This window comes from Lagierella sp. ICN-221743 (genome assembly GCF_037890055.1).
Lineage (GTDB): Bacteria > Bacillota > Clostridia > Tissierellales > Peptoniphilaceae > Mediannikoviicoccus.
Genome location: NZ_JBBKBD010000009.1, coordinates 1 through 57,671, shown reverse-complemented (window position 1 = coordinate 57,671; position 57,671 = coordinate 1). Strand labels below are relative to the sequence as shown.

The following is a 57,671-nucleotide window of genomic DNA, read 5'->3' as shown; positions in this document are numbered from 1 at the left end:
AATAAATGGATATACATCCCAGTTTGTCCCATAGTCTCCTACATATCCATTGTCATGGAATAATTTTGCTATGTCACTTGGAGTAATTCTTCTGTTAGTAATTCCTGAAATCATCATTGCAATTGATGTAGGCGCACAGCCTGTGTCTCCAATTATTCCTGAGCCATACTCTTGATATCCCCAACTTTGATCCCATTGAATATAGTATGGGTACTTAAGTTTTTTATAAATCTTTTTAGGATATCGATAGCTGTAATTTATTCTGTTATCAATATATTTTGCAATAAAGTCTATTGTATCAGGATTTCTTCCAGCCATTTTAATCATTGACTCTGGAAGTTCATCTAAATTATCAAGTATAAGTTTAGCGTTTTTATCTACCTTGGAAGCTTTTTCAATATTTTGAATATAGCCTTCAACTGTTGTTGCATCAGAATATTCTACCTTCTGTTCATGTATTTTATCTGTTGAGTCAAGATTTTCCGAATAGTCCTTTGCAGTTCCAATTAAATCTAGGTTTTCAGAAGCCTTTTCAATCCTTCCTCCTAAGGAAAATGCATTTTTTATTAATAAAATAAGAAATACAAGAAAGATGGAAAGGAATAATCTATTTCTAAAAATTTGTCTTTTTCTCTTTGCACTTCGAGTTTTTTTTCTTCTATCCATTGCTCCTCCTCCACCTATTTTAACAATTTATATTGAAATTGTAAAACTTAAGGGTATTAAACTTGATGGTATTAAAAAAGACTCCCTAAGGAGTCATTATTTTATTTTTCCAAATTTGCTAAATGGAATAAATCTAAATACCGCTATTCCCTTTATTGTATTTGTAGGAACGGTTCCAAATCTTCTTCCGTCGTCAGAGTTATATCTATTGTCTCCTAAAACAAAAACTTCCCCTTCTTTTACTTCCCACTCTGACTGTCCAGTTTCAGGATAAGTTTCTACTTCTGAAGAAAGATATTCTTCTTTTAACTCTTCTCCATTTAAATAGACCTTGCCTTCGTTCAAACTAACAGTGTCTCCTGCAGTTCCTATAACTCTTTTTATAAAGTGGTCCCTCTTTCCCTTTTTATTTATATCTGGAGAGAGAAACTCTATTACTTCTCCTTTTTCCACATCTCTTATCCATACTCCCAATCTATTTACTATAAGCCTGTCTCCAGTGTCAAAGTTTGGATACATGGACTGACCGGACACTTCCGTAACGGAAAAAATAAAAGTTCTTATAATAACTGCAAGAACAAGTGCCAGTAATATAGATTTTATGAAGGATATTATTGTATCTTTCATCTATTCATCTCCTTATAATTCGTATAATGTATCGTAATTTATCTGAGTGTAAAATAATTTTTTTAACCTTTCAAAGTCGCCATCACTTTCTGCCATGGCCCACATAAGCTTTACCACTGTTGATTCAAGGGTCATGTCGAATGATTCCATTATATTTAATTCATCAAGTCTTCTACCAACTTCATATACTGAAATATCCGATCCTTCCATGGGAACCTGTGTGGTTATTACAATATTTAACTTTCTGTCCTCTTCAAGTTCAACTTTAAATGCATCTACAAGATATGATGGTATACCACCAACACCATAGGACTCAACTATAACCGTTTTGTACTTTTTGAAAATATATGACAGAAGTTCTGGTTCAATGGTTGGTATTAGTTTTAATAAAAATATTGAGTCGTCTAGCTTGTCATAAAACTTAACTTCCCCTTCAAAGTCCTTGTGAAGATATCTTATTATCTTATCGTCATGGACAGTTGCAAGCACAGGATAGTTTAGGCTTGTAAATGCGTCATAGCTCTTAGTCTTTTCCTTTCTCCCCCTTGTTCCTGCAATAACCTTGCCGTTAAACACGATATTTACATCGCTTGACCTGTCGTCGCACACATAACTAATACTATCTGTCAGATTTAGCTTTGCATCTGTTATATCGCTAAATATTGACTTTTGTGCCCCAGTAAGTACAATTGGTTTTTTTGAGTTTTGTATTAAGTAGGAAATTGCACAGGCAGTATATGCCAATGTGTCCGTTCCATGGGTTATAACAAAACCATCGTAGTCCTTATAGTTATTCCTAATTGCAGTGCTTATCTTAAGCCAGTCCTCAACCTGTATGTCAGTTGAGTCAATGCTCATTAGGTCCAAGGTGTCTATGGTAACTTTATTTTTATTAAGATTTAAATACTCAACCAATTCCCTTGAGTTAAGTCCTGGAGCAAGTCCCTTGCCTTTATTTATAGATGCAATGGTCCCTCCAGTGGATATCATCAAAATATTTTTCATTAAAATTTCAACTTTCTCGGTTTTCTATTTTCAAAAATATAGACTCCGGTAAATCCATTTGCTTTTAAATAGTCCACTGCATCTTTTGAGTTTGCTCCAACATCCTCTGATATATGTGCATCAGAACCTATTGTTATAATCTCTCCGCCAGCTTCTTTATACCATTTAAGGATTTTTTCATGTGGATGAAGATATGGAAGTCCCCTTCTATATCCCCCAGTGTTTATTTCGATACCTCTATTTGAGTCTATAAGTTCCTTGAATATCTTTAATATAGTTTCTTTATTGTCTTCTTGGTTTGGAACCTTTACTCCCTTGTCTAAATATCTGTCAATGTAGTCAATATGTCCAAGTACGTCAAAGTTTCTTGTGGCCTTTACTGCCTTATACATCTCTTCATAATATGTTCTATAAAGTTCATCGGTAGTTAAGTTTTTGTAGTAGCCACCATGGTAAAGATCTTTTTCAAATAGTGAGTGTACTGATCCAATTACAAAGTCGTAGTCAAATTTGCTTACAAAGTCATCTACAATCTTTGCAGTACATTCCTGTATTCCCACTTCAACTCCTGAAATAATAGTTATTTTATCTTTATACTTCTCTTTTAATTTTTCATATTTTTTAAAATATCCTTTCACATCAAGAGTGTCAGAATATACATCAGTAACTTCAACTATTTCCATATGATCCGTAATTGAAATACACTTAAGCCCTTTTTCAATTGCAGTTAAAATATTTTCTTCCATTGGAGTTCTACTATCTATAGAGAACTCGCTATGATTATGCAAATCTATCATAATTCCTCCTATTTCTATATAATAGTTTACCATAATTTTAAGAATTTTATAAAAAAAAGACTCCTAAGAGTCTTTTCTAAAATCTTTGAAGCCTTCTTCTCTCTCTTGATCTATTTTTTCTATAGTATGACTGTATGTCTATGGCATCAAACAGTGTTGTTATTATAAAAATAATTACACTGCCCCAAATTGCTCCAGTCTCTTTTCCAATTGTGAAAAAGATTAAAAATATAACGGAGAGAATAATAGGTCTTATATTGAATTTTATTTTTAATAGGAATGGATAGGCTATCTCTTTTAATATGCAAAGTATTATAAATAATATTGCAAGCTGACTTCCTAACATCTTTTCATTTGTTATTACCCTTACCAATATCCAAGGTATCATTAAAAGTCCTGAACCCATAAATGGAATCAAACTAAATAGTCCTATTAAAATGCCCTTTATAAATACTCCATGAATGCCAATTATTTTAAGGCCAATCATAGATATAACAGCAACTGCAAGTGCATATCCCAAACACCATAAGCCAAGTGTCTTCTTGTCCTTCTTTGTTCTAAATAGTATCTCAGATAAAAACCCTTCTAAATATTCCTTTACAACCATTTTACACCTCCTAGTTAAATCCTGGTTTTCCCAATAACTTAAACATCTGTGTCTTATATTCTTCTACACCTGGTTGATTAAATGGATTAACTCCCAATAAATATCCTGAAACGCTTACAGAAATTTCGAAAAAGTATAAAAGCTCTGCTAAGTTTTCTTCATCTATTCTATCCAAAACTATACTTATGTTTGGAACTTCTCCCTTAACATGGGCAGTTCTTGTTCCTTCTGTAGCTTTTTTATTTACATAGTCTAAAGTTTTACCTGCAATGTAATTTAATCCATCAAGATTTTGTTCATCAAATGGTATTTCAATATCATCCGTAGGATTTTCCACTTCAATAACCGTTTCAAATATATTTCTCTTGCCCTCTTGAATAAGTTGGCCCATTGAATGTAAATCAGTAGTGAAGTCTACGCTTGCTGGAAAAATTCCCTTGCCATCTTTCCCTTCAGATTCTCCGAATAACTGTTTCCACCATGCGGAGATATATGTTAGAGAAGGTTCATAATTTACAAGTATTTCAATATCCTTATTGTTTTCGTTATGAAGAAGATATCTTATTAGTGCGTACTTAATGGCAGGGTTCTCTTTTGCATTCACAACTGTAAAAAGCTCTTGTCCCTTTTTAAAGCCATCTAAAAGTCTATCAATGTCAACACCTTTTGCAGCCAGTGGAAGTAACCCAACTGGACTTATTACAGAAAATCTTCCTCCAATATCGTCGGGAACAACAAAGGTTTCATATCCCTCTTGTAGACTAAGCTTCTTTAAAGCACCTTTTTCTCTATCGGTTGTAACATAAATTCTATTTTTAGCCTCTTCTCCATACTTTTCTTCAAGTTCTCTTTGTAAAATTCTAAAGGCAATTGCAGGCTCTGTAGTAGTTCCAGATTTTGAAATTACATTTATACAATATTCCTTATCCTTTAAAAACTTAACCAATTCATTTAAATAGGTTGAGCTTAGATGGTGACCTGCATATATGAGTTTGAACTCATCATCAGCTTCAAAGTAAGGTTTTAAAGAGTTTTCAACAGCCTTTGTACCAAGATATGAACCACCTATTCCAATTACAACTAGAAAGTTTGCCTTTTTTCTTATATCTTTTGCTGCCTTTTTTATTTTATTTAATTCTTCTTCTGGATAGCTTTTAGGAAGTTCAACCCATCCCAAAAAGTCTGACCCTTCTGAGTTCTTATTTAGAACTTTTTCTAAATTTTCTTCACCTTGTCTATAGTATTTTTCCAGCTCATTTAAATCATAAGCCTTTGAAAAATCAAATTTAATCGCCATTTTCGTCCTCTTTTCTTTCAACTAAAAGTATCGCTATATCGTCTTCTTGCCTTCCCCATCTATACCCAGAAACTTCGTTTACAATTTTATCTAAGATGTTTTCAGGATTTTTTGATGCAAGTTCAATCAGTCTATCTGTTCCATAAAACTCACCAAAGTAATCTTTAGTTTCAGTTATTCCATCTGTATAAAACAATATTTTTTCACCGAGCTTTAAATCGATAATGTTTTCCGAATAATTTCCCTTTGAAGTTATTAGTGAGATTGGAAGACCTGTTCCCTTTAGCTTTTCAACTTCCCCTTCTTTGTTTATCTTTAAAGGTATTGCATTATGCCCTGCATTTGCATAGCTAAAGGTTCCCTTTTTCTTGTCAAAAACCCCATAAAAAATTGTAAAGTATTTACTATCTTCAAGATTTAATTCTCCAAATCTTCTTATTAGGGATCTTAAAACAATATCGGGAGTATATCCTGATATGGAACTTCTAGCAATATGGTATCTTACAGACTGCCTTACAAACATTGTAAGTATTGATGCGGATATACCATGGGCCACCACGTCTGCAATATAGATTGCAGTCTTTGTATCGTCAATAGGTATTACATCAAACATATCTCCAGAAAGATACTCTGAAGGGATGTATTTATAACTTATATCAAGGCCTCTATGATCTCCAACTTCTGGAAGAAGACACTTTTGAATTTTCCTTGCATCGTTTAATTCCTTTTGAGTATTTTGAGTAATCTTTTGATATCTCTTTATGGCAATGGACTCCATCGTCACATTTCTAAAGGTTTCAATAATTGCAATTGGTTCATTATCATCCTTGACAATTGAGCTCTTCACCATAAACTCTTCTAAACCTATAACAATATTTCTTGTATTTTGTCCCAGTCCATTAAAATCTTCAAGAACCGTTCCTGGTATAACATCTTTGTCCCTACCCGTTTCAAGGCAGTTTTTCCCAATCTGATCTCCAACCATTTTAATCATCTGTAAATTTTGAAATAAGATATTTCCCTGAATATCAATTATTCTAATCCAATCTGAGAGATAATCAAAAACTCTAAGCTTTTCTTCAGAAAAAATTATCTCTAATTTCTTTAACATTTAATCACCTTGCCTTGGAGGTCTTGGTCCATAGTACTGATAGTAACAGGTTTTAATTCTACCATTGTAAAGTTTTCGCTTTCTATCAGCTTTTTTACCAACCAGCTTTTCATAATTCTCGTAGGATGTAATTAAATAAATGGACCATGTTTTTAATTCTTTAAACTTTCTATTAAAATCTTTATAAAGTTTTTCAACCTCTTTTAACTCTCCCATCCTCTCACCATAGGGAGGATTTGTTATAACAACTCCGAAATTATCTTCTAAATCAACCTTTCTCATATCCTTCATGAAAAACTGAATATCTTCATTAACGCCAATCATCTCTGCATTATCCCTGGCCCTTAATATAGATCTCTTATCTATATCTGAACCTAGTAGATGAAGTTTTACATCATGATCTATTTCACTTAAACATTTTATCCTAACTTCTTTATATATTTTTTCTCCCACATAGGGAAACTTTTCAGAGGCAAAGTTTCTGTCTATGCCGGGAGCAATATTTTTACCTATCATTGCCGCTTCAATTAGTATGGTACCTGAGCCACAGAAAGGGTCATAAAGAGTCCTTGATGGATTCCAATATGAAAGTAAAACCATGGCTGCAGCTAATGTTTCCTTTAATGGAGCATCCCCTGCTCTTCCACGATATCCCCTCTTATGAAGCCCTTCCCCTGAAGTATCTAAAGTTATTGTTGCAATATCTTTTAATAAAGACACTTCCAGCTTATACATATCTCCAGTCTCTTCAAACCAATCCACTTTGTAAACTGATTTCAATTTTTCTACAATCGCCTTCTTGCAAATACTCTGGCAATCGGAGATGGAAAAAAGTTTTGATTTTATGGATTTGCCTTCTACGGGAAACTTTGCATCTACACCGATGTACTCTTGCCAAGGTAGTGCATATGTCTTGTCAAATAGCTCTTCAAAGCTTAAGGCTTTAAACTCTCCAACTTTAATAAGAACTCTTTCGCCACATCTTATCTTCATATTTATTGTGGCAATATCCCTTGCATCTCCCTGTAACTCAACTTTTCCGTCGGAAACTTTTAAATTGTCATATCCCATATCTAATAATTCTCTTTTAACAACAGCTTCCAATCCGAAAGTTGTCGTAACAATTAATTCATATAATTTTCCACTCATGAAATCATTTACACTCTCCTACACTAAATTATAACCTATAGCATGAATAATTAACAGAAGTTTACGAAAAAATGTTCAATCTTTTAATTATCGTTATTTTTTTTCATTTTTGAAGAATTTTAAAATCTTTTCAAATTTGTTTAAATTATTACAAGAGTGGTATATATGAAGTGTATTAAATTAAAGGGGGATTTAAATGAGTAAAATTACTGAATTATACCAAACAGCTGATTGGAAAAACGAAAAACACGTTCCTGCTATAACTTCACCTGAAAAGGTTAAAAGCGGAGAACTTTTTAATGTAGAGGTTTGTGTAGGTAAAGAAATTGCACATCCTAACACAATGGAACATTACATTGCATGGATTAAATTATATTACCTTCCAAAAGATTCTAACAAAGCAGTTGAAATTGCAGATGCAAAATTCTCAGCACATGGCGAAGGAGATGCTTTCACTGAACCATCTCTTAAAACATCTGTTAAGTTAAACAAATGTGGTAAGCTAATTGCAACTTCATATTGCAATATTCACGGTCTATGGACTTCTGAAGTTGATATTACAGTTGAAGGTTAAATTTAAAAAATAAAAAGAGCTCGAGTAAAACTCTTGCTCTTTTTTTAATTTCTATTTTTTTCCATAGGTTATATAGTAAGGGGTTGCTATTATTAGCCCACCAACAATATTTCCTAAAGTTACAATTAATAATCTTGATATAACTGCTCCAATTGAAATATTAGCTCCTAAAAAGATTGCTTGAGGAAAATAATACATATTTGCAACACAGTGTTCGAAGCCTAAAAATACAAAAATGAATACCGGAAATGCGGATAGGAAAAACTTAGATATTCCATCCTTGCCCGCCGCTGCAGTCCAAACTGATAGACATACTAAAATATTACATAATACCCCTCTAAAAAATGCAGTTCCCAAGTCTAGACTCGCTTTTTTTGTTGCCAAGTTTTGGAAATATTCCAATGCATTTTCAGGAAACACTTTGCTTACTGTCATTAGCCATGCAAAAAATATTGAACCGATTAAATTAAATATCCAAACCTTACACCAGTTTACTAAAACTTGCTTTCCTGTAATATCTTTTGAATATAGTCCAATGGATATAAGAATATTGCCTGTAAAAAGTTCCGCTCCTGCAACCAATACGGAAACAATTCCTATTGTGAAGATTGCACTTCCCAATAACTTTACTGCAAGTGGTGACATTCCATCTCCTAACATTGATACCAGCGATGAAGCTGCTCCACCAATTGCTATGAACATTCCTGCAAGCAGTCCCATCATCAAAGTTTTTACTGTGGTATTTGAGGTCTTAGAAACAGATAAATTCCTATTAATCTCAACCATTTCAGCAGGACTGTTGATATTACTTGCCATTACATTACCCCCTCTGAATTTTAAATTAAAGTACTAATCTAAATAGATTATAATGATATAGTATCATATAATTTAGTATTTTACCATACTAAAATACCCTCGAGTAATATCGAGGGTATTTTTTATTACATTTCATTTTCACAATCTAAAATCAAATCTAAGAATGATCTTACATGAACTGGAAGAGTTACCTTCTTATTCCAGCATGCATATAGATTTCTATATCTTTCTTTACTTTCAGTTAGTGGTATGGCAATAATAGATCCGTCTTCTATCATATCTTCTACAGCTATTTTGGAGAAGAAAGATGTTCCTACTCCTTGTCCAACCAATTTTTTCACTAACATATCATCATTAACTGTTAAAACTACATCCAATTGATCATGATTTACACCAACTTCACTTGCAATAGCGTCCATCTTATTTCTAATTCCAGAGCCTTCTTCTCTTGAGATCATAGGTTGTCTAACTAGCTCTCTTATTGTAGGCTTTGACTCTTTCAACTTTCTATAGTAGTCATTATTTGGGCAGATAAATACAAATTCATCTTCGAAAATAGGTGCAAAGTCACAATTTTCATCGTCTTTTTTCATTCCAACTATTCCTAAGTCTACCATATAGTCGGAAACTTTTTTAATAGTTTGAACACTATTAGTTTCTTTAATCACTACAGAGATGTTTGGAAACTCTCTTCTGTATTTAAGCAATACCTTTGGAAGAATATGTGATGCAGGAATTTTGGAAACCCCAACAATAATCTTGTTTTGATTCTTCTCTCCAAATTTTTCCATTACTCTGTCTCTTTTTGTCAATAGATTCTTAGCTTCTTTGTAAAGCAACGTTCCAGCTTCAGTTACCTTTAGTTCTCTTGTGGATCTAATGAACAAAGCTGTATCTAACTCTTCTTCTAATTGTTTTATCTGCAAACTTACTGTTGGTTGAGATATACCAAGTTCCTTTGCAGCAATAGAGAAGCTTTCGTTTTGTACAAGGGCTACAAAAATCTCCAATTGTTTAAAGTCCATATTAATCCTCCCTTTATTATCAGGTTAAATTAATCAACGCTTTTTAAAAAATCGGCAATAATTCTTTTACAATTTTAAGCGACTATAGGTCGCTTAAAATATGTAACAACTCAAATAAACTAAACTAGGTTAATAAGATAATGAATATTATCATTCTTTATTTACAATTATATTTTACTATAGACGGCAATATTATGCAATACTTTTTAACAATTATTAATATTGTCGTGAAAGTTGTTAGTATAAAATTTATTTTAATAAATTAAAAAGGGGCATTACGCCCCTCATTTTATAAAATTTCAATTCTTTCAATTATGTCGTATAAAAAGTCTTCTTTTAGTTCATATATTTTTCCGCTCTCTGTTGCTTTAGAGATTTCTGTATTTACTGGAACTTTTGAGAAAGTTGTGATATTTAATTCTTTAGAAATTTTTTCAATTTTGCTTTCTCCAAAAACTGAAATCTCTTCGTTACAGCAAGGGCACTTTAAATATGACATATTTTCAACAAGACCAAGTACTGGAACATTCATAAGCTTTGCCATTTTAATTGCCTTTTTTACAATTATTTCAACAAGTTCATTTGGTGTTGTAACAACCACAATTCCATCTATTGGAAGTGATTGAAATATAGTTAGTGGTACATCACCTGTTCCCGGTGGCAAGTCTATGAATAAATAATCTAGTTCTTCCCATAGTACTTCTTGATAAAATTGTTTTATAACTCCAGCAACAACTGGACCTCTCCATACTACAGGATCGGTTTCATTTTCTAAAAGTAAATTTATGGACATTACTTTTATATCATTCTTAGTTATAACTGGATAAATTTTTCCTTCCTCGTTTGAAGTCGCATTGCCTTTTAAGCCAAAGTACTTTGGAATACTTGGTCCGGTAATATCACCGTCCATAACTCCAACCTTGTAACCCTTTCTTGCCATTTCGCTAGCAAGCATTGAAGTTACTAGTGACTTTCCAACTCCTCCCTTTCCTGAAACAACTCCTATGATTTTTTTAATTTTTGTTGTTTCGTAAGGATTTATCTTAAAATCAACAGGATTTTGCGCATGACCACATCCAGATGAGTGGCTGCATCCTGAACATCCTCCACTATTACAATTAGACATAATTACCCCCTTCTTTTTTATATTATTAAATTTGAGTCCATATGTCAAAATTTTCATAAAAAAGGACCGCCTAAGCGGCCCTCTATAATATTAATAACCTATATTATTGTTTATTTCAGCACTAATTGCCTTTTCTCCACCAACTAAATATGCATTGAATGGATTAAGTTTTAACTCATCAACAAATTTCTTTAAACTATCTGTATATGACTTTCCATCTACTAGTAGAATTGGTGCATTAACCTTATTCAAAAGTGATGATGCTGTTAATGCGTCAATGGAATATTGATCTGTTCCATTTGCAATGATTAATGAATTAATATAATCCTTTTCTGCTTGAAGCTTTTTACAAACTTCTTGTGAAGTTATATAACGGTTTGTTCCTTCAATTCTTAAACTGTTATTAAGTCCTAGTGAATTAACAGTTAGTTTACTTACAGAGCTATTTCCACCAATTACAACTGAAGTTTTAACTTCTAATCCGCTTAGAAATCTCTTTGCTTGAGCATTGTTCATGTTTGGTGATACAAGTAGTATTGGTGATTTTTTTAGAACTGCGTAAGGCGCTGCTGAAAGTGCGTCTGCATTTTGTCTACCATCAACTAAAATTACTTCTTTGTTATAGCCATGTTTTTCAATAAGCTCTTTAACAATTTTTTGTGAAGTTTCGTATCTATTATTTCCAGCTATTCTTTCTACTTTTAAAGTAGAGTTGTTACCTTTTAATTCATTAAATATCTTACTTGAAACTGAACCTTTTCCACCTACAACAACTATCTTCTTAAGGTTATCATTGTGAATATAGTCTAAGACTTCTTTGTTAATAGTATCAGTATCAACAAGTAAAATTGGAGCATTAAGTGCCTTTGCAAGTGGTCCTGCTGCAAGTGCGTCTGCAGAACCTTTTCTTCCATTTGCAACTATAACAGTTTCTGGTTTTTGGTTTACTTCTCTTGCAGTGTCTAATGCAGTTAAAAATCTATCTGTTCCAGAAAGTCTGTTAACGCTTCTGCTAGGTTTTAATTCAAATTCCCAATCATATTTTTCTGACATTGTGAATTCGTATGGTGATTTTATAGCTTTTCCATCTTTATAAATTACAAAATTGTTATCGTAACCTGTAAAATCTAATTTGTTTTTGGTTCCTTTAAATACGGAAATGTCTTTACCAAGTTCAATTGGATATCCATTTAGTTTAACTTTTAATTTATTAAGTTGTATCTTAGGTCCTGTTACTTTAACTTTTAAGTTAAAAGTATCTCTTTGAATAGTAATACTTGCAGTATTATCTTTTTGCTTAATGATAAAAGAAAAATCTTTTGCATCATTTTTGCCAATGCCAGCATCAGTATTTATTGATGAGCCAAGATATTTATAAAATTTATTTCCTATTGTGAAATCTACTTTTTGACTATTTGCTCCAACTCCATATAACTTTATTTCAGAAGAATCAACTTTAGATGTAATTTTATCTCCAAATGACCATTTTAATTCAAGATCTTTTAATATTTCATCTATTTTGTTTTTGTTAGTATATTCTATTTCGTTTAAAGTTATTTTAGTTATCTTTACTACAGGATATTCTCTTTCATTAGTAACCTTTGGAGCTTCTGTAGCTTCCTTTTTTTCAGTTGCCTTTGGAGCTTCTGTAGCTTCTGTAACTCCCGTAGTCTGTGTTCCTTCATTCTTTTTTGCTTCTTCTGCCATTGCAATACTAGGCAATAAGAAAGAAAAAGCTAAAAGAAAGCTCAAAACTATTTTGTTAAATTTTTTCATTATATTCCACATCCCCTTCTATATTTTCTTCAGGTTCATAATGCACTATTGATACAAACTTACCAGTTGAGTCTTTAATACGCCTAAGTTTTTTCTCAAACTCTGGTCTTTCTAGCCATATTGCCTTATTACAACCCTGACATTCCAATTTAATATCCATACCAGTGCGAAGTATCTTCCAATTATTTTCGCCACATGGATGTCCTTTTTTTAAAGTTATAATATCTCCAACTTTATACTTCATTGGTACCACCTTATAAATTAGAACTCTTGTAATTTTCACAAAGCTCTAAAAATCTTTTTCTAATTTGAAGTTCCAACCAATATTGTTCACCTGGTTTTGCCCAACCTACAACGGTTATTTTTATATTGTCAAAGTTACCCACTCCAGTTATTCCGTAGATATATGGTTTTACCGTTACATTTTTATTTTTACCTAACTCATCTCCCAATATCTCCACAACTTTTGTACAATCTTCAATAGACAATCCTTTAGGTATGGTCATTTCCACAAGAGCCCTTTGGTTTGATCTGGACATATTCTTTACAGTTTGTATTGAACCATTGGCAATGTTTGTAATAGAGCCATCAAAGCCTCTTATCTTTGTTGTCCTCATTCCAAATTGTTCAACAACTCCTGAAATTGTTCCATTTATTAAAACATTGTCTCCTATTCCATATTGGTCTTCTATTAGTGCAAACAGTCCGGATATAAAGTCCCTTACTATAAACTGAGATCCAAAACCGATGGCAACCCCACCTATTCCGGCAACACCAACGGTTAAGCTCCTACCAACTTTAAAAACTTCAAGTATTTGTAGCACTCCAAAAAAGTAAATTATATATCGTAAAGTGTTTTCTACTGCAGATGCTATGGTCTTGCCTTGGGTTGTCTCACCAATTACATTTTTAAACTTTTTAGTTTCTGCCATTAAAAATTTTTCAAAAACAAATCTTGTTACAACTTTTGCTAAAAACAATGTAATTAGGAATATTAAAATACTTACTGCAAACTTCCCAAATATATTAAGGTCCTTTGTGCCATCAATATAGAAAAATGTTTTTAATTGTAAATAAAGCTCTCGAAGCTGAGTCATTAATCTATCTTCTCCGCTTTATTTCCAGCACCATCTGCAGTGTACTCCCAAATATGAGCTATAGGTAGGCTATCTTTATATCCTTTTACCTTTTCTAGGTCTTCCATACTCATTCTTATGGTAAGTCCACAGCTGTTGGATATTTCCCTTGGAGTTGGTATTGTCTTTATTTCAAAGCCATCTGCCTTTAACTTGCTCTCTGTCATCATCGTATGATTTACAGATTCAAATGTTAACATTAAGTACTTCATTATCTTATAATCACATTCTTATTAGGAGTTGAAATCTTTTCATAGATTGTGTACATATTTGAAATATCTCCTATTTGAAGTTTGTCCTTTAGGTTGTAGTAGTCAAGGCATGTTCCGCATGATACAATTTCTACACCTTCAGCTGCCATTGCCTTTAAGTCATCTAGAACTTCTGAACCTTCGCAAGTTAGAAAAACTCCCTTGTTATAGAATACAATTGTCTTTGGTAGTGGCTTTGTTTGAGAAACTGTATATACAAATGACTTAATAAGAATCTTTCCTAGTTCTTCATCTCCACCACCCATGGTGTTTGAAGTTATAGCTAGTGTGAAATCTTCTTCTGACGCTACTTCTGTAGCAACTGAGTCCTTTGACTTAACTATAGTTACAAGGAAGTCGTCTTCAGCAAACTTCTTGTAGTCAAACTCAAATCCTTGACCCTTTGCATATTTTTCAAGATTGTTTACACAAACTTGATTGTCAGCTTGAACTTCCACAGTTCCTTCAGTCATTTCGTCTAATTTTTGTTTAGTGATAATTACTGGTTTTGGACATAATAGTCCCTTTGCATTAATTTTTTCCATTTTCTACCTCCTAATTTTCAACACTTATTGAATTTGAATGTATAAAGAAAATGTCAGAAGAATTTACAATTACATCTTGCACTTCTTCAGTTTGAACAAAATCTTTTACCATTCCATTTTCATACATGGCAAAGCCCTTTGAATTATATAAGTAGACCTTGTCTTTTAATATAGCTAAGGAAGAAAAATCTCCCTTTAACTCCATTTTCTTTTGATTAATTAGGTTTAAATCATATACGCCTAATTTGTCATCTTCAAGAATAAAGATATTATTTTTGTAGGCACGTGCCGATTTAAAATCATTTATCTTTTTCTTTCCCAATATGACTTCATCTTTCATAACCCTTGCCTCAATATTTGACACCGTTAAAACATGTCCGTCTTGAAAGGCTTCGCTATAAAAGATTAGTTCATTCGGAAAGGTTACTACGGTTTCCTTTTTATCATTTAAATCTACACTATACATAAAAGAAATTACATTATTTTCTTCTTCATCTTTTTTGACAATTGATGTTATAATAGCTTTTTCATCACCCAAGTCATAAGTAATAATCCTTCCATTTATCTTTCCCTTGCAGATAATATTTTCTGAAGAATCGATAACTGCATATGAGTTCTTCCCAACTGCCAGCGCTCTATTATTTTTTATAACGCAGTCTTCAATTGGAAAATTTAATTTTTGACTTGCTTTAATCTTTCCTGACTTGTCCAAAAGATAAATATTCGCATTGCTATAATACACAATAAAATCTTTATCTCCTACGATGTTTCCACCTTTTAAAGGCAGGTTAATTCTCTTAATCTCCTTACCTTCTTTTGAGAAACTACCAATGTATCCATCTTTTAAAATAAAGACCTGTTTAGGTCCAATAACGATATTAGTGTAGTCACCTTCTATTGGAAGATTTGTAAAATTCTTTACATATCCTCCTCTTGTAAGAAAAAAAATGGCTAGTAGTAGGATTAAAGAGCATATGGAAGCTACTATTATCTTATTCTTAAAAATATTTTCAAATTTCATAATCTCACCATCTATATTTTACCATTAAATACTTCATTTTAATATTAGACGATGGAATTATTCCAAAATTCTACTTATTTATATACCCTTTATATTTATCTATAAACAAAAAGAGCCTTTGCAGGCTCGTTTTTAATATGTTTCTTTAAATACTTCGAAGTGACCTTGTGGATGATCACATGCAGGACAAACTTCTGGTGCAGATTTTCCTTCATGTATATATCCACAGTTATTACATTTCCATCTAACAACTTCGTCTTTTTCAAAAACTTTTCCTTCTTCGATATTCTTTAAAAGTTTTCTGTATCTAATTTCATGAGCTTCTTCAACTTCAGCTATTTCAGTCCAAACTCTAGCTATTTCGTCAAAGCCTTCTTCTTTTGCAATCTTTGCAAATTCAGGATACATTGCTGAAGCTTCTTCGTGTTCCCCTTCTGCTGCTTTACGAAGATTTTCTTTTGTGTCTCCTAAAAGTACAGGATATTCAGCATTAACATTTACAGCTTCATCCTTTAGACCACCTTCATTAAGAAATCTGAAAAATCTCTTAGCATGTTGGTCTTCATTGTGTGCAGTTTCTTCAAATATGTTTGATATTTGTACATATCCGTCTTTTTTTGCAGCCTTAGCATAATATTTGTATCTCATGCTCGCTTGTGATTCTCCAGCAAAAGATGCCATTAAATTAAGAGCTGTCTTAGTTCCTTTTAAATTCATAATTACCCCCTAAAAATATCTTACTATTAGATTGTATCTTTAATATTTTTTAAAGTCAAGTAATTTGTAATCATTACAATTTTATTGTAGAGTAATAATTTAAAATTTGGGTACAAATAAAACAATACTTTCACTATTGATAAAATACTTTGAAAAAGGAGGAGCTATGAACAAAAAGAAATTTTTAGCAGTTATAAATATAGCAGTTTTTATTTTTGTAATTGCACTAACTCTTCCAGGAAATAGAGTTTATAATAAAAATTCTAAAGAGGATGCTAAAAGTAAGGAAAAGAATTATATAAGTTCTGTAGAGTCCAAAGAAGAGTTTAATCACCTATCTTCTATGATTCAAAACAACTACGTAAACTATCCTTATTTAAGCACCGCTGGAAAGCTGGATATTAATGGATTAAACAAAAAGTATTCTAAAAAGCTCGAAGAAGATTTGAGTTTGCCAGAGTATAGAACTATTATAAAGTCTTACCTGAGTGAGTTTAAGGACGAAAACTTATATATCTTGGAATATGACAATTACTTAAACATTTACAATAACTACTCAAACAGAAATGATTCAACATTAAAAAACATAGTTAATAATCCAAAGGTAAAGGAAGTTTATTCTGAATTTAAAAAGGAAAACGAAGAAGTTAAAACCAATTCAAATTTAGTTCTTGATACTGCAGAAAATAAAGTTGCTGTTATTAGAGTAGATAACTTCAACAGCAAATATAAATTAGAAGACCAGAAAAAGATATTGGACTTTTTAAAAAAATCTAACTCATATCCATATGTGGCAATCGACATTAGAAAGAGTCATGGAAACTCCATGGACTATGCCATAGAAAATATTATTAAACCTCTTTCAAATAGCACTAATATGGCAGAGTTTAAAGTTCTCCAAAGGACAAAGGACTTTCCAAACGCCTTAAGGGATTTAAATATAATTTCTGGAATATCGGTTAACGAAGAATACTTAAACAGTAAAGGTGATATCAATTTACAAAAGGAAGAACAGCTTGATCAATTTCCATTCTATCAAAGCTATAGCTTTAAAGACATGGGCACAAATAAGGCCAACTTTAATGGCAAGGTTTTTGTAATACAGAGTAAAGAGACAACCGGTGCAGCAGACTTTATAAGTCAATTCACGAATAGGACCGGCTTCGGAAGAACAATAGGAACACTTACAAAGGGTGGTGGCATAGCGCCAATAAATTCAATTGTAGAGCTTCCAAAGTCACATCTACTATTGTCACTTCCATATAGCACTGGAGTAAACGAAGATGGATTCCTAAACAACTTAAACGGAACCTATCCTGAAATTGCGCTGGATGAAAACACAGATCCTATAAATTATATTTTAAATATGATTAACTAAAGCCAAGGTCTCCCTTGGCTTTTCATATTATATTACAATTCTCTTTTCTAAAATTTTTTTATCCTCATCAATTTTTTCTAAAAGCTCATTCTTTTCTTCATCAGTTAAATTCCCATTCATCAATAACTCTATAAGCTTACTTTGGTTATCAATAATATTTTTTTGAAGATTTCTTGTAAGTGTAAGATTTTTAGAAGCTATCTCCTTACTCTTCTTAACCTGTTCATTAAATTCATTTAGCTTCTCTTCAGCCATTAAATGAATATTTTCTCCCTCTTTAATAATTTTCTCCAACCTCTCTTTGACCTTCTTAGTTCTAAATTGAACATTTGGATATGCATCAATTATACGGCTGTAAAGTAAATTTTTATTTTTAAGAAGCTCCCTAACCTCTTTTGAAATGGCTTCACTACTATCAGCCTCACTATTTTCAACAACTTTTTTAAGAAGACTCATAATAAATCTTGAGAATATGTAGTCAGATAAAAACACCACCGACAATGTTCCAGAAACTATATAGATTGTCATTGGATTTAAAGTATCTATGAAAGCAAAAAAGATAGGATTTAAAATCCTTGTAATAATCATTCCTGCAAGTCCAAACAAAATAAGGTTCCCTATCCACACACGGCCATTTAGATTCATAGGCTTTTGAGAGTAATCCCACCATCTTGCGTGATACTTCTTTTCAAAAAAGTAAGATGTCAAATACTCAAGCAGGCCACAAAATACAAATGAAATTAAAAAACTCGTTCCGAAAGATGACTCCAGTGGTGCAAACATGTCATTTAAGAAAGTAGCAATGACAACTCCACTACCATATATTGGACAGTAGGGTCCAATTAAAAATCCTCTGTTTATAAACCTATGGTACTGTCTATACTTTAAAGTAACTTCTATAATCCATCCCAAAAATGAATACAAGAAGAAAAGCAAAACTAAATTATATAAATACTCCATAATATACCTCTACGATTACAATAAAAAAATTTAAAAGATTTGCATCTTCAATAAATTTTATCATAATGGCAGGTAGAGATACAATGTACTATTCGCATAACTTTTTTTATTTGATGCAGGAGCTAATCCATGTCCAAATGGTTACTACAGTTCTGGATAAAATTATTTCAACCTATTCTAGATTATTCGGTCCAAAGGCATTTGGAAGTAGTTCATTAAACTTAAACATACTATAATCGTCCACAGACCTTGCAACCACAACAATGGTTTCTTCACTTGCAAACTCATTTAAAAACTGTCTACATATACCACATGGAAAAGCCCAGTCCATTTCACCTTCATTAGAATCCACCTTGCCACCAACAATTGCAATAATTTTTATTAACCTTGCACCACTTGAACAGGCATTTGTCATGGCAGATCTTTCGGCACAAATCGTCCCTCCAATGGATGCATTTTCAATATTCGCGCCAACATAAATATTTCCATCTTCAGCCAATATACTTGCACCAACGGCGTAGTTTGAATATGGGCAGTATGAATTCTTTCTTACGTCCAATGCATTTTGAATTAATGTTTTAATTTTATCTTCCATTTTATTCTCCTGAGTATTCAAAAAGGGAGTCAATGACTCCCTTAAGTTTATGGTAATTTTCTTTGTTCATATGCTTTTAAAATAACTTCAACTGGCTTTCTAGCCTGTCTACCACAGATTAGCGGCTGTTTGTCTTCGTTAATAGCATTAACGAAATCTTTTAAAAGCGGTGTGTGTCCGTCGCCGTACACATTTTTTACCTCTGATGAATCTTTTTCATCAATAACTTCGCTTTCGTCTGCAAAATTCCATGTCTTTATTTCATTTACTGCAAGACCACCGATAACTGCTGTTCCTGTTTCTCCAAATATACTTAATGTCTCTTCTAAGTTCTTTGGATATACGCAAGCTGAGCCTTCTATTATACCAATGGATCCATTTTCGAATCTTAGTAGGATTGCACCAAAGTCTTCCATCTCGATATTTCTTAGGAAGGTTCCTCTTTCTGATTGAACTGAAACAACATCTGAGCCCATCATCCACAGTAACAAGTCTATGTTGTGGATACATTGATTCATAAGTGTTCCACCATCAAGTTTTTTAGTACCTCTCCAAGGTGCAAGATCGTAATAATGTTGGTCTCTTGTCCAAAGAATTCTCGCTGTTCCGTTAATAAGTCTACCAAATTTTCCTTCATCAATAGCTTTTCTAAGCTTTTGAATTGGTGGATTAAATCTATTTTGGTGACAAACACCAACTTTTAAATTCTTTTTATCCGCAAGTTCGTTTATCTTATCTATCTCTTCTAGTGTCATCGCCATAGGCTTTTCAATTAGAACGTGAACATCCTCTTCTAGACAGTGTAACGCAATATCTCCATGGTACCCTGATTCTGTACATATCATAGCAAAGTCAGGTTTAACCTTTTTTATCATTTCCATATAGTCTGTGAATACTTCCACATTTCTATCTGGAAAAGTTTCAGCGTATTGTTTTTGTTTTTCAATAGCTCTTTCTTCAATTACATCGCAAAGGCCTACTAATTCTGTATCGCTGTCGTTATCTATAATTGCTTGCACATGTCTATATGAAATTCTACCGCATCCTATGATAACGCCTTTTAACTTTTTCAAATTAAACCTCCGATTATAATAATTCGATATTATTCTTGTTGTCCTTTACTTCTCTTGTTGCATACTTTGTATCAAATATGAATTTAGCATTGTCTGCAACCATTTGATAGTCAACATTTGAGTGGTTTGTTGTAATAACAACTAGGTCATATGAAGCTACAACTTCTGGAGTAAGTTCTTTGATTGAATGAACTGTTTCTCCATTTTGATCAATATATGAAGGATTATATCCATCATAGTAATCTAAGTTAGCTCCTTCTTTTTCAAATTGTTCAATAACAACTAGCGCAGGGCTATCTCTTAGGTCGTCAATATCATTTTTGTATGCAATACCTAAGATTAAAACTTTTGCTCCGTTTAAAGCTTTTTTGAATTTCTTTGATAATATTCTTAATGATCTATCTATAACCCATTCAGGCATATAGTCGTTTACTGAACCTGATGCTTCAATAATTCTCATATGAGCGTCATATTCTTTTGCCTTCCATGTTAGGTAGAATGGATCTAGTGGGATACAGTGTCCACCAATTCCAGGACCTGGATAGAAAGCTTGGAAGCCATATGGTTTTGTCTTTGCTGCATCAACAACTTCCCAAATGTTTATTCCCATCTTGTCTGCAATTAGAGCAAATTCATTTACAAGACCGATGTTAACATTTCTATAAGTGTTTTCTAATATCTTTTCCATTTCAGCAACCTTAGGTGAAGAAACTGTAAATACTTCTCCTTCAAGTACATTTCTGTAAAGAGCTGCTGCAACTTCAGTAGAGTCTTCTCCAACACCACCAATTACCTTTGGAGTGTTTTTAGTTTTATAAATCTTGTTACCTGGGTCAACTCTTTCTGGAGAGAATGCTAGGAAGAAATCTTCTCCACATTTCAATCCTGAACCTTCTTCAAGGATAGGTAACATAAGTTCTTCGGTTGTTCCTGGGTATGTTGTAGATTCAAGTACTACAATTGAACCCTTCTTTAAGTGTTTTGATACATCTGTTGTTGACTTTTCAACATATGATATATCTGGTTGTTGATATTTATCAAGTGGTGTAGGAACAGCAATGGCGATAAAGTCACATGATGCAACATCTGCAAAGTTATCTGTTGCTCTTAACATTCCCTTTTCAACTAATTCTGCTAATTCTTCATCAACTACATCACCTATGTAATTGTGTCCTTCGTTTACCATTTTTACCTTTTCAGGTAGTACATCAAAACCTATTACCTTATAGCCTGCGTTAGCTTTTTCAACTGCTAGAGGTAGACCAACATATCCTAGGCCAATAACCCCTACTACTAATTCCTTAGATTCTATTTTTTGTAATAGTTCTTGTTTAATGTTTGACATTTTTTACTCCTTCTCTCTTAAAAATTCATCTTCTAACTTATATAGTTTACCACAAATTTCACATTTGTACATATTATTTTGATATTTTTTTAACCTCTCTCCACATTCACATGCATAACCAATAGGCCTTGCAGGATTTCCAACTACAATTTCGTAGTCTTTAACGTCTTTTGTAATGACCGCTCCGGCACCAATAAGTGCAAATCGTCCAATTGTGTTACCGCAAATTATTGTGGCATTTGCTCCAACTGAAGCTCCTTTTTTTAAAAGCGTCTTTTTATATTCATCTTTTTTCTCAATTAAGGAGCGTGGATTTATTACATTTGTGAATACGCAGGAAGGTCCTAAGAACACACCTTCCTCGCAACAAACACCAGTGTACACAGACACATTGTTTTGTATCTTTACACGGTCTCCTATTTTAACTCCCGGTGAAATAACAACATTTTGTCCAATGTTGCAGTTTTTACCGATTTCACAATTTGGCATAATATGTGAAAAGTGCCAAATCTTTGTTCCTTCTCCAATTATTGAACCTTCGTCAACATATGACGACTCGTGCACAAAATATTTACTCATGATTGAACTCTAAAACAGATTTAATAATATAGTCTATCTCTTCATCTGTTATTTCTGGGAACATTGGAAGGGCAAAAGTTCTTTGTGATAAATAGTATGCGTTTTTGCAATCTTCTGGTTTATATCCTAGTGGTTTAAAAACTTCTTGTAGATGCATTGGTACCGGATAGTAAATACCAGTTGCTATTCCCTTTTCCTTTAGGAAGTTTGTAAGCTCTTCTCTCTTTTCAGATTGAAGGATATATAGATGATACACATGTCTTGACTCTTCTTCCTCTGTCGGTGTAACCAATTTGCCTTTAAGTCCTTTATTGTATCTCTTTGCAGCCCTAACTCTATTGTCAGTCCAGCCCTCTAGGTGAGTAAGCTTAACTCTTAAAAGTGCGGCTTGTATTTCATCTAGTCTGGAATTTTGTCCAATAATATAATTGTAGTATTTTAATGGATTATATACGGTATTGTCAGCAGTTTCATCAACTTTTACTTCCTCGTCAATGTTGTTTAAAAGGTTGTATGCCTTTAATCCATTTTCACCTGATCCATGAACCTTTAGTGCTTTAATAATGGTTGCTAAGTCGTCGTTATTTGTTGTTAACATTCCACCATCTCCTGCACATCCTAGGTTTTTAGTTGGGAAGAATGAAAAACATGCGATATCGGATAATGTACCAATCATCTCACCCTTGTAGATACATCCAACAGCTTGCGCCGCATCTTCTACCACATATAGATTGTGCTTCTTTGCAATTTCATTTATTTCATCCATCTTACATGGATTACCAAATATATGAACAGCTATAATAGCCTTTGTCTTTTCAGTAATCTTTTCTTCAATTAGTTTTGGGTCGATGTTGTATGTGTCAAGTTCAACATCAACAAATACTGGAGTTGCTCCCACATATGCTATGGCTTCTGCAGTGGCAAAGAATGTGTATGCTGTGGTGATAACTTCATCTCCATGGCCAATTCCCAGTGCCTTTAGGGCAATAATTAGTGCATCTGTTCCATTGCCTACAGAAATGGCATTCTTAACTCCAATGTATCTAGCAAATTCAGATTCAAACTTCTTAACATTTTCTCCCATAATATATTGGGCATTTCTCAAAACGTCGAGAATTCTCTCTTCTGCTTCTTCTTCTATGTTTTTGTATTGTCTCTTTAAATCTATTAATGATATATTCATTGATCCTCCATCATTTTTACTCAAGGCTTTCAATAACTTCAACCAGCTTCATTGATAAGTTTTTGAAATCAAAGTCCTTTGCAGCCTTTAATGAATTTTCACAGTATTGTAAATATTTCCCCGGCTCTTCTTTGTATAACTTATAAAAATAAATTATACCATCTGCCATAGCCTCTTCGCTGTCCCCTTGAACCGTTAGTCCACAGTTATATTTTTTCAAAAGGTCATAGCCACATTCAACATTTGATATAACTGGCTTTCCCGAAGCTAGGTACTCGAACAATTTATTTGGGCTAAGTCCATATTTAAATAGTTCTGGTAGGTGGGCAAGTGATAGTACCTGAAGGTTTGACTGTGATAATATGGAAGGCACTTGCCTCTTATTTACCCAGCCCTTGAAAATTACATTATCAATATTATTCTCTTTCACATACTTTTCAAGTTCTTTTCTTTCGCCCTTGTCTCCAAAGATTAAAAACTTAATGTCTTTGTAGCCCCTATCTTTAATTATCTTAAAAGCTCTAATAACCCTACCAAGGTCATTGGCCTTACCAATGGCTCCGCTAAATACCACATTGAAATTTTCTTCATTTGAAAGGTCTTCATCTTCGTACTCAAAGTTCTTCTTGTTTTCTTCGTAATCTTTAAGCACGATTCCATTGTTTATATAGCGAACCTTTGAAGTATCAAGACCTATCTTTCTAATATAGTCTATACCACCTGGCAGTGTGAATAGAATTATATCTGACTTATTATACATCCACCTTTCAATCTTATAAAGAATTTTTGCAATTATATTTTTCCTAGTCATCTTGCCCATGGCCACAAAGGTTTCAGGCCAAAGATCTCTCGTCTCCGTAATAAACTTGGCATCGTATTTTTTTGCCTGTCTATACCCCGCAATCCATGTTAGAGGATGCGGTCCAGAAGCAAATACAAGATCCGGCTTTCCAAAACTCTTTGGTATAAAAAGAGCTCTAAAAAAGTATTGCAACATATTTAAAACCCTCTTCATTCCATTGTCTTCATAGGACATGGCCCTTAAAAAAACATAATCTATGCCATCAAATTTATCTTCTTTATATGTGGCATCATTGGAAATCATATTTATCTGTGTTGTATGAATGGTTGATGCTGTGAATATTTTAACATTATATCCACAATCTTTCAAATTTTTCGCAAAATTGTAATGTCTATTAAATTTGCCTATATTCGGTGGATCTGCATAATGATTTATAATCCAAATATTCTTAATCTTCTTGTTCATTTATTTCAAATCCTATTACTTCTAATATGGTTATAATAATCAACTTAATATCCTGTATAACCGAAATTTTTTCAATATACTCAAGATTTATCCTAAGCTTTTCCTGCATTATCTCATTTATATAAGTCTCTTCAGGGTTTTCACTCTTCGCCAAAACCGACGCCTCATCTTTATACTTTATAGATGCCAGGTCTGTAATGCCTGGGCGAATTTTTAAAATATTTTTTTGATATCCATCGTAAAGTGCAGTGTACTTTGGCACTTCTGGACGTGGTCCGACAAAACTCATGTCACCAATAAACACATTTATGAGTTGAGGAAGTTCATCAATCTTTGATTTTCTCAAAAACTTTCCTATTCCCGTAATCCTCTTATCTTCTCCGACGGTTATTAACATTCCCTTTTTGTCCGCATCTTGAACCATGGTTCGAAACTTGAATATCCTAAAGGGTACATCGCCCTTTTTTATTCTCTCCTGCCTGTAAAAAACTGGTCCCTTAGATGTAAGCTTTATAATAACACTTATAATAATAAATGGAATTAAAAGTATTGTAAGGCCTATTAGAGATAATATTATATCCACGAACCTCTTTAATAAAAGTGAAAATCTTCTCTTTTTAAGACGTTCATCAATATATTTTGAAAAAGCTTCTGGGCTTAATTTATTTTGCATATTTATTTACTATTTCCACAAAGCTCTTAGCCACATATTCAGCTTCTTCATTTGTCAGTCTGCTATGAAGAGGAAGTGTGATTTGATTTTCATATTGCTTATATACATTTGGATAGTCTTTAATGTCAAATCCCAAGTTCTTGTATGCAGTCATCATGGCAAGTGGTTTGTAGTGGACATTTGTTGCTATTTGCTTATCTGCCATTTCCTCAATAATCTTATTTCTTTCTTCCACTTTAATTCCATTTACCCTTGCCAGGTAAAGGTGGCAGTTACTTATATAGTGTTCTCCCACATGCTTCAGAGTTTCCACAGGTGCGTCCCTTAATATGTCGTCATATATTTTTACAACTTCTTTTCTTCTAGCAAGTAAAGAGTCATATCTTTTAAATTGGGCAAGTCCAATGGCAGCCATAATGTCAGTCATATTCATCTTGTAATATGGTCCTACTATGTCATATTCCCATGCACCAAGTTTCATCTTTGAAAGCGCATCCTTGTTTTGACCATGTAGGGATAGAAGTTGTAACTCATTATAAAGTTCGTCGTCATCTATGCCATCAATGGTATTCCAAGATAACGCTCCACCTTCCCCGGTAGTAAAATTCTTTACTGCGTGGAATGAAAATGAAATAAAGTCGCTGTAGTAGCCTGTCTTTTCATCATAATAAATTGATCCAAATGAATGGGCACCGTCATTTACAAGTGCAGCACGACCCATGGCCTCTTGTATTTTGTTAGCAGGTTTAAAAAGATTTTTCTTTTCTTCTAAAATACCTCTAATTCTATGATAATCTACAGGAACTCCTGCAATGTCAACACCAATTACAGCCTTGGTGTTTTCATTTATACTATCAGCTAACTTGTCATAGTCCATAAAATAGCTTCCAGGAACTGTGTCCACAAGTACAATCTTAGCTCCAACATGATCTATAACCGAAGCAGACGCAGTGTAGGTGTATGCTGAAGTAATAACTTCGTCCCCCTCTCCTATGCCAAGCAGTCTCAAATTAAGTTCAAGTGCCGCCGTAGCAGAATTAAGGCACACTGTCCTGTCTGTTCCTACATATTCAGTAATCATTTTTTCTAGTTTTTTTGTTTTAGGTCCAGTTGTAATCCAACCAGACTTTAAAGTATCCACAACTTCATCAATTTCTAGTTGAGATATATCCGGTGGTGAAAAATCAATCTTCATATTTCCCTCCATAAATTAATTCTACACTATAGTATAAGCTTTTAAGCTGTTTTTTTCAAAAATTACATTGTTACATCCAACATTTCTATTATATCAAATTAACGCATTATTTTCCTATTTTGTTAATTTAAATTAATAAAAAATTTTAGCCCTACTGACTAACCCTATACAAAAAGTCTCCATGATAAAAAATTTCAATATTAACTTCAAGATACTCATTCCCTCGAGATAAAAATCCAGTTAATAAATAGGTCTTATAAGAGTCGTACTCAGAAACCACATCAATGTTTTTAAACTTCGTATAAAAGGCAGAAATAAAATTTTGTAAATCCATTTTCTCTCCAACAAAACTTCCCACATTCCCCGCTAAAACATTTTTGTACTCCATAATATACACATAAGAATCTTCTAGAGAAACTTCCTTTAAAATAATTTTCCCTTCTACCATCTCGTTTTTATTAATATCCACAAACCCATATTGTGTTTTTAAAATTAGATCATGGCAGTCTAGGTCAAAATCTATGTCAATAATATTTGCATCATGAAGGCTAAATCTTTGGTCGGTGTAGATTCTTTTATATTCTTTCATCTTCCCCCCCTTAATCAGCTTTAAATAATTATACCACCAACGAAGGCTTAAGCTTAATAAATATACTTTTATTAGCTATTATGTTTTTAATTTAAAACTGCTATCTTAAATAATTACAAAAAAATAGAAGCCATCGTTATAATTAACAATGGCTTAGTTAAAATTTATTAATTTAAAATTTCATATCTCCAAAAAAAATTGCGAGATTATAAATATATCTATCTAGGATTAACTATGGAATCAAATTTGTATTTTCCGTTATCAATTTTCATAATTGATGCTGCTTTTCTAGGATTATTATTTTCATCAAATTTAAAGGAACCTGTAATTCCAGTAAATTCTAAGGATTTAATTGCTGCGTTTCTATCTTCATTTGAATCGGAATTAGCAGATTCAAATCCCTCTTTTAAAATATAAACTGTGTCATAACCTAATGCTGAAAAAGCAGTAGGATCTTCTCCGTACTTTTCCCTATATTTATTTATAAATTCTTGTACCTTACTGCCAGTGTCCTCTATAGAGAAGTGATTTGTAAAATAGGAATCTTGAATAATGTCATAGCTTGATGAATCCATAGTCTTTAGTATGCCATCCCATCCATCTCCACCTAAGAAAGTAGATTTTATATTTGCATCCCTTGCTTGTGGTGTAATTAGAGATAGTTTTTCATAATAGTCTGGTATTAATAAAACATCTGGATTTTTGCCAGCTATACTTGTAAGTTGTGCCTTGAAATCAGTATCATTTTCTCCATAGGATTCTTTTTTCACAACTTTAATTCCTAACTCTTCTGCCTTTTTTTCAAATGAATCTGCAATCCCAGTTGAGTAGTCACTGGCTGTATTTACTAAAATACCTGCAGTTTTAGCATTTAGACTGTCCTTTGCAAAAATTGCCAATAATTCTCCTTGGTATGGATTGGTAAAGCAAGTTCTAAATACATTTGGTTTTCCTTCGGTAATAGCCTCTTCAGTTCCAGTAGGTGTAATAACTGGTATACCATCATTAATTGACGCTTCTGCAATTGCAGATGATGGTGATGAAGTGTTTGTTCCAATTACAGCCTGTGCTCCATTTTGAACTAATTTGTGATAAGTTGTTACTGAATCTGTTAATTCTCCCTTATCATCTAATGATTCTAAAGTTATTTTTTTACCTTTAATTCCACCATTCGCATTGATTTCTTCAATGGCCATTTCTATTCCATTTACAGTTGAAATTCCATAATTAGAATATTGACCAGTTAGTGGAAAACTAGATCCAAATTTAATGGTATTATCATCTACTTTAGTAGATTCTCTTTCCCCATTAACTCCACAAGATGCAAGAATAACACTTGTCGCTACAATAATTGCTACAAATTTCTTTTTCATTTTTTCCTCCTTAATAATTTAGGCAGAAAAAAACCTCCGTCTCTTCTACCTATGGTAAAAGAGACGAAGGGTTGTATTATAAATTTATAACCTACTCCGCGGTACCACTCTTCTTCATCGAACGATGCACTTATATCAATTGAATGAATAACTCTGTAACGGGAGTTCCCGGCTACACCTACTAACAATTTCAGTGCGCTGCTCAATGGCTAGTTTTAAGGACTATCTTGATATTTCTCACCTGCCAATATCTCTCTGAAAAGATTTGTTCACTTATAATATTCCATTTCTTTGCATTTATATGTGTTCATTATACACTGCTAGAATTTTTTGTCAAGCTTTTTTTGAAATTCTTTTATTAAATTCATTTAGGAATTAAATAGCACATCCCTTTACCAATCTAGAATTATAGCCATCAAAAAAATAAAATTCTCCACTGCTTAGATTTTTTATATCTTCTGGATTTAGAATATATTCCTTGTCTTCTGAGTAGGAAAGTGTACTTGTGCTGCTAAATCCTGGAATAATTTGTGACCACTTGTGGATGTTGATACCTGACGAGCTTGCCTCTGAGACTTTTGTTTTATCATATTTGCCAAAAAATTCTGCCCATTTTGTCCTGGATATACCAGACGGATGGTTGAATAATAAATAATTATGACAAAGTCCCAAGATAGATTCATAAATTTGCGTGTCATTGGCACAAGCTGAGAAAAAATCTGATTCTGCCATCATGAAACCAGTATTAGGTCTTGGTTTTGAAATTATATCTGTGAGAACTTCCCCCTTAGTAAAAGATATATCATCAATTACTACAGCAAATCCCCCATACTTATAAAGCTCATTTAACTCTGATGTTAAAAGTCTTGAATATAGTGATTCTGAAGAACTAAGTAAGTCAATACTTATAACATCGTATCTTTTACTTAAAGCTGACATTAACGATTCCTGTTTTTTTGATTGATGGTTGCCAAGTATCGGTCTCATATCAGCTAGGAGTTTATTTAAAAATATTTTGATATTTCCAAGCTCTTTGTTCCCAGAAGCTAAATAAAATTGGAGATCTTGTCCTACTTGTGGACTTATTTGTCCTTTGTTGACTCCATCTTGAACCCTAGAGGCCAAACTTCCATGAGGACATTTAAAAAAAGCTGGTAAGGATGGATTTCTTCCAGCGATCATTAAATATTTAGCCATGCCTTCAAAATACAGGCTTGTAGAGCTAGATAAATTAAAATCTTTCTTACCAACATCTGATAATATTGTTGAAATAAGACTATAATCATTGTCTATAAAAGGATTATAACTGGCTTGGTTTTGAATTTGTCCTAAATTTCTTCTTGAAAACAAAACTGAATTGCTATAATTAGCAAGGATTTCATCTTCCAAGTCTAAATTATAATTGTGTAATAAAATTACTGGAATATTATCATTTTTTAGCATAGAAATATAAGCCTTAATAGCAGCATTTCTTTCATTTTTACTAGCACCAGATACAACGAAGTTACTAGCACTAGAACTGTATTCAAAAAGTTTATCAAAAGAAATATACCTATAGTTTCTTACATTTTTTTGATATTATTATTATAGTCTACGTTTTTCTTCTTTAAATAATTAATTAATTTCCAAATCATTTCTTACCTAAAATCATCAAACTTAAATATAAATGGTTGGCTGAAAGGAAGGCCTACAATGGCTTGGCCTATTGGCAGAGAGTTTTGATGCCAGTCTTCTACTGTATGCCCCAATCTTTTTTCCTCAACCATAGTAAAGTCTGATTTCTGATAATCTTCTAAAATGAGGTTTTTTCCATAGAGATTGCTGACGTATTCCCTCGAAGCCATGTCATTTGTCCTAAAGGAAATAAGCGTAGAAAAACCTGCCATTATATTCATGGCCTTTGACTTGCCATATATATCTACTAATTGTTCTATACTCTGTATGCCTGCCAAGATTTTTAGTCCCAAACTTCTACCAAAGTTGACACCATCTTCTATATGCTCTAGTAAAGGTATAAGCTTAAATTCATCACAAATCAAATAAACATTGCCGTTTTTTTGATTTCTAGACATTGCTTCTTTGAGGGCCTGGTCAAAACATAGCCTATATAGAGGAGTCAGGGAATTGCCCTTAGCCAAATCATATTCTATAAACAAAGTTTTTCCTCCCTTGTTTCTGACAAAATTCCTTATAGAAAAATTGCCTTTTTTAGCAAAGTTTCCCACAAATATATCTCTAACTACAGAAAACATTTCTGAAAGTACGCCCTGACTTTGTGGACCAGGATAGGAAATATAAGAATTGACTGCTACCAAGTCTTTGTGGTTAGATAGCATTGCTTTAACCTTATTTTCATCACAAGAATCTAAGAGGATTCTCAGTTCATTGTTATAAAACATCTTTTTTCTGATATTCTTGTCTTTGATACCTGCCCTAGTTAAGGATAATAATATAGAAGATAAAACATCACTAGCAGCATTTGGGAAAAAGGCATTAGTTGTATTTTTGACCCTCTCCTTGAAAAGTGACTTACAAATTTCATTGCAATTTTGCTTTATATGTTCATCGTCTGAACCGTCTGCTAAAATATCCCTAAAAATGTTCCATTTTGAAGATGTGTCTGTAATATTATCTATAAACAAATCACCATTTTCAAAAAACCTTTGTATATAGTCTCCCTTGGTATCAAAAATGATCATAACATCGTCTTTTGTCATTTGGGATTTGATTTGTTTTATTATATGAAAAAAAAGGGTGGACTTGCCGGAACCAGTTGATCCAAGCATGAGTAAATGCTTGGATAATTGGTCTTCAGACATAGTAAAGCTCGCCCTCTTTCCATCTTTTTCTCCATCAAATTTTAGAAAATTCGAATTGTTATTTGTTACAATCGGATTATAGGCAACACTAGACCCGTATAAAATTTTAAAAGACATCACATGCTCCTATTATAAACCATAAGATTGGCCAAAATCTTTATCCTGACCCTTGTCTTGCTCATTAGCCTTTGGCTGGATGTTATTTTGCCTATCTTCCCTGTCAGATAAAAAATCAAAATCCTGGTCTTTATTATAATTGTTTCTATATTTTTGCTCATAGGAAGAGTTTATTTCATTTTTAATTTTCTCTTCATAGTTTTTTCCATAGACCTGTTCTGCCTTTAGCCTATAGTAATTATTTTCCATGTTCCTGGTATGTTTATAATCGTAAAGGTCCATATCTTTGACATTTTGACTCATCTTGTCAAACTCATTATTAGCATATTCATATGCATCTATTTCAACTGGTTGAAACCTATATTTGACATCAGAATTCATACCATTAGGCTCTTGGTATTGGTCAAAATTTTTTTGCCAATCGCTAATTTTGTTTACATCATCAATATTTCCAATATAGGCCCTGCCAACTATGCAATCATCCTGGAAGGCATGTCTACCCTCATGGATAATTGTATCGCAGTTGTCATAGCGCCTATCATCTTGCATAATCAAACTTTTATTGATGGCGATTTTACTAGGATCTGCTGCCGAATAATAACCAGCTATATTTTTTTGCGGCATATTTACAGGTGCCACAAGCCTTGCTGGCCTATTTTGACTAGCAGCCATAGTATTTTCTAGCCTTTGATAGAAATCTAACCTTTGGTCATAGGTCATATTTTGCCAATTTTGTTTACTCAGAGAATTAAAATCAATCATTTTTACCTATAACCCTATCTTTTTTGAAAGTAAACTTATCATAAAATTGTAGCATTTCTGGATTTTTCATCAATAAGTCCATTGAAAAAATCGCATTTAAATAGGATGCATTTTCCTTTTCCATTATATCCTTTATGGATACTCCTTTATAGCTATAGTTTTTTTTCTCTCCATTGAAATAATCCATAACTACTTTTTTTAACCCATCGGAGAAGCTTCCCATGTTTTCATACATTCTCTGCGCATCTTCTTTACTTATCGACATGTCCTTTGCTATCATGTCAATGGCTTTTTCCTTATCCATAATAACCCCTATAATTTTTTCTAATTTTCTGATGTAACTCTCAAAGTCGCTATTTCATCTTTAAGCTTATTTATTTTTTCTTCTAGAGCCTCTATATCTTTAGCTTCATTTTCCATAAGTAAGCTTAATTTTTCCTTAGCTTTATCTTGTTCTTCTTTTAGGTCTGAAATCTTTTCTTCAGAGTTTTTTCGAAAGGCATTGTCTTTTTCCTCCAATTCTTCTACTTTAGAATCATAAGCATCTTTTCTTTTTTTTATTTTTTTATTGTAGGCGGTAATGGCCTTCATGTTTTTCTTATATCTTTTTTCGTCTGGTGAAATATAGAACAAATTAGAGCTTTTATACTTGCTTAGACCCGCTAGTACCTTTAGGCTTAGAATATCTCCACCGTCAAAATATTTTATCTCTAAGGCTTTTTGACCGTCATCTACTTCTTGGTCTTTTTCTTGTTTATATTTTTCTATTTCTCGATTTTTTTCTTTGATTTGTTCAGACATCTTTAATAGAAAATCATTATATTTTTCCCACTCTTGAGCCTTATCTTTTTCATTTTTTTTGACAAAGTTCCTATATGACTCTTTTATTTCTCTGATTTTTATTGTGTTATCCTCAATATTTCTATTTAAAGCATCTTTGCTTTTGGTATATTCAGAGTTTTTCTCATTATAAAGGCCTTCTAGTTGAGAAAGATGATAAGACTTTACTTCCAGCTCTTCATTTTTTCTTTCTAAATCTTTAGCCTGTCTTGCCTCTAGGTATTGCTTATGAAAAAGATCTATCAATTCATCATTTTTTTCAACCCTAACCAAGCCCGCCATAGAAACATCATCTTGACTACCTGACTCAGCAAATTTATCAGCAACCTGGTATATTGATTCTTTCGCTTCATCAATTTTTTCTTTTTTCATCAAGGTCAAATAGACATTCCTATAAAGATTCTTCAGGCTTTTTTCATTGTCTCCGACCCTATAGGAGTCATCAACTCCGTCAGAGCCCATAAAAATAGCCATAAGTCTTGGTTTTATATTTTCAGTTTTTTTTCTATTTTTACCTTCTGGTACATTTTCTATAGACACTGGGCCTTGATTATCATTTGAAAGCAAATTATCAATTACACTTTGGGCTTTTTTAGTTTTTCCGTTTTTTTCTACTCCAACTTCTACAAATTTTTCACCATCAGTCTTATATCCATAACAATATCTAAAATTATCTACAGCATTTGAATCAGATAATGATGTGGTTACATTTATATAGCAAGCCTCATCCCAAGGTATGGATTGGTCTATCTTTCCATCTTCATACAAAAACACAGCCTTGCCATCACCTATGTGAAAGGCAAAGTAATATTCATCTGCCATTAGACCTAGCATGAGGGTTGCACCATAGGCTGAAATATAATAGTTTGGATAAAGAGTCCCAAAAAACTTTTCTCTTGTAGACTTGTCTAGGTCTTTTGGTATTTCCTCCTCAGTAAAAGGATTTTCTGTCATATGGTTTGATATATCATCTATCCATCTTTTATATACAGCTCCTATGAGCTCTTCAATTATTTTAGAAGAATTTTCTTTGAAGTTTGCAAGTTCAAAATCATTTTCAATTAGTTTCCTCACTTCGTCTATACTAGCCTTTACTGCAAACTCAGACCCTATATCTGACCTAAAATGCTTGGATGATCCATGGCCATCAGATACAGCTATTATAGCGAATTCATCACATGTATAATCAGATGAAGAGTCTTGGCATGGTTTGTTTCTTTTCTTATGACTTCCTCCTAAAGTTGTATAGGAATATGAATAGAACCCAGCCATAGCTTTTAGATATCCCATTCATCGTCATCTAGACCATCTAGGTTGTCTGTAACAAAATCCTGGATTTGCTCTTGGATTTGTTCTTGTTTTGTTTTGACAGTGCCATCTTCCTTTATACCGCCAGATACAGATTGGCTAGCTATTTGTGATGAAGTTACAGACACGAATTGTATCATAGACTTTAAGTGTTTGACATTATTTGTTTGAAGCACAGCTTCTCTGTTACCAGTAAAGGACTCTAGGACATCAAGGTCCGCTTTTTCTCCTATACCAAGAGCTACCTTTATACCTGATTTGAACCATTTATTAGCCTTTAATTTATTTAGCCCTGATAGGAATTTTTCATCTCCATCTGTTGGAACTCCATCAGACATCAAAAATATAACTGGGGCGTAGGAGGATGTTGCTGATTTCATAAACTTGTCAGCATGTAGTTTTGATTCTAGCTCCTCAAAGGCTGCTCCCATATTTGTAAGTCCAAAGGCATCTAAGTCTCTCCACACATAGACAGCCGGGTCTACTGGACCTGTTTCAGGAGTTATCCATCGTACCTCATTATCAAATGAAAGTATAGCCAACTTGACTTCTGCATCAGGATTGGAATCAGAAATGTCTGCCAACTCAGGAAGTATTTCTTCAATTGCTGAGTTAACCTCTCCTATCTTTGTACCGTCCATCGATCCCGAGGTGTCTATTAAAAAAAATAGAACCATCATCTTTCTAGGTATTTCTTCATTGAGTAAAAAATCATCCATAATTTTTCTCCTTATTTATTAAATATTCCTTTTCTTCCACCGTCAAAGTCAACCTCTAAGTTAGTCACAATTCTTGCTACCTTTTTATCTTCTAGAGACCTTTGTTCCATGCCTTCATACTTTAGATACCAAGCAGAACCAGACTTATTATGAAGTCCAAGTTGTTTTGGATTGTTTTTTGCTCTAACAACTTCGCCTGTAACAGTTTTATAGTCCTCGCTAGTATCGCTTGTATGGTATTTGTAAAGTTTTACACCTGGATATACCGGGATTTTTATATTATTGATTTCTAATTTAAGTGGTACCTTTAGTTTATTGCCACAAGAGCATACTCCATTGCCACTATAATCAACAAATGAATCCCTGCCACATGAGCAAGTGATAAGGTCTGTTCTTAGCTTCATCAATATATCTAGCCACTCACTCTCAAGCCTTCTATTGGCCTTCATCAATAACTTATCTTGTGAAAACTCATCTATAAAGGCCTGCCTAAAGAATTCAGGATATGCTCCCCATTTTCTGCCTACGTTTTTGTGTATGGCTGGGTCTGGCCTATTAGAGAAATTTTTAGGATCCATTATAAAAATCGGATTTTTCCCATAAATATTAATCTCATCTTCTTCTGTAGTTAAATCTAATAAAGAGGCCTTTCCCTCTAGTGGGTGGTTTGCAAAAAATAACAAAAACAAAATTACTGATAGTGAATACCTATCCGTTTGTTTATCTGGTGGTTTTTTTCCAACTACAACTTCTGGCGCCATATACCTTGGCTTTCCCATTACCCCTGAGTTATAGCCATGGCCCATAACATTGTCATTATCACAAATTAAAACATCACCAGTATCAAAGTTTATAAAAAAGTTTCCATCATTAAGGTCTTGGTAGTTATAACCTGCCCTGTGTAAAAGCATAAAACATTCGGTAATATTTAGACCTGTATTTATAAGCGCCTCTATGGATGAGAAGGTTTTCTTTCCCAATAGATATTCAGAAAAATCATCATAAGAATCAGGTTTTAAATCCATGATATAGCCAAAACTAGCTTCTTTGTCTTCTGAATCATATTGGGTCAAATCTTTTGGCCATAAAAATCCCTCACCAGGACTAGGATTTTTTATATTATTTTGCAAGTTGTCATAAAACTTTCTTCCATTTGAAATAGTAGATTTCTTGAACCATTTTAAGGCCATATCTTTGCCATCATAATCTACTAGGTATACAGTACCCTGACCACCAGATCCCAGCTCTTTTTTTACCGTCACACTGACATCTTTATCAGTACGGAGTACTTGCCCATTTTTTAATTTGTCCATTTTCCCTCCTAGCAACGAGTTTTTATAAGATATATACAAAAAAATCCACACTGTAATATTTAATTAAAATCAATTTAAAATTTACAAATTAATTTAATTATATACCTACCATTTGACAAATATTATATAACATTTCAAATTTTTAATCAATTAGTCTTTTATATGAGATTCTGATGAAATTATAATAAGCACTGAATTCTATCACCCAATATTTTAGTAAACTATCCAGCTCTTTGATATAATAATATAAATAAATATGATCCAGGGACAAAACAGGAACTATTTTTCTTGCCCTAAAATTCGGAGGAATAAAGAGATGAAAGCAAATAGGTTTAAAGAACTAGAACCGTGTCTAGAATATATTTACAATAACTTTGGGGAAGAAGTTTTTTTCTCTGGTAAACTATCTGCCTATGTCCTAGACCTAGGTCCAAGTATTGAAGAGTATTCTGTAATAAGACTTTTAGAAGAAAAAAACATCTTAAATCAAATCGAAACAATAGGATCTTTAGATATAAATGAAAGAAATCTCCTAGTAAACGATATAATTTACAAGCTCCCTATCCACCTAAATAAGGACATCTTTAGAAGTACTCTAGAAATTATCGTATTGAGCCTAGGTCTAGATCTTGATGGAAAGAATACCATACCACCATCAGAATTTGAATTTGATAAAAATGCTGGAACCATAGTTAAGTATTTAGGTGCTAGCAAGGAAATAACAATACCTAAAAGAATCCAGGGAGTCTCAGTCAAAATTATTGGTAATTCTTCTTTTAAAAATATTGACATTGAGAAAATAAATATCCCCTTTGGAATTGAAAAGATTGGATCTTGGGCTTTCGAGAATAATCAAATTGAAACCCTTACTATACCTAATAGTGTAAAATCTATTGGGAATTTAGCATTTAGTAATAATCAAATCAGCGAATTAGATTTGCCTGATGGAATCGAATATATTAGATCATCGGCTTTTTCTCATAATAAAATAGAAAAACTGCACCTGCCTGAAAGCTTAAAATCTATTGGAGGACATGTTTTCCGTGATAATAAAATCAATGAACTGACTCTCCCTAATCGAATTGTATCTATTGGATACTCTGCTTTTTCTAATAACAAAATAGAGCGCCTACACTTACCTGAAAGCTTAAAATCTATCGAAGGACATGCTTTTGAGGACAACCAAATCAGGAACTTAACTCTACCTGATGGAATTAAAAATATTAAATCAGCAACTTTTTCTAATAACAAAATAGAAACATTGTTGCTACCTAATAGCTTAAAATCTATTGGAGATGATGCTTTCAAGAGTAATCAAATCAGGGACTTAACTCTGCCTGATGGAATCGAATATATAGGAAAGTCTGCTTTTTCTTATAATAAAATAGAAGCATTGTTGCTACCTAATAGCTTGAAATCTATCGAACGAGCGGCCTTCAGCGATAATCAAATAAGCGAATTAAATCTACCTTATGGGGTTGAATATATTAGAGTATCTGCTTTTTCTTATAATAAAATAGAAACATTGTTGCTGCCTAATAGCTTAAAATCTATTGGAAAATCTGTTTTCAGCCATAATCAAATCAGAGACTTAAATCTACCTGATGGTGTTAAATTTATTGGAAAGTATGCTTTTTCTAATAACAAAATAGAGCACCTACACTTACCTGAAAGCTTAAAATCTATTGAAGGATTTGCTTTTATTGACAATCAAATTAGTGAATTAACTCTACCTAGTGGAGTCGAATATATTGAAAAGTCTACTTTTTCAAATAACATAATAGAGCACTTGCTTTTGCCTAAGAGTTTAAAATCTATAAAATACTCAGCTTTCAGTGATAATCAGATTAGAAAATTAAATCTACCTGATGGAGTTGAATCTATTGGAAAGTATGCTTTTTCTAACAATAAAATAGAAAATTTGAACCTCTCTGGGAGCTTAAAATCTATTGGAGAGGGTGCTTTTAAATCAAATAAACTCAAGGAGGTTTATCTTCCTGAATCCATTTATGAGTTTGGGAACGGTGCTTTTGATAGTGAAGTATATACAAAAGTTAAGAAAACGCTAGAAAATAACGAGGGTAATCAAAATAAAAACACAAAAATCGCTGAAGTAGCTCCACCAGAATTTGACTTTGATAAAAATACTAGAACCATAGTTAAATATTTAGGTGCTAGCAAGGAAATTACAATACCTGAAAAAATCCAGGGAATCCCAGTCAAAATTATTGGTTCCGATTCTTTTAAAGATATTGGAATTGAAAAAATAAATATTCCAATGGGAATTGAAGAAATTAGAAAAAGGGCATTTTCTAATAACAAAATTGAAACATTGTTGCTACCTAATAGCTTAAAATCTATTAGAGGTTCTGCTTTTAGGAACAATCAAATCAGGGACTTGACTTTGCCTGATGGTATTGAATCTATCAAAACATCAACTTTTTCATATAATAAAATAGAGCGCTTACACTTGCCTAAAAGCTTGAAATTTATTGAATTTGGTTCTTTTATGAACAATAAGATCAGCGAATTGATTATAACTGAAGGAGTTGAATTTATTGGAAAGTATGCTTTTAATAATAATAAGATAGAAAACCTCCACCTACCAGAGAGTTTGAAATCTATTGAATTTGGTGCTTTTGAGAAAAATCAGATCAGCAACTTAACTCTGCCTGATGGTGTTGAATTTATTGGCGAGGATGCTTTTAAATCAAATACGCTCACGGAGGTTTATCTTCCTGAATCTATTTATGGGTTTGTGGACAAGGCTTTTGATCCTGATGTGAAAATAAAAAAGAAATCATTCTTTAATAAGATTTTTGGTAAATTGATTTAGAATTATTTCTATTAACTGTTAACAAATAGATCTTTCTAAAATTTATAATAATCTTAAAATTGAAAAGAGGATAGTATGACAGACAAATTTAATAAAAAAACCGATACATTTAGAGAGCTAAAACCATGCCTAGAATATATTTACAATAATTTTGGGAGAGAAGTTTTTTTCTCTGGTAGACTATCTGCCTATGTCCTAGACCTAGGTCCAAGTATTGAAGAGTATTCTGTAATAAGATTTTTAGAAAAAGAAAATATCCTAAATCAAATCGAAACAATAGAGTCTTTGGATATAAATGATAGAAACCTACTATTAAACGATATAATTTACAAGCTCCCTATCCACCTAAATAAGGACGCCTTTAAAAGCACTCTGGAGATTATCATTTTAAGCCTAGGTGTAGACCTTGATGGAAATAAAAACACCGAAATCCCTGAAACACCTTCATCTGAATTTGAATTTGATAAAAATACTGGAACTATAGTTAAATATTTAGGAACTAGCAAGGAAATAATAATACCTGAAAAAATCGATGGAGTCCCAGTCAAAATTATTGGCGACTTTGCTTTTACTAATATGGAAATTGGTAAGCTCACTTTACCTGACGGTATTGAATATATAAAGGGTTATGCTTTCGCTGGTAACAATATAGAAATTATTGATTTCCCCAAATCCCTAAAAGCAATTGACGAAATGGCATTTTCCCTTAATCAAATCAAAAAGCTTAAACTATCTGAAGGTATTGAATATATTGGAGACTGCGCTTTTGCTGAAAATAAGATAGATAGTTTTAACCTGCCCAATAGCTTAAAATACATTGGAGAGTCCGCTTTCTTCCGCTTTCAATAGTAATCAAATAAGCGAATTGAGTTTGCCTGATAGCATTGAACATATTGGAGAGAATGCTTTTTCTGAAAACATGATAGAAAAGTTAAGTCTGCCTAAAAATTTAAATTCTATTGAAGAAACTGTTTTCTACGATAATCAAATCAGCGAATTAACTTTACCTGATAATATTGAAAGTATTGGAAAAGCTGCCTTTGTTGAAAACAATATAGAAAAACTGACTCTACCTAAAAACTTAAAATTAATTGAGGGCTGGGCTTTCGATAGTAATAAGTTGAATGAATTGACCTTGCCTGATAAAGTCATATCCATTGGAGAATGCGCTTTTATTTACAACCAAATAGAGCATCTTAGTCTGCCTAAAAATCTAAGGTTTATTGATAAGTTTGCTTTCGAGAATAATCGAATCCACAAGTTAAGCTTGCCTGATGAAATTGAGTTTATCGGGGATGGTGCTTTTATTGATAATAACATCAAAGAGGTTTATCTTCCTGAATCCATTTATTGGTTTGCGGACAAGGCTTTTGATCCTTTTGTGAAATTAAAAAAGAAATCATTTTTTAATAAGATTTTTTGGTAAATTGAATTAGAATTATTCCCATTTATTGTTAGCAATTAATACTTCTAAAAATTTTAATATTATTAAAATAGAAAAGAGGATAGGATGACAAACAAATTTAATGAAAAACCCGATACATTTAGAGAGCTAGGATCATGTCTGGAATATATTTACAAAAACTTTGGGAAAGAAGTTTTTTTCTCTGGCAGCCTATCTGCCTATGTCCTAGACCTAGGTCCAAGTATTGAAGAGTATTCTATAATAAGGCTTTTAGAAAAAGAAAATATTCTAATTCAAATTAAGACACTAGAGTCTTTGGATATAAATGATAGAAAACTATTAGTAAATGATATAATTTATAATCTACCTCTCCATCTTAATAAGGACGCCTTTAGGAATACTCTGGAAATTATCATATTAAGCCTAGGTCTAGACCTAGATAAAAATAAAAACACCGAAATCCCTGAAACACCTTCATCTGAATTTGAATTTGATAAAAATACTGGAACTATAGTTAAATATTTAGGAACTAGCAAGGAAATAATAATACCTGAAAAAATCGATGGAGTCCCAGTCAAAATTATTGGTCCCAGTTCTTTTAATGATATTGGCATTGAGATAATAAATATTCCCTTTGGGATTGAAGAAATTAGAGAAGAAGCTTTTTATAATAATAAGATAGAAATACTCCACCTGCCTGAAAGCTTAAAATCTATTGGAGGACATGCCTTCCGAATCAATCAAATCAGGGATTTAACTTTGCCTGATGGAATTGAATCTATCGGATGGTATGCTTTTAATAATAATAAAATCAGTGAATTATATCTACCTGATTGGGTTGAACACATTGGAGAAGGGGCTTTTAAAAATAATAAAATTGAAAAAATCCACCTGCCTAAAGGCATAAAATTTATTGGAGAACACGTCTTCCAAATCAATCAAATCAGGGACTTAACTCTGCCTGATAGAATTGAAGAAATTGGAGCGTGGGCTTTTGAGGATAACAAAATAGAGTGCCTACACTTGCCTGAAAATTTAAAATATATTGAAAATTCTGCTTTTAAAAACAATCAGATTAGCGACTTGACTCTGCCTTATGGAATTGAATATATTGGATGCTGTATTTTTAAGAATAATAAAATCAGGGACTTAAATCTACCTGATGGAATTGAATACATTGGATACTCTGCTTTTTCTGAGAATAAAATAGAAAACCTCCACCTTCCTGAAAACTTAAAATCTCTAGGCGGCTCTGCCTTTGAATCAAATAAACTCAAGGAGGTTTATCTTCCTGAATCCATTTATGGGTTTGGGGACCAGGCTTTTGATCCTGATGTAGATTTCAAAATTAAGAAAATCCTAGAAAATAAGGAAGGTAGACATAATAAAAATAACAAAATCTCTGAAACACCTCCATCCGAATTTGACTTTGATAGAAATACTGGAACTATAGTTAAATATTTAGGCTCTAGCAAAGAAATAACAATACCAAAAAAAATTGAAGGAATTCCAGTCAAAATTATTGGCTTCGATTCTTTTAGTGATAGAGGTATTGAAAAAATAAATATTCCCATGGGAGTTGAAGAAATTGAAGAAGACGCTTTTTGGGATAATAAAATTGAAACCCTTACAATACCTAATAGTGTAAAATCTATAGGAGAAGGGGCTTTTAGTTTTAATAAGATAGGAATTCTTAACCTACCATGGAGTATAAAATCTATAGGAGCTAAAGCTTTTTCCTACAATGGAATCTTCGAAGTTTATATACCTAAAGAGATTGAAAATATTGGTGAAGACGCCTTTGATGAATACGTAGATATTAATAAAAAATGATTTCTTAAAAGATTAGGTTTTTAACCTTGTGGTTTAGGGCAAAATTACAAATAAAAAATTATTATTGAAAATAAAATTTAGACAAAAAGACGATAGGTTTTCTACCGTCTTTTTTTATTGGCTCTAAAGAATCCATTGGGGGATGCTAACCTATAAAGTTGGCATCTCCTCTTATTTATACATCATTATTCACTTACTTTTAAAAGACCTATTTGAATAGTCACTTTCTACTTGTTTTTAGCGTCACTTAATAAGCCTATAGGATTATTTTCCTAAAAGCTAATTCTTTTATTCAGTTCTTGTATATTATTCAAGTGCTAATATTCTATTTCTAAATCTTCTAAAATTTTTCATTCCAAATGTTAGTCCTCTTTATTTATGTCTTTATCCATGGAATCATCTTTTTTTTGTTCAAAATCTTTATATATTTCATCAAGTTGGTCTATATAGCTTTGGTTGTCCATAGTTTCCTTACAAAGGTTATAGCAATAATTAAAAAACATTTCAATTTCTCTATGTAAAGAATTGTCGGCTACAAGATAAACCATGTAAATACTGTTTAAAACTGTTTTGGCAATTTCTGGGTCGGACTTTCCATAGAATAAAATCTGATTATATGATAGTTGAAGTTCTTCCTTTGCAGAATAATTATTATAAATTATTTTTGCGTTCTCATCTTCTTCTAAAATTTGGTAAAAGTTTTCTGACGAAAATAACTTTCCTAAAAGTATGCCTATTTTAATAATAGCTTCTGATGCTGTATTAGGATCGTTTATTCCTGGGCTTAATGCTTTTAGAGAAACTTCTACTAAATTTGTAAGTTCATGGTGATAGTCCTTGGTATCATTTTTTTTGATATTTATTAAGATATTAGAGGAAATTTTTTCAAAGAACTTATCTTTTTCCTCTTGGTCCATATCCAAATCTTTTAATAAGTTAAGTTTAGCTATATACATACCCTTTAATACATAGTCATTAATTCTCTTGTTTATAATAATTTCATACTTGTTATCTTCTATAAGGCTAAGTAGTTTGTCAGCATTTATTCCATATAAGTAACCAGAATCGTTGGCATAGATTTTATAAGTTTCATCCCAGTCACCACTATCAAATCTTTCAGCTATTTTTCTCTTTTCAGATTCCTTTACAATTAATTTATCAGCATTGTTATATATGTTTTCTATTACATTTTCTGCCTTTATATCAGATAGAACTCTCTTAACAAATAAAATAAATGATATCATTGCGGCAATGGCATAAAATATTCCAAGGGTTCCTGAAATTAATTTCGTTTCGCTATCTAAATTTTGAATCATAAATAAGGACAGTACTGTATAGAAAAAACCTCCAATGAAAACTCCAAAAAGACTTAATACATTTGGCTTATCTATAAAATCTTGAACTATTCTAGGTGAAAATGACCCTGAATACTTATTTAAAACCGTTAAAATTGTAGTCAAAGTAAAAGTGGAAACCGTTAGAAAAGTCCCCGTTAAATTAGATAAAAAAGATGAAGTTACTTCTGGTGTCAACAATAATATTTCTGGCATTTCTGCTTTTAGGTATGGATGTTTAACATCAAAAAACCAGGTTATAAACAAAAACACAAAAGACAAGAATATATATCTTATTATTTTAATAATGTTCCTATTGTTAGAATAGGCTAGTTTTATTCTGTCTATCATTTTCCTTCCTCCTAAAATTTTTATTGTTCTCTAATTATATCAGAAATATATAATTATGTGTTTTGTAAATTTCTAAAAAAGACCCATTATCAATTTTTTGACATGGGCCTTTTTTACATTTAATATAATTTTGCTCCTGCTGGAATATTTTCATCCAACATGATTAGATTTAATTTTTCTTCTCCATCGTACTCACAAATTGCAGATATAATCATACCTTCTGAGTCAATTCCCATCATCTTTCTTGGTGGTAGGTTTGTGATTGCAAGAAGTGTTTTGCCAACTAGTTCTTCAGCGCTGTAGTTGTCCTTAATACCTGAAAAAATTACTCTTTCTTTGTCGCTTCCATCATCTAGTGTGAACTTTAATAGTTTCTTTGACTTTGGAACTTCTTCACAGTTTTTTACCTTTACAACTCTGAAGTCTGATTTTGCAAATGTATCAAAGTCAACAAATTCTTCAAATAGTGGTTCAACTTTTACCTTTGATAAATCAAGTTTTTCTGAATTCACTGTTGCATTTTTTGAATGTTCTACATGGGCATGTTCTGCCTTTTCTAAGCCTATTGGCTTCATTGTTGGGAAAATCCCCTCTACTTTAGATAATTGTCTAAATCTCTATAAAAGTCTATTTTATGGTACTTCTCAATTTACGACAATTTGCTAACTCTCTATAAGTGCCTATAAATTTCTAGCAAATTGTCGTAAATTTGTCGTAAGCTGTCGTAAATTCTAAAATATAAATTTCATCGCTTTTTCAAATTCTCCCATCTGTTCTATCTTAAAATCTTCTGTTGCATCTACATATATATCCATTGTTGTACTAATATCAGAATGACCTAGAATAGACTGCATTGCTTTTGTATTTATATTTTGTTCATTAAGCCTTGTAGTAAAGGTGTGTCTGAAAATGTGATTGCTTAAATGTGGAACTAATAGAATATCATTAGAGTTCGATATATTTTTATCCATTATACTTAAATTGCAATCTCTAACAATTCTTCTTAAAGCTTTATTAAGTGTTCCATTATTGTGAACCTTTCCGAATCTGTTTAAAAATACAAAGTCTTTAAATCCATCGATTGAATCACAACATTCGATTCCAAAAGTCTTTTGTAACTCTCTTTCTATAAGAAAAGCATCTTTTACTTTTTGAACCATAGGAATACTTCGCTTACCTGATTCTGTCTTCGGTGTATTAATAGCATATCTATTGTTTAATCCTTTACCTTTACTATAATATACCAAAGTTCTATTTACATTTATAAGACCATTATCAAAATCTAGATCGTCCCATTGCAATAAAGGAATTGAGAGAACTTATTAGAGGTTTTTCACAACAAGGAACTACTGTAATTCTGTCTTCTCATATTTTATCTGAAGTCGAACATATTGCAGATCATATTGGAATCATTGCATCAGGACATTTATGTTATCAAGGTGCATTTGATTCAAAAATGGATTTGGAGCAACTTTTTATGAAAGTTATTAGTAATCAGCAAGGAGGTTTCAATGAGTAATTCAACTATATTAATGGCCGAGTTCTTGAAAACAAAAAGAACTGCAACAAGAAGAATTGCTATTGCTAGTCCTCTTTGCTTAGCACTAATGGCTATTGTTCAACAAGGTTATTTTTCCTTGAATTTATTCAACTGGTACTATGTAGTTTTTTTACCTGCCACATTCGCATTAATCAGTGCAACAGCTGTTAATATAGATAACGGAAAGCACGGACTTCGTGCAATCCGTTGTCTACCAGTTTCTCAAGGAAAAATATGGAGCTCTGAACTTTTGGTTGTATTAGGATATGCTCTTCTTTCCTGTTTTCTATTAAGTGTTGCTGTGGTTTGTATACAATTTATTTTTAGTTTGTTTGGAATTAATCAAATTAAGCAATTAAGTATTGCTTCAATATTTTTAGGGATTATAGTCGTGTTTGTTACAACCATGTGGCAAATCCCTTTTAGCTTTATAATTTCAAAAAAATTAGGGGTGATCTTTTCGGTATTGGTCAGTTTAGCTATTTCTTTTTCAGGTGTATTTTTAGCACTAAAACCATATTGCTTGTAAGTAGGGATAAGAAAATGGGAAAATTTCGCAAAACCCCTAGGAGTCTTATTTGCTATGTTTATTTTTAATGGTTTTTTAGTTATTTTAGTTTTTATCTTTTATTAGCGTTTAAGTATTGATTTTTAAATGAAAAGAGAGACTCGAGTTAACAAGTCTCCCCAAAATTTGACAAATAGCCTATTTTAATCATTATCTCTTTGCATCAATAATAATTCTACTTTATTTATTTTATTAATAGCAATAATTGAAGATATTGGTCCTAACAAGGTTCCCAAAATTATTACTATTATTAACATTAAAATCATAAGAAATATATTCGGTCTTAAAAAAGGCATATTCAAAAGTGATGAAAATACATTATTGAAAGTTATACTTAAAACAAAGGAAAGCACAGAACCTATGACTGCACCTGTACCATTAATTAGCATAGATTCAACAAGAACTACTTCACTGAGTTTTTTCTTTGTTGCTCCTAATATCCTTATGGTTGCAAATTCTCTTTTCCTTTCCTTAACTGATAAGGTATTTACAAGACTTAAAATAAAGAAAGCTAGTATCCAAATCAAAGCTATCAATATATACACATACACAAGCATATTTTTTGCTGAATCTGAAACTTCTGTCATTATTTTTCTTGGCAATAAAGGATACACTTTTTCTTTTTTAAATTCTTCTTTAATAAGTTTTTGAATTGTTTTAGGATCTTTGTTTTTTTCAACTTTTACTAAAATAGAAGATATATCATCTTTTTTTGCCACCGGATGATTAATTATCTTTTCATATTCCTTGGCTAATCTATGAGTTTCTTCTATTGTCATAAAAACTGAATTATCAAAACCCATGCCAGTTTTTGCAAGCCTACCTCTTATATCAAATTCTTGATTAAAAAATTTAACCTTATGATTAATATCCCCCACAATGTTAGCACCTACAACAACTTGCCCAGCTTTAATTGGAGTTTTAATCTGTTTTTCAAGCCAAGGTTTAACGCTAAAGTCATCAGAAAAGTCAATTCCTATAACTTGAATGGGAAAAGAACAGCATCCAGCAGAAAGTGTAGCTAGATAAACTTGGCCACAAGCTTTTTCTATACCTGATATTTTTTTTACTCTACTTAATATGTCCTTGTCAAAAAAAAATGTATTAGGTTCTCCCCTTAATATTGCACCTGTAATTTTAGAATCATAACCTTCTGGAACTACTATAATGTCTGCTCCCATCCTATCTGATAAAGATTTCATGCCATTTTTAAGAGAAAAAATTATAAATGATGACATGAATAAAATAAAAGTTAAAATTCCTACAAGAAAAATCAAGGTAATTGATCTTGTCTTCTTATTTTCTATATTTTTTTTTGCTAAATTACTTGTGTATAAATCTTTCATTATTTTGCACCATCAAGAGCATTATTGCAAGCGTCTATAAATTGCTTGTAAGTTTCTGTTGCCCCCGAAATAACGTCCACTCCTTCAGGATTTCCTTTTTCCACTAATCTATCTGGGTATGACTTTGAAAGATTTATAGCTTGTTGGGCTATCTTATATAGTCCTTCATTTTGGCTTTGACCATAAGATTCATCCTTTTCTTTTCCATCTCCATCAATGTTTTGCATTGTGCAAGATTCAATCTTATTGTCTTTAACGGTTATATCCACCTTTACAAGTCCACCTCTTTCATCTTTGGCAGATTCTCCATGATATGTGCCGTCCTTATAGCTTACGCTTGGAGTTTCTTCTTTTTTATCTCCTCCACAAGCAACTAGGACAAGCCCCAAAGAAAAAATTATTAATACATTTAAAATTTTTCTCATATAAACTCCTTAAGTTTTTCATCTTTTTTTACAGTATCAAGAACTGGTCTTTTTCTTTTCATTTTTTCTTCTTTTGAAATTTTACCATGTTCAAGAGTTATCATTCTTTCAGATTCTTCACCGACTTCAGGATCGTGAGTTACAACAATAATTGTTGATCCTGCATTGTGAAGTTTTTCAAATATGTCAAGAACTATATATTCATTCTTTTCATCCAAATTTCCTGTAGGTTCATCGGCTAAAAGTATTGTAGGATGATTAATAAGAGCTCTAGCTATACATACTCTTTGTTGTTCCCCACCTGATAATTGGTTGGGTAAGTGCTTGGCTCTATCAGCAAGACCTACTGCAGCCAAAGCTTCCATTGCTTCTTGTGCATCTGGCATAGAATGATAATATTGTGACATCATTACATTTTCCAAAGCACTTAAATAATTAACTAAATGAAATTGTTGGAAAATAAGTCCTATCTTATCCCTTCTAATAACTGTTAGTTCCTTAGGTGATTTTTTTGCTATATCTTCACCATCCAAAATAACTTCGCCAAGTGAAGGTTTATCCATGGCACCAATAATATTCATCATTGTTGTTTTACCAGAACCTGATGGACCCATTATAGAAATCCATTCGCCCTTTTCTACACTTAAATTGATTTTGTCAAGGGCTTTAAGTTCACCATAAATTTTTGAAACGTCTACGAGTTTTAATATATCCATAAAATTCCTTTCTATTCTCCACGAAGCACTAAAGCTGGATCAATATCAACAGTTTTAGATACTGGTATTAAAGATGCAACTATAGTTATTACTATACAGACAATAATTGTCATAGGTACTAAAAGAGGCAAGAAACTTACCTTTCTAGCAAATACCGAAATACTTACTCTATTGGCAAATATATATCCTAATGCAACACCTAAAAGTCCACCAAAAACCCCCAAAAATGCTCCTTCACCTAAAAAGTCAACGATTACTGACGAATTTGTTGCACCCAAAGCTTTCTTAAGACCTATTTCTTTACGCCTTTCAGTTACAACTGCCATCATTGTCGTGGATACACATATCATCATTATGAATAATACTATTATCGTTACAATGAAGACAAGAGCTTGTAATTTATTCAAAACTATATCTTGTGAGGCGGTAACTCTTTTTACCATTTGTGGAGTTAGAGATCCATCCTTTTGTGAAATATTTGATACTATTTTTGAAAGTTCATTTTGTTCAGCTTCTACTGAATATTCTGCGACATCAAAATTTTTGTCTTTAACAAGCTGTGAAATATCATCAATACTCATAAAAATAAGTTCTTCTTCTTTACCACCTGTTGTTACAACTCCTGAAACAACAAAATTAGTATCTATAGAACCTTCTCCATTAACTTTGGGAGTATTTATAATAATTTTATCTCCCTCTTTTAATTCCAAAGCCTTTGAAACTTCATTACCTATTAAAACTTCTCTAGGTTTTTCAGGCCATGAACCATCAATAAGCCAGTATGGAGAATTTTCTTTCGCTCCCTTTAAATCTGTACCCGCAAGCATATAAGGTTGTTCATTAATTTTTGCATTTGTATAAATATAGGGTGCCTGACCGACAAGCTTTCCTGATGGAATTAACGATTTAATTTCATCTAACTGTTCATTGGTAATTTTTTTATCAGGGTTAGTGGGAATTACCAACATATTTGCACCATAAGACCTAAACTCCTTACCCATTTGTCTAGGAATATCATAGTAAATAGTAACAAGTCCTGAAATAATTGTTGCTCCCATAGCTATAGCAAGTAGTGCTGTTAACATTCTTGCACGTCTCCTTGCCAAGGAAGTCATTATCATTTTTAAGTAAAATTTATTTTTACTTTGTTTATCTGCCATGTAGTACCTCCGTTGGATTTAAATTCAAAAGGTATCTTATAGCTGGTATTGAACCCAATATTGTAACAAGAATAATAAGTATTGCTACAATAGGAACTACCATAGCTGTTGGAGCTATTGCTGAACCAAAAACTGTTAGACCAATAATCTGAGTAAGTAGCAGACCAACACCGTAACCTATAACTGTTCCAAATATCGCTGTCAAAATTATTTCCACAAGAATTATGCAAATTATCCTTCCATTTGACGCCCCTATAGCTTTTTGAAGTCCAATTTCATTAGATCTTTCCATTACAGATGCTGTAATAAGATTAGAAATACCAAAGCCTGAGCCAATCAAAGTTAATACTGTAATTAAAACCATAAGAAGAGTAGTCTTATTTAAAATATCTCCTTCACTTTCTGCAACTTGGCGAATTGGCTTAGCTACAGAATCAGTCATTACTTCTGTTATTTGATAACAAATAGCAGAAGCATAAGCTGTACAATACCATACTTCCCATTCCTTAATAGTTAAAGATAGTGGGTTTTTGGCAGCCTTTCTTGCTAAGTCATTGTCTGGTGTAGTAAGAGCTGATACTTCAACTTTATTTACAACTCCAGTAACTCCAGCAAATTCTTGCGCTGTTTTTAAAGTAGAATATATAAATGAATCTTCATCAGAACCTGATGAGAAAATACCCTTAACTTTTAATTTTTTGTCTAAATTATTGCTTTTTAGTTGGATTTCATCACCAACTTTAAATCCATTTCTGTCTGCAAAAATCTTTCCAAGCATAACTGAATCGCTATCATTTTCTGATAACCACTCGCCTTGAACTTCCCACCAGTTTTTAAGTCTAATCATACCAGTATCAACTGATTCTCCAGTAGGCAAATCCATATGATTATTAAACCATGTTCCTACCATCTTAGTATGTTTAGAATCATTATTACAAGAAACCCAAGTGTTAAGATATGGCGTATAGTCTACAATATTGTAAGCCCAAAAAATAGTTTTAATGTTAGGAAGTTCTGATTCCTTTAAATATTTTTGAACCTGCCCCTCTTTTTCTTGCATGCCATACAAATCATCAAGAAGGGAAGCTTCCTTAGGCAATACATTAATATTTGCTCCATAGGTCTTTAATTCTTGATTAACTTTATCTCCAACGCCGAGCATGGTATTTAACATTGAAGTGGCAAGAGAAGCTCCAAGGGCAACTGTAAATGCAATAAGAACCATCTTTCCCTTTTGTCTAAAAAGCGCTCCTTTAACTATTCTCCAAAACATAAGCCCTCCTACTTAAATACATGAGACAATGCGTCAAGATCTTTTGGCGCAATCTTTATCTTTTTATCATGGACAATGTATGGGAAAGGTATCGGGTTACATCCACCCTTAAAACCTATTGTACCCCTATTCATTACAACGTCGCACAACTTACAAATAACATCATCGCCTCTTTCAAAATATCCAGATGGACCACATATCTCGCAGGCATCAAGTACAACTCCATAGGAACCTTCTGATTTTTTAATGCAGAAAAATCTCATTTGTACACCATCCTTTGCCTTATACAAATATCTGTGCAAATGCATATCCTCTAAGCTACTTAAAGGAATAACAATCATTCCATTTTCAGTTTGATAATCTTCAGGTGGTGAAAGGGCCTGTTCCTTATTAGCATATGCCTTTCCAACCGTTAATGAAAAAGTATTAATAAATAGAACGGCAAGAAAAAAAATTGCCCAATGTCTTTTATTCTTCATTCTATACTTTATTTTTCTTAACTGAGCCCTATTGCTATAATCTTCATTAACTTTAATATTTTGCTTATATAAAATTACTGGAATAGCTATCATAATTAACATTGTCGCAAATAAAAACACATTTTCGTGATTAGCTATAAATGCAATAACTCTAAAAAAGTTAACATTTCTAGGAATGATTCCTTTAGAATAAAACCTTTGAATTATGATATTAAATTGGCTGATACCTGAACATATCAAGCTCAAAAAAACAATAATCTTTAAGTTTTTACCTTCAAGTTTAACTGAAGACTTATATATGGCAAGTCCTGATAAAATCATCATGATTATCCCAAAAACAAAGCCTAAAATCCTAAAAAGTACAATAGTTGAAACAGCACTTTCGCCATAATATACAAATTTGTTTGATTGGTTAAATACATACGGTAAATAATAAAAACAAATTCCTACAAGATAAACAACAACCGATGCTGAAATGAAATTATCATAAATTTTAGCATTTATCTTATCTTCAAATACCATAAAAATTAATATTAAAAATACCGAGATAACTATGGGTACCATAGAGAAGAAATTCAATTCTGTCCTATTAATAAAATTAGGTATATTTCTTATAATTATTGAAACAATTGCTGCAATTATCCCTAAAATTAAAGAAATTATAATAACATGCTTTTTATATTTACTTTCTTTAGTTATATAATAGGCAAGCATTAAAGAAATCATTAGAGAAAAGGCTATTCCCGCCTCCATAACTTTAATAAAAATTTTTAAAATAATTTCACCCCCGATAAATGTATATAAGGGGAACATGAATTCCCCTTATAAATATTATAAATTTTTAAAACTTTACCATTGTGGTCCGTTCCATTCGAAGTCAGTCCATTCTGCAACAAGTGGTTCTGTCCAGAATCTACCTGTTACACCAGTTTCTTTATCTACGTGTAGTAAGTAGTCATTACCTGGTGCAGTAACTTCAAATTTTACCTTATAAACGCCAACACCTTCGTCAAATTTAACATTTGCACCATAGTGTGGACCATCAGATGCGTTCATTGGCATGAAGGCTACTTCTTGAACATGGTCTGAACCTTCCTTTTGTAAATAAGCTTTTACTTGTAACCATGGAACGAAATCACCAACACCATAACCTAATGTCGCACCTTCTTGTGATGCTGTAATGTCAGCTTCAATATGGCAATCAGCTTCTTCTTTAGGAATTGAGTTTCCTGCTGGTTCCATATCAACTGGTTGGAAATATACACCAGAGATTACTAAAGGTCCTTTAGTTTGGTCATCGCCAATTGGAAATTCTTCAAATCCTGCATCTTCTCCTGGAGCTGCAGCTTTTGCATCTCCTGTTTCTTTTTTGTTTTCTTCAGCTGGTGCTTTTTCTTCAGTAGAAGTATTAGCTGTATTATTAGCATTGGTATCTTCTTTTTTACCACAAGCTGTAAACATTAATGCACACACAAGCGTCATAACAACAAGAAATAAACTTTTCTTTTTTAACATAATATCCTCCTATTTTTTTTCTTGGCTGGCTTCAAGCTCAGCTCTAATTTTTTTGTTTCTATTATTTTGATAAATAACAGAAGCAATGGTTACTACTAATAGAATAATTTGTGGAATAAGATTTTCATACCTATCGTATATTCCTATAACTTCAGCAGACCATCCATTCATCCAAGGAACTATAGTTCTGCCAATTACATCTGCTTCTTGTAATTCTCCTATGCCCTTTCCTAAGAAAGACAAGCAAAGTATAAACATTAGCCAAGAAGTAAATGTAAAGAATGGTTTTAATGGTAGCCTTACAGAAACTTTAGCAATTAAATAATATACAATTGCAAGTATTATGGCGGCAACTAAAAGTCCAATCCACATATGCATCGGATTATCAGAAATGCCTGTTCTCATACCTTGGAAAAACAAAATAAGTTCTGCACCCTCTCTTGCTACTGCTAAGAATGAAGTGAAAGATAAGGCAAAATAATTACCCTTGGAAACAGATTGTTCAACTTTGTTTTTAATGTATCTATTCCAAACTTCAACTTCAGATTTAGAAAGCATCCAATTGGATACATAAAATAGTACGATAACAGCAAGAAACATCGCAATTCCTTCGAATATTTCTTGTCCCATTCCAGACTCAACTTCTCCCACTGTATTGGCGATGATATTAAATACTCCAGCTAGGACTGCTGAAAAAACAATGCCTAGCAAGGCTCCAATATATACACCTTTTAAATAAATTCTATTATTAGTCTTTGATAAATATGCAGCAATGGCAGCTACAACTAAAATGGCTTCAAGCCCTTCACGAAGTGTAAGTCCAAGAACTGCAAAAAATGTACCAAATCTTTTTAGCAGCTCTCCCAACAATTGACCTGTTGAAAGGCTATTTGCATCTTCTTGACTTTGACCACTGGACTTAGAATCTCCAGAGGTTCCATCAAGAGTATGAGCATCTTCATGAAGATAAGTTATAAGTGCATCAATTTCATCTTTAACTTCTTTTGGGTCTGCATCTTCTTTGATAGAGTTTTTTGCTCTGTAAAATTGATGTTCAACCATTGAACCCCTTTGGCCTGAAATTGCAGACATAGTTGTTTTTTCAAATCCGATTTTCTCATAGAATTTAAAGTAAGCAACATTAATTGCATCTGTGGCTGCTTTTTTAGCATCCTTATCTCCAGGCTTGTAAACTTCCACGGCCTTTTGTAAATGTTCTGACATAGCATCAGCGACTTCAACCCAGTTACCATACTCTGTTTCTGCTGCAAAAGCAGACGTGAAAGTGAGGGTAATCATGATTACTATCATTGCGAAAATGCTAGTCCTTTTCTTTAATAAATTCATCTCTATCCCCCTTTTTTATTAAACTTCCATCTTCCATTTGGCAAAGTGTATTGCCATATTTTAAAATATCTAGCTCATGAGTAACTATAATAAGTGCAGTACCTTTAGAATTTATTTTTTTTAATAAATCCATTATCTCCATAGTAGTGTTTTTATCCAAATCACTTGTAGGCTCATCTAAAATCAAAAGTTCCGGCGAATTAATCATAGATCTGGCTATCAGCACTCTTTTTAGCTCTCCTCCAGATAAATTTTTAGGAAAATCATCTTTCAAATGCAAGATTCCCATCTCATCAAGAAGCATAGCTGCTTTTTCATAAGCAGAGTCATCTCTTTTAAATAGATAATAAGGAAGAGACACATTCTCTAAAACATTTAAATTTGGAAGTGTTCCTAGACTTTGTGGCACAAAACCTATGATTTCATTCCTATATTTGCTAATTTCTCTATCAGAAAAATCACTCATATCTTTGCCCTTAGCAAAAATTTTACCTTCAGTCGGCTTTAATAAACCAGACAAAAGATTTAAAAAAGTTGACTTCCCTGAACCACTTCTGCCAATTATATTGACAAAATCTCCCTCCTCCAAGGTAAAGTTTACATTTTTAACTGCAAAAAGTGTATTAGAACCTCTCTTAAAACTCTTGCTTAAATTTTCGGTTTTAATTATTGATTCCATTATGAATGTCTTTCTTTCATACAATAATAAATATTAACTAAAACCAATATGCCTGACAACAATGTGCAAAATGGAATGGTTTTTGCTCTGCAAGCCATATCGGCTTTCATGCATCCACCAATAAGCACATGAGCGTTTAGTATCTCTAAAATACCAATTGCTATATTTGAAATAGATAATCCTAGAGATATTTTTGAATCTTTAACTACAATAAGAATGATTGCTAATACTAAAATGACTGCTCCAATACCCATAGTCATATTTCCCATCCAATGGCATTTCATGAACATCCCTTTTTCCATAGGAGGACAAACTGGTGTTATAAATTTTGGTGCAAGCACTAACAAAAAACCTATGATAGCAGAAATATATCCAGAAATCTTCTTTATACTCATTTTAATACTCCTTTCTACTTATTTTTATTAATAACATTGTAATATAAAAACGTGTTTATTTTTTATACTTACCAGTCTTTTTTTCAACAGTTACCCCTGGCCAGTTACCAACATATTGGTTGGAACCAGTGAGGCCGTTAAAAAGTGTTGACTTACCAATATTGAGGTTGCCGGCAAGTGCAATAGTAATAGCCATCTTAGTCCTCCTTCTTTTCTATTTCTTCAATTGCAATTAATTCAGCATCTGCTTTTCTAATGCTAAGTTCATAATGTCTAATATTAATTTGCACAGGGTCGCCAAGTGGTGCCACCTTCCTTATGTAAATTTCTGAATTTTTTGTAATTCCCATGTCCATTATCCTTCTTTTCAAAGGACCAGAACCATTGATTTTTTTTAACGATGTAGTATTTTCCTACAACTGCATCTCTTAAAGTTTGCAAGTCTTACATCTTCTCTACTAATATTTTTTTCGCTATATCTTTTCCGATTGCAACTCTGGAATCTTTAACATATACAATTAAATTACCATCGTTCTCATTAACAACTTTTATAACTGCATCTTTGACAAAACCAAGACTTGCCAGGTGGGACTCAGTTACATTACTATCTCCTAAAGACTTAATCCTTAAAATCTTATAATTAACATTTAAGGGCGCCATTACTAAGCTAAGCATTTAACCACTCGTTTCTGGTTTTAATTTTATTAAAATAAATTACTATTTGAATTTGATTATCAACTTCTTACTCATTATAACATAGAAAATTGAAAATTCAAATCAATTTCCCAGCTTTTTTTAAAGAATGGAATATTTTTAAGATTGAGAATATTTTTAATTTCTCTTTCTTATGTTGCCTTGTATATTATAATTTTCTTTTTTTATTGGCCTATATAATAGAAGAATTTTAATAAAAAAGGCTCGTTTATTTTTTTTGTTAGATAGTAATTTTTAGTAATTTTATAAGTAAAACTTATTCTCAAAATAATTTATTTAATAGAAATGCTCTCAAAAATCCCATCTTCCAGCAATACCATAGGTAACCTAATGAAGTTATACATTTCAGATTGCCTATTATAAAAATAATCAAAATTCATCCTACCTCCTTTCTTTGAAATAAAAAAGACGACAGAATTATTGATTTCTATCGTCTACGATTGTCTAATATTTATTTTTCTTTAAATAGATTTTATTGTATAGTTTAATAATTCTAATAATCCAATAACATATATACCTAATTTAGGTAATCCAAATGGGCTAAATAAAAATGCTAAGATTAGTGCTTCAATTACAATTTGATTATCTCCTTGAAATATGCTAGCTAATCCAATTATAAAAATTAAAGTAGAAACTACGCTTAACAACGCAGTACTCAAACTTAATATGAAGGTTAAAAAAGCTATGAGCAAACTCAACACTAATCTTATCGGTAATAAAATTATTCTAATTATCCATCTCATACATACCCCTAAAATTAAACTAGGATTCATAACAAACCCCAGTTTCATAATTAGCGTGTTCTTTAATATAACTTTGCTCCTGCTGGAATATTACTGTCCAACATTATTAGATTTAATTTTTCTTCTCCGTCGTACTCACAAATTGCAGAAATAATCATACCTTCTGAATCAATTCCCATCATCTTTCTTGGTGGTAGGTTTGTGATTGCAAGAAGTGTTTTTCCAACTAGTTCTTCAGTGCTGTAGTTGTCTTTAATACCTGAAAGTATTACTCTTTCTTTGTCGCTTCCATCGTCCAGTGTGAACTTTAATAGTTTTTTAGACTTTGGAACTTCTTCACAGTTTTTTACCTTTACACCTCTGAAGTCTGATTTTGCAAATGTATCAAAGTCAACAAATTCTTCAAATAGAGGTTCAACTTTTACTTTTGATAAATCAAGTTTTTCTGAATTTAAAGCTTTAGTTTGTGAAGACTCTATATGACCATGTTCTGCCTTTTCTAAGCCTATTGGCTTCATTGTTGGAAAAATCCCCTTTACTTTAGATAATTGTCTAAATCTCTATAAAAGTCTATTTTTTGGTACTTCTCCATTTACGACAATTTGCTAACCCTCTATAAGTGCCTATAAATTTCTAGCAAATTGTCGTAAATTTGTCGTAAGCTGTCGTAAATTCTAA

56 protein-coding genes, 6 pseudogenes and 1 other annotated feature (1 of these 63 running past the window's edge) are annotated in these 57,671 nt (G+C 32.3%); of the genes and pseudogenes, 7 read left to right on the top strand and 55 right to left on the bottom strand.

All coding sequences use genetic code 11. From position 1 onward, the window contains the following. From WKS98_RS05740 to WKS98_RS05705, 8 genes are all read right to left on the bottom strand, one after another. A protein-coding gene (locus WKS98_RS05740) for a C39 family peptidase (protein WP_498917666.1) crosses the window boundary here: on the bottom strand, positions 1 to 666 show its 5' portion. The gene continues 261 nt to the left of window position 1, outside the view; 666 of the gene's 927 nt are visible here — the first part of the coding sequence; the start codon lies at positions 664 to 666; its stop codon lies off the left edge, out of view. Between the two features lie 96 nt (positions 667 to 762). Next, the gene (gene lepB / locus WKS98_RS05735) at positions 763 to 1,293 is read right to left on the bottom strand and encodes a signal peptidase I (protein WP_498917664.1); all 531 of its coding nucleotides are present in this window, start codon (positions 1,291 to 1,293) and stop codon (positions 763 to 765) included. A 12-nt stretch (positions 1,294 to 1,305) separates the two neighbouring features. Beyond that, positions 1,306 to 2,298 (bottom strand): asparaginase, encoded by a 993-nt coding sequence (locus tag WKS98_RS05730; protein ID WP_498917662.1) that lies wholly within the window; start codon positions 2,296 to 2,298, stop codon positions 1,306 to 1,308. Next, the gene (locus WKS98_RS05725) at positions 2,298 to 3,095 is read right to left on the bottom strand and encodes a histidinol-phosphatase HisJ family protein (RefSeq protein ID WP_498917660.1); all 798 of its coding nucleotides are present in this window, start codon (positions 3,093 to 3,095) and stop codon (positions 2,298 to 2,300) included. The genes WKS98_RS05730 and WKS98_RS05725 overlap by 1 nt, the downstream gene beginning before the upstream one ends. 76 nt (positions 3,096 to 3,171) lie before the next feature. Further along, on the bottom strand, positions 3,172 to 3,702 hold the full coding sequence (locus WKS98_RS05720) for an AI-2E family transporter (RefSeq protein ID WP_498917658.1): 531 nt from the start codon (positions 3,700 to 3,702) through the stop codon (positions 3,172 to 3,174). A 10-nt stretch (positions 3,703 to 3,712) separates the two neighbouring features. Continuing rightward, positions 3,713 to 4,993: a glucose-6-phosphate isomerase gene (locus WKS98_RS05715; protein ID WP_498917705.1), complete on the bottom strand. Its 1,281-nt coding sequence runs from the start codon at positions 4,991 to 4,993 to the stop codon at positions 3,713 to 3,715. Next, complete coding sequence (locus tag WKS98_RS05710) at positions 4,989 to 6,110, bottom strand: PP2C family protein-serine/threonine phosphatase (protein ID WP_498917656.1); 1,122 nt, start codon at positions 6,108 to 6,110, stop codon at positions 4,989 to 4,991. The genes WKS98_RS05715 and WKS98_RS05710 overlap by 5 nt, the downstream gene beginning before the upstream one ends. After that, positions 6,111 to 7,259 (bottom strand): THUMP domain-containing class I SAM-dependent RNA methyltransferase, encoded by a 1,149-nt coding sequence (locus WKS98_RS05705; protein ID WP_498917654.1) that lies wholly within the window; start codon positions 7,257 to 7,259, stop codon positions 6,111 to 6,113. A 196-nt stretch (positions 7,260 to 7,455) separates the two neighbouring features. Here WKS98_RS05705 and WKS98_RS05700 point away from each other — a divergent pair, with 196 nt between their 5' ends. After that, positions 7,456 to 7,833, top strand: a complete 378-nt coding sequence (locus WKS98_RS05700; RefSeq protein WP_498917652.1) for a class II SORL domain-containing protein — start codon at positions 7,456 to 7,458, stop codon at positions 7,831 to 7,833. A 51-nt stretch (positions 7,834 to 7,884) separates the two neighbouring features. Here the strand turns inward: WKS98_RS05700 and WKS98_RS05695 are convergent, their stop codons facing one another. From WKS98_RS05695 to rbr, 10 genes are all read right to left on the bottom strand, one after another. Beyond that, a complete protein-coding gene (locus WKS98_RS05695) occupies positions 7,885 to 8,649 on the bottom strand; it encodes a formate/nitrite transporter family protein (RefSeq protein ID WP_498917651.1) in 765 nt (254 codons plus the stop codon). Positions 8,650 to 8,774: 125 nt separating this feature from the next. Further along, positions 8,775 to 9,674 carry a selenium metabolism-associated LysR family transcriptional regulator gene (locus WKS98_RS05690; RefSeq protein ID WP_498917650.1) on the bottom strand — a complete coding sequence of 300 codons (900 nt, stop codon included), beginning with the start codon at positions 9,672 to 9,674 and terminating at the stop codon, positions 8,775 to 8,777. Positions 9,675 to 9,963: 289 nt separating this feature from the next. Continuing rightward, the gene (locus WKS98_RS05685) at positions 9,964 to 10,803 is read right to left on the bottom strand and encodes a P-loop NTPase (protein ID WP_498917703.1); all 840 of its coding nucleotides are present in this window, start codon (positions 10,801 to 10,803) and stop codon (positions 9,964 to 9,966) included. A gap of 87 nt (positions 10,804 to 10,890) precedes the next feature. Then, on the bottom strand, positions 10,891 to 12,576 hold the full coding sequence (locus tag WKS98_RS05680; protein ID WP_498917648.1) for a cell wall-binding repeat-containing protein: 1,686 nt from the start codon (positions 12,574 to 12,576) through the stop codon (positions 10,891 to 10,893). After that, on the bottom strand, positions 12,563 to 12,820 hold the full coding sequence (locus WKS98_RS05675) for a DUF951 domain-containing protein (protein WP_498917647.1): 258 nt from the start codon (positions 12,818 to 12,820) through the stop codon (positions 12,563 to 12,565). The genes WKS98_RS05680 and WKS98_RS05675 overlap by 14 nt, the downstream gene beginning before the upstream one ends. Before the next feature lie 10 nt (positions 12,821 to 12,830). Beyond that, entirely contained in the window at positions 12,831 to 13,673 is an 843-nt protein-coding gene (locus tag WKS98_RS05670; RefSeq protein ID WP_498917645.1) for a mechanosensitive ion channel family protein, read from the bottom strand. Next, positions 13,673 to 13,924, bottom strand: coding sequence for a putative Se/S carrier protein (locus tag WKS98_RS05665; RefSeq protein ID WP_498917643.1), 252 nt, complete (start codon positions 13,922 to 13,924; stop codon positions 13,673 to 13,675). Before WKS98_RS05665 ends, WKS98_RS05670 begins: the two co-directional genes overlap by 1 nt. Then, on the bottom strand, positions 13,924 to 14,508 hold the full coding sequence (gene yedF, locus WKS98_RS05660; RefSeq protein ID WP_498917641.1) for a sulfurtransferase-like selenium metabolism protein YedF: 585 nt from the start codon (positions 14,506 to 14,508) through the stop codon (positions 13,924 to 13,926). Before yedF ends, WKS98_RS05665 begins: the two co-directional genes overlap by 1 nt. Before the next feature lie 10 nt (positions 14,509 to 14,518). Next, a complete protein-coding gene (locus WKS98_RS05655) occupies positions 14,519 to 15,529 on the bottom strand; it encodes a BTB/POZ domain-containing protein (protein WP_498917640.1) in 1,011 nt (336 codons plus the stop codon). A gap of 132 nt (positions 15,530 to 15,661) precedes the next feature. Continuing rightward, positions 15,662 to 16,249, bottom strand: coding sequence for a rubrerythrin (gene rbr / locus WKS98_RS05650; protein WP_498917702.1), 588 nt, complete (start codon positions 16,247 to 16,249; stop codon positions 15,662 to 15,664). 163 nt (positions 16,250 to 16,412) lie between these two features. Between rbr and WKS98_RS05645 the strand changes: the two genes are divergently transcribed. After that, on the top strand, positions 16,413 to 17,624 hold the full coding sequence (locus tag WKS98_RS05645; RefSeq protein ID WP_498917638.1) for a S41 family peptidase: 1,212 nt from the start codon (positions 16,413 to 16,415) through the stop codon (positions 17,622 to 17,624). Positions 17,625 to 17,651: 27 nt separating this feature from the next. Here WKS98_RS05645 and WKS98_RS05640 read toward each other — a convergent pair whose 3' ends face one another. The 18 genes from WKS98_RS05640 to WKS98_RS05555 form a co-directional block, all read right to left on the bottom strand. Then, the gene (locus WKS98_RS05640) at positions 17,652 to 18,584 is read right to left on the bottom strand and encodes a putative ABC transporter permease (protein ID WP_498917637.1); all 933 of its coding nucleotides are present in this window, start codon (positions 18,582 to 18,584) and stop codon (positions 17,652 to 17,654) included. Between the two features lie 172 nt (positions 18,585 to 18,756). After that, positions 18,757 to 19,200 (bottom strand): cytidine deaminase, encoded by a 444-nt coding sequence (cdd, locus tag WKS98_RS05635; protein ID WP_498917635.1) that lies wholly within the window; start codon positions 19,198 to 19,200, stop codon positions 18,757 to 18,759. 26 nt (positions 19,201 to 19,226) lie between these two features. Then, positions 19,227 to 20,252, bottom strand: coding sequence for a Gfo/Idh/MocA family protein (locus WKS98_RS05630; RefSeq protein ID WP_498917633.1), 1,026 nt, complete (start codon positions 20,250 to 20,252; stop codon positions 19,227 to 19,229). 13 nt (positions 20,253 to 20,265) lie between these two features. Further along, positions 20,266 to 21,597, bottom strand: a complete 1,332-nt coding sequence (locus tag WKS98_RS05625; RefSeq protein WP_498917632.1) for a nucleotide sugar dehydrogenase — start codon at positions 21,595 to 21,597, stop codon at positions 20,266 to 20,268. A 3-nt stretch (positions 21,598 to 21,600) separates the two neighbouring features. After that, the gene (locus tag WKS98_RS05620) at positions 21,601 to 22,176 is read right to left on the bottom strand and encodes an acyltransferase (RefSeq protein WP_498917630.1); all 576 of its coding nucleotides are present in this window, start codon (positions 22,174 to 22,176) and stop codon (positions 21,601 to 21,603) included. Next, the gene (locus WKS98_RS05615; RefSeq protein WP_498917629.1) at positions 22,169 to 23,359 is read right to left on the bottom strand and encodes a DegT/DnrJ/EryC1/StrS family aminotransferase; all 1,191 of its coding nucleotides are present in this window, start codon (positions 23,357 to 23,359) and stop codon (positions 22,169 to 22,171) included. Before WKS98_RS05615 ends, WKS98_RS05620 begins: the two co-directional genes overlap by 8 nt. Before the next feature lie 16 nt (positions 23,360 to 23,375). Continuing rightward, complete coding sequence (locus tag WKS98_RS05610) at positions 23,376 to 24,626, bottom strand: glycosyltransferase family 4 protein (RefSeq protein ID WP_498917627.1); 1,251 nt, start codon at positions 24,624 to 24,626, stop codon at positions 23,376 to 23,378. Next, the gene (locus WKS98_RS05605; RefSeq protein WP_498917625.1) at positions 24,610 to 25,299 is read right to left on the bottom strand and encodes a sugar transferase; all 690 of its coding nucleotides are present in this window, start codon (positions 25,297 to 25,299) and stop codon (positions 24,610 to 24,612) included. Before WKS98_RS05605 ends, WKS98_RS05610 begins: the two co-directional genes overlap by 17 nt. After that, the gene (locus tag WKS98_RS05600; protein ID WP_498917623.1) at positions 25,289 to 26,494 is read right to left on the bottom strand and encodes a DegT/DnrJ/EryC1/StrS family aminotransferase; all 1,206 of its coding nucleotides are present in this window, start codon (positions 26,492 to 26,494) and stop codon (positions 25,289 to 25,291) included. Before WKS98_RS05600 ends, WKS98_RS05605 begins: the two co-directional genes overlap by 11 nt. Before the next feature lie 151 nt (positions 26,495 to 26,645). Beyond that, positions 26,646 to 27,083 (bottom strand): hypothetical protein, encoded by a 438-nt coding sequence (locus WKS98_RS05595; protein WP_498917621.1) that lies wholly within the window; start codon positions 27,081 to 27,083, stop codon positions 26,646 to 26,648. Positions 27,084 to 27,301: 218 nt separating this feature from the next. After that, positions 27,302 to 28,456, bottom strand: coding sequence for an ABC transporter substrate-binding protein (locus WKS98_RS05590; protein ID WP_498917619.1), 1,155 nt, complete (start codon positions 28,454 to 28,456; stop codon positions 27,302 to 27,304). A 56-nt stretch (positions 28,457 to 28,512) separates the two neighbouring features. Beyond that, positions 28,513 to 28,757, bottom strand: a binding site (T-box leader). Positions 28,758 to 28,831: 74 nt separating this feature from the next. Then, positions 28,832 to 29,899 (bottom strand): hypothetical protein, encoded by a 1,068-nt coding sequence (locus tag WKS98_RS05585; protein ID WP_498917618.1) that lies wholly within the window; start codon positions 29,897 to 29,899, stop codon positions 28,832 to 28,834. A 194-nt stretch (positions 29,900 to 30,093) separates the two neighbouring features. Then, positions 30,094 to 31,392: a type IV secretory system conjugative DNA transfer family protein gene (locus WKS98_RS05580; protein ID WP_498917616.1), complete on the bottom strand. Its 1,299-nt coding sequence runs from the start codon at positions 31,390 to 31,392 to the stop codon at positions 30,094 to 30,096. A gap of 12 nt (positions 31,393 to 31,404) precedes the next feature. Further along, a complete protein-coding gene (locus WKS98_RS05575; protein WP_498917614.1) occupies positions 31,405 to 32,154 on the bottom strand; it encodes a hypothetical protein in 750 nt (249 codons plus the stop codon). Further along, positions 32,147 to 32,458, bottom strand: a complete 312-nt coding sequence (locus tag WKS98_RS05570; protein ID WP_498917612.1) for a hypothetical protein — start codon at positions 32,456 to 32,458, stop codon at positions 32,147 to 32,149. The genes WKS98_RS05575 and WKS98_RS05570 overlap by 8 nt, the downstream gene beginning before the upstream one ends. 20 nt (positions 32,459 to 32,478) lie before the next feature. Continuing rightward, the gene (locus WKS98_RS05565; protein ID WP_498917611.1) at positions 32,479 to 34,284 is read right to left on the bottom strand and encodes a PP2C family serine/threonine-protein phosphatase; all 1,806 of its coding nucleotides are present in this window, start codon (positions 34,282 to 34,284) and stop codon (positions 32,479 to 32,481) included. Continuing rightward, on the bottom strand, positions 34,272 to 35,021 hold the full coding sequence (locus WKS98_RS05560) for a vWA domain-containing protein (protein ID WP_498917609.1): 750 nt from the start codon (positions 35,019 to 35,021) through the stop codon (positions 34,272 to 34,274). Before WKS98_RS05560 ends, WKS98_RS05565 begins: the two co-directional genes overlap by 13 nt. 11 nt (positions 35,022 to 35,032) lie before the next feature. Further along, entirely contained in the window at positions 35,033 to 36,334 is a 1,302-nt protein-coding gene (locus WKS98_RS05555) for a serine/threonine protein kinase (RefSeq protein ID WP_297378575.1), read from the bottom strand. 256 nt (positions 36,335 to 36,590) lie between these two features. On the opposite strand from WKS98_RS05555, the gene WKS98_RS05550 reads away from it, so the two are divergent. From WKS98_RS05550 to WKS98_RS05535, 4 genes are all read left to right on the top strand, one after another. Then, the gene (locus tag WKS98_RS05550) at positions 36,591 to 39,170 is read left to right on the top strand and encodes a leucine-rich repeat domain-containing protein (RefSeq protein WP_498917608.1); all 2,580 of its coding nucleotides are present in this window, start codon (positions 36,591 to 36,593) and stop codon (positions 39,168 to 39,170) included. A gap of 75 nt (positions 39,171 to 39,245) precedes the next feature. Beyond that, positions 39,246 to 40,019 carry a leucine-rich repeat domain-containing protein gene (locus tag WKS98_RS05545; RefSeq protein ID WP_498917606.1) on the top strand — a complete coding sequence of 258 codons (774 nt, stop codon included), beginning with the start codon at positions 39,246 to 39,248 and terminating at the stop codon, positions 40,017 to 40,019. A 22-nt stretch (positions 40,020 to 40,041) separates the two neighbouring features. After that, on the top strand, positions 40,042 to 40,596 hold the full coding sequence (locus WKS98_RS05540) for a leucine-rich repeat domain-containing protein (protein ID WP_498917604.1): 555 nt from the start codon (positions 40,042 to 40,044) through the stop codon (positions 40,594 to 40,596). An 84-nt stretch (positions 40,597 to 40,680) separates the two neighbouring features. Then, entirely contained in the window at positions 40,681 to 42,408 is a 1,728-nt protein-coding gene (locus tag WKS98_RS05535) for a leucine-rich repeat domain-containing protein (RefSeq protein ID WP_498917602.1), read from the top strand. 362 nt (positions 42,409 to 42,770) lie between these two features. Here WKS98_RS05535 and WKS98_RS05530 read toward each other — a convergent pair whose 3' ends face one another. The 3 genes and pseudogenes from WKS98_RS05530 to WKS98_RS05520 all read right to left on the bottom strand — a co-directional run. After that, positions 42,771 to 44,093 carry a DUF2254 domain-containing protein gene (locus tag WKS98_RS05530; protein WP_498917600.1) on the bottom strand — a complete coding sequence of 441 codons (1,323 nt, stop codon included), beginning with the start codon at positions 44,091 to 44,093 and terminating at the stop codon, positions 42,771 to 42,773. A 119-nt stretch (positions 44,094 to 44,212) separates the two neighbouring features. Beyond that, positions 44,213 to 44,680 (bottom strand): annotated as a pseudogene (gene metG, locus WKS98_RS05525) (methionine--tRNA ligase subunit beta); the annotation flags it as partial. A gap of 144 nt (positions 44,681 to 44,824) precedes the next feature. After that, positions 44,825 to 45,394, bottom strand: a pseudogene (locus WKS98_RS05520) (site-specific integrase); the annotation flags it as partial. 210 nt (positions 45,395 to 45,604) lie between these two features. Between WKS98_RS05520 and WKS98_RS05515 the strand changes: the two are divergent. Next, positions 45,605 to 46,162: a lantibiotic immunity ABC transporter MutE/EpiE family permease subunit gene (locus tag WKS98_RS05515; RefSeq protein WP_498917599.1), complete on the top strand. Its 558-nt coding sequence runs from the start codon at positions 45,605 to 45,607 to the stop codon at positions 46,160 to 46,162. A gap of 182 nt (positions 46,163 to 46,344) precedes the next feature. Here the strand turns inward: WKS98_RS05515 and WKS98_RS05510 are convergent, their stop codons facing one another. The 16 genes and pseudogenes from WKS98_RS05510 to WKS98_RS05435 form a co-directional block, all read right to left on the bottom strand. Next, positions 46,345 to 47,547, bottom strand: a complete 1,203-nt coding sequence (locus tag WKS98_RS05510; protein ID WP_498917597.1) for an ABC transporter permease — start codon at positions 47,545 to 47,547, stop codon at positions 46,345 to 46,347. Continuing rightward, on the bottom strand, positions 47,547 to 47,972 hold the full coding sequence (locus tag WKS98_RS05505) for an FMN-binding protein (protein WP_498917595.1): 426 nt from the start codon (positions 47,970 to 47,972) through the stop codon (positions 47,547 to 47,549). Before WKS98_RS05505 ends, WKS98_RS05510 begins: the two co-directional genes overlap by 1 nt. Beyond that, the gene (locus WKS98_RS05500; protein ID WP_498917594.1) at positions 47,969 to 48,688 is read right to left on the bottom strand and encodes an ABC transporter ATP-binding protein; all 720 of its coding nucleotides are present in this window, start codon (positions 48,686 to 48,688) and stop codon (positions 47,969 to 47,971) included. The genes WKS98_RS05505 and WKS98_RS05500 overlap by 4 nt, the downstream gene beginning before the upstream one ends. Before the next feature lie 11 nt (positions 48,689 to 48,699). Next, positions 48,700 to 49,848 (bottom strand): ABC transporter permease, encoded by a 1,149-nt coding sequence (locus WKS98_RS05495; RefSeq protein ID WP_498917592.1) that lies wholly within the window; start codon positions 49,846 to 49,848, stop codon positions 48,700 to 48,702. Next, positions 49,838 to 51,121: an ABC transporter permease gene (locus WKS98_RS05490; protein WP_498917590.1), complete on the bottom strand. Its 1,284-nt coding sequence runs from the start codon at positions 51,119 to 51,121 to the stop codon at positions 49,838 to 49,840. The genes WKS98_RS05495 and WKS98_RS05490 overlap by 11 nt, the downstream gene beginning before the upstream one ends. A gap of 8 nt (positions 51,122 to 51,129) precedes the next feature. Beyond that, positions 51,130 to 52,353 carry a Fe-S-containing protein gene (locus WKS98_RS05485; protein WP_498917588.1) on the bottom strand — a complete coding sequence of 408 codons (1,224 nt, stop codon included), beginning with the start codon at positions 52,351 to 52,353 and terminating at the stop codon, positions 51,130 to 51,132. Between the two features lie 96 nt (positions 52,354 to 52,449). After that, entirely contained in the window at positions 52,450 to 53,115 is a 666-nt protein-coding gene (locus WKS98_RS05480) for an iron transporter (RefSeq protein WP_498917587.1), read from the bottom strand. 9 nt (positions 53,116 to 53,124) lie between these two features. Beyond that, positions 53,125 to 54,462, bottom strand: coding sequence for an FTR1 family iron permease (locus WKS98_RS05475; RefSeq protein WP_498917586.1), 1,338 nt, complete (start codon positions 54,460 to 54,462; stop codon positions 53,125 to 53,127). Next, entirely contained in the window at positions 54,437 to 55,141 is a 705-nt protein-coding gene (locus tag WKS98_RS05470; RefSeq protein ID WP_498917585.1) for an ABC transporter ATP-binding protein, read from the bottom strand. The genes WKS98_RS05475 and WKS98_RS05470 overlap by 26 nt, the downstream gene beginning before the upstream one ends. Continuing rightward, entirely contained in the window at positions 55,141 to 55,536 is a 396-nt protein-coding gene (locus WKS98_RS05465) for a DUF4418 family protein (protein ID WP_498917583.1), read from the bottom strand. Before WKS98_RS05465 ends, WKS98_RS05470 begins: the two co-directional genes overlap by 1 nt. A 58-nt stretch (positions 55,537 to 55,594) precedes the next feature. Then, positions 55,595 to 55,732: pseudogene (locus tag WKS98_RS05460) on the bottom strand (FeoB small GTPase domain-containing protein); the annotation flags it as partial. Position 55,733: 1 nt separating this feature from the next. Continuing rightward, positions 55,734 to 55,977: pseudogene (locus WKS98_RS05455) on the bottom strand (FeoA family protein). A 3-nt stretch (positions 55,978 to 55,980) separates the two neighbouring features. After that, positions 55,981 to 56,211: a FeoA family protein gene (locus WKS98_RS05450; protein WP_498917581.1), complete on the bottom strand. Its 231-nt coding sequence runs from the start codon at positions 56,209 to 56,211 to the stop codon at positions 55,981 to 55,983. A 314-nt stretch (positions 56,212 to 56,525) separates the two neighbouring features. Next, positions 56,526 to 56,630: pseudogene (locus WKS98_RS05445) on the bottom strand (replication initiator protein A); the annotation flags it as partial. An 81-nt stretch (positions 56,631 to 56,711) separates the two neighbouring features. Further along, positions 56,712 to 56,993, bottom strand: coding sequence for a CD1845 family protein (locus WKS98_RS05440; RefSeq protein WP_034440341.1), 282 nt, complete (start codon positions 56,991 to 56,993; stop codon positions 56,712 to 56,714). A 62-nt stretch (positions 56,994 to 57,055) separates the two neighbouring features. Beyond that, a pseudogene (locus WKS98_RS05435) lies at positions 57,056 to 57,523 on the bottom strand (lysine--tRNA ligase); the annotation flags it as partial. Between the last annotated feature and the right edge of the window lie 148 nt (positions 57,524 to 57,671).

What these genes read in the sequence shown, in the direction of transcription:
- WKS98_RS05625 (WP_498917632.1), bottom strand. Translation starts at nt 21,597, where the DNA reads ATGTCAAACATTAAACAAGAACTATTACAAAAAATAGAATCTAAGGAA.
- WKS98_RS05730 (WP_498917662.1), bottom strand. Translation starts at nt 2,298, where the DNA reads ATGAAAAATATTTTGATGATATCCACTGGAGGGACCATTGCATCTATA.
- WKS98_RS05550 (WP_498917608.1), top strand. Translation starts at nt 36,591, where the DNA reads ATGATCCAGGGACAAAACAGGAACTATTTTTCTTGCCCTAAAATTCGG.
- WKS98_RS05515 (WP_498917599.1), top strand. Translation starts at nt 45,605, where the DNA reads ATGAGTAATTCAACTATATTAATGGCCGAGTTCTTGAAAACAAAAAGA.
- WKS98_RS05495 (WP_498917592.1), bottom strand. Translation starts at nt 49,848, where the DNA reads ATGGCAGATAAACAAAGTAAAAATAAATTTTACTTAAAAATGATAATG.
- WKS98_RS05720 (WP_498917658.1), bottom strand. Translation starts at nt 3,702, where the DNA reads ATGGTTGTAAAGGAATATTTAGAAGGGTTTTTATCTGAGATACTATTT.
- WKS98_RS05485 (WP_498917588.1), bottom strand. Translation starts at nt 52,353, where the DNA reads ATGGAGGCGGGAATAGCCTTTTCTCTAATGATTTCTTTAATGCTTGCC.
- WKS98_RS05705 (WP_498917654.1), bottom strand. Translation starts at nt 7,259, where the DNA reads ATGAGTGGAAAATTATATGAATTAATTGTTACGACAACTTTCGGATTG.
- WKS98_RS05580 (WP_498917616.1), bottom strand. Translation starts at nt 31,392, where the DNA reads ATGTCTTTTAAAATTTTATACGGGTCTAGTGTTGCCTATAATCCGATT.
- WKS98_RS05605 (WP_498917625.1), bottom strand. Translation starts at nt 25,299, where the DNA reads ATGCAAAATAAATTAAGCCCAGAAGCTTTTTCAAAATATATTGATGAA.
- WKS98_RS05500 (WP_498917594.1), bottom strand. Translation starts at nt 48,688, where the DNA reads ATGGATATATTAAAACTCGTAGACGTTTCAAAAATTTATGGTGAACTT.
- WKS98_RS05595 (WP_498917621.1), bottom strand. Translation starts at nt 27,083, where the DNA reads ATGAAAGAATATAAAAGAATCTACACCGACCAAAGATTTAGCCTTCAT.
- WKS98_RS05645 (WP_498917638.1), top strand. Translation starts at nt 16,413, where the DNA reads ATGAACAAAAAGAAATTTTTAGCAGTTATAAATATAGCAGTTTTTATT.
- WKS98_RS05475 (WP_498917586.1), bottom strand. Translation starts at nt 54,462, where the DNA reads ATGAATTTATTAAAGAAAAGGACTAGCATTTTCGCAATGATAGTAATC.
- WKS98_RS05680 (WP_498917648.1), bottom strand. Translation starts at nt 12,576, where the DNA reads ATGAAAAAATTTAACAAAATAGTTTTGAGCTTTCTTTTAGCTTTTTCT.
- WKS98_RS05510 (WP_498917597.1), bottom strand. Translation starts at nt 47,547, where the DNA reads ATGAAAGATTTATACACAAGTAATTTAGCAAAAAAAAATATAGAAAAT.
- WKS98_RS05470 (WP_498917585.1), bottom strand. Translation starts at nt 55,141, where the DNA reads ATGGAATCAATAATTAAAACCGAAAATTTAAGCAAGAGTTTTAAGAGA.
- WKS98_RS05725 (WP_498917660.1), bottom strand. Translation starts at nt 3,095, where the DNA reads ATGATAGATTTGCATAATCATAGCGAGTTCTCTATAGATAGTAGAACT.
- WKS98_RS05620 (WP_498917630.1), bottom strand. Translation starts at nt 22,176, where the DNA reads ATGAGTAAATATTTTGTGCACGAGTCGTCATATGTTGACGAAGGTTCA.
- WKS98_RS05695 (WP_498917651.1), bottom strand. Translation starts at nt 8,649, where the DNA reads ATGGCAAGTAATATCAACAGTCCTGCTGAAATGGTTGAGATTAATAGG.
- WKS98_RS05565 (WP_498917611.1), bottom strand. Translation starts at nt 34,284, where the DNA reads ATGGGATATCTAAAAGCTATGGCTGGGTTCTATTCATATTCCTATACA.
- WKS98_RS05675 (WP_498917647.1), bottom strand. Translation starts at nt 12,820, where the DNA reads ATGAAGTATAAAGTTGGAGATATTATAACTTTAAAAAAAGGACATCCA.
- WKS98_RS05560 (WP_498917609.1), bottom strand. Translation starts at nt 35,021, where the DNA reads ATGGATGATTTTTTACTCAATGAAGAAATACCTAGAAAGATGATGGTT.
- WKS98_RS05655 (WP_498917640.1), bottom strand. Translation starts at nt 15,529, where the DNA reads ATGAAATTTGAAAATATTTTTAAGAATAAGATAATAGTAGCTTCCATA.
- WKS98_RS05440 (WP_034440341.1), bottom strand. Translation starts at nt 56,993, where the DNA reads ATGAGATGGATAATTAGAATAATTTTATTACCGATAAGATTAGTGTTG.
- WKS98_RS05505 (WP_498917595.1), bottom strand. Translation starts at nt 47,972, where the DNA reads ATGAGAAAAATTTTAAATGTATTAATAATTTTTTCTTTGGGGCTTGTC.
- WKS98_RS05690 (WP_498917650.1), bottom strand. Translation starts at nt 9,674, where the DNA reads ATGGACTTTAAACAATTGGAGATTTTTGTAGCCCTTGTACAAAACGAA.
- WKS98_RS05575 (WP_498917614.1), bottom strand. Translation starts at nt 32,154, where the DNA reads ATGATTGATTTTAATTCTCTGAGTAAACAAAATTGGCAAAATATGACC.
- WKS98_RS05590 (WP_498917619.1), bottom strand. Translation starts at nt 28,456, where the DNA reads ATGAAAAAGAAATTTGTAGCAATTATTGTAGCGACAAGTGTTATTCTT.
- WKS98_RS05535 (WP_498917602.1), top strand. Translation starts at nt 40,681, where the DNA reads ATGACAAACAAATTTAATGAAAAACCCGATACATTTAGAGAGCTAGGA.
- WKS98_RS05570 (WP_498917612.1), bottom strand. Translation starts at nt 32,458, where the DNA reads ATGGATAAGGAAAAAGCCATTGACATGATAGCAAAGGACATGTCGATA.
- yedF (WP_498917641.1), bottom strand. Translation starts at nt 14,508, where the DNA reads ATGGAAAAAATTAATGCAAAGGGACTATTATGTCCAAAACCAGTAATT.
- WKS98_RS05700 (WP_498917652.1), top strand. Translation starts at nt 7,456, where the DNA reads ATGAGTAAAATTACTGAATTATACCAAACAGCTGATTGGAAAAACGAA.
- WKS98_RS05670 (WP_498917645.1), bottom strand. Translation starts at nt 13,673, where the DNA reads ATGACTCAGCTTCGAGAGCTTTATTTACAATTAAAAACATTTTTCTAT.
- WKS98_RS05665 (WP_498917643.1), bottom strand. Translation starts at nt 13,924, where the DNA reads ATGAAGTACTTAATGTTAACATTTGAATCTGTAAATCATACGATGATG.
- WKS98_RS05490 (WP_498917590.1), bottom strand. Translation starts at nt 51,121, where the DNA reads ATGTTTTGGAGAATAGTTAAAGGAGCGCTTTTTAGACAAAAGGGAAAG.
- WKS98_RS05710 (WP_498917656.1), bottom strand. Translation starts at nt 6,110, where the DNA reads ATGTTAAAGAAATTAGAGATAATTTTTTCTGAAGAAAAGCTTAGAGTT.
- WKS98_RS05545 (WP_498917606.1), top strand. Translation starts at nt 39,246, where the DNA reads ATGACAGACAAATTTAATAAAAAAACCGATACATTTAGAGAGCTAAAA.
- WKS98_RS05465 (WP_498917583.1), bottom strand. Translation starts at nt 55,536, where the DNA reads ATGAGTATAAAGAAGATTTCTGGATATATTTCTGCTATCATAGGTTTT.
- WKS98_RS05555 (WP_297378575.1), bottom strand. Translation starts at nt 36,334, where the DNA reads ATGGACAAATTAAAAAATGGGCAAGTACTCCGTACTGATAAAGATGTC.
- WKS98_RS05600 (WP_498917623.1), bottom strand. Translation starts at nt 26,494, where the DNA reads ATGAAGATTGATTTTTCACCACCGGATATATCTCAACTAGAAATTGAT.
- WKS98_RS05480 (WP_498917587.1), bottom strand. Translation starts at nt 53,115, where the DNA reads ATGTTAAAAAAGAAAAGTTTATTTCTTGTTGTTATGACGCTTGTGTGT.
- lepB (WP_498917664.1), bottom strand. Translation starts at nt 1,293, where the DNA reads ATGAAAGATACAATAATATCCTTCATAAAATCTATATTACTGGCACTT.
- WKS98_RS05640 (WP_498917637.1), bottom strand. Translation starts at nt 18,584, where the DNA reads ATGGAGTATTTATATAATTTAGTTTTGCTTTTCTTCTTGTATTCATTT.
- WKS98_RS05615 (WP_498917629.1), bottom strand. Translation starts at nt 23,359, where the DNA reads ATGAATATATCATTAATAGATTTAAAGAGACAATACAAAAACATAGAA.
- WKS98_RS05585 (WP_498917618.1), bottom strand. Translation starts at nt 29,899, where the DNA reads ATGCTAAAAAATGATAATATTCCAGTAATTTTATTACACAATTATAAT.
- WKS98_RS05450 (WP_498917581.1), bottom strand. Translation starts at nt 56,211, where the DNA reads ATGCTTAGCTTAGTAATGGCGCCCTTAAATGTTAATTATAAGATTTTA.
- WKS98_RS05610 (WP_498917627.1), bottom strand. Translation starts at nt 24,626, where the DNA reads ATGAACAAGAAGATTAAGAATATTTGGATTATAAATCATTATGCAGAT.
- WKS98_RS05530 (WP_498917600.1), bottom strand. Translation starts at nt 44,093, where the DNA reads ATGATAGACAGAATAAAACTAGCCTATTCTAACAATAGGAACATTATT.